The organism is Gelidibacter salicanalis (genome assembly GCF_016469035.1).
GTDB lineage: Bacteria > Bacteroidota > Bacteroidia > Flavobacteriales > Flavobacteriaceae > Gelidibacter > Gelidibacter salicanalis_A.
In genome coordinates this window covers 115,343-173,013 of record NZ_JAEHJZ010000036.1, presented here as the reverse complement: position 1 = coordinate 173,013, position 57,671 = coordinate 115,343, and the positions used below count along the sequence as shown (strand labels likewise).

The 57,671-nt window shown below is 37.3% G+C and carries 50 protein-coding genes (1 of these 50 cut by a window edge); 29 read left to right on the top strand and 21 right to left on the bottom strand.

Features of this window, described 5'->3' with window-relative positions; all coding sequences use genetic code 11:
* Positions 1 to 64: 64 nt before the first annotated feature.
* From JEM65_RS15610 to JEM65_RS15580, 7 genes are all read right to left on the bottom strand, one after another.
* Positions 65 to 919, bottom strand: coding sequence for a universal stress protein (locus tag JEM65_RS15610; protein WP_199601428.1), 855 nt, complete (start codon positions 917 to 919; stop codon positions 65 to 67).
* A gap of 61 nt (positions 920 to 980) precedes the next feature.
* The gene (locus JEM65_RS15605) at positions 981 to 1,817 is read right to left on the bottom strand and encodes a universal stress protein (protein WP_199601426.1); all 837 of its coding nucleotides are present in this window, start codon (positions 1,815 to 1,817) and stop codon (positions 981 to 983) included.
* A gap of 23 nt (positions 1,818 to 1,840) precedes the next feature.
* Positions 1,841 to 2,677: a universal stress protein gene (locus tag JEM65_RS15600; RefSeq protein ID WP_199601424.1), complete on the bottom strand. Its 837-nt coding sequence runs from the start codon at positions 2,675 to 2,677 to the stop codon at positions 1,841 to 1,843.
* A gap of 19 nt (positions 2,678 to 2,696) precedes the next feature.
* Positions 2,697 to 3,548: a universal stress protein gene (locus JEM65_RS15595; protein WP_199601422.1), complete on the bottom strand. Its 852-nt coding sequence runs from the start codon at positions 3,546 to 3,548 to the stop codon at positions 2,697 to 2,699.
* 99 nt (positions 3,549 to 3,647) lie between these two features.
* Complete coding sequence (locus JEM65_RS15590) at positions 3,648 to 4,487, bottom strand: universal stress protein (protein ID WP_199601420.1); 840 nt, start codon at positions 4,485 to 4,487, stop codon at positions 3,648 to 3,650.
* 82 nt (positions 4,488 to 4,569) lie between these two features.
* Positions 4,570 to 5,619: a response regulator gene (locus JEM65_RS15585; protein ID WP_199601418.1), complete on the bottom strand. Its 1,050-nt coding sequence runs from the start codon at positions 5,617 to 5,619 to the stop codon at positions 4,570 to 4,572.
* The gene (locus tag JEM65_RS15580; protein ID WP_199601416.1) at positions 5,616 to 6,863 is read right to left on the bottom strand and encodes a PAS domain-containing sensor histidine kinase; all 1,248 of its coding nucleotides are present in this window, start codon (positions 6,861 to 6,863) and stop codon (positions 5,616 to 5,618) included. The genes JEM65_RS15585 and JEM65_RS15580 overlap by 4 nt, the downstream gene beginning before the upstream one ends.
* Before the next feature lie 577 nt (positions 6,864 to 7,440).
* Here JEM65_RS15580 and JEM65_RS15575 point away from each other — a divergent pair.
* Positions 7,441 to 8,271, top strand: a complete 831-nt coding sequence (locus JEM65_RS15575; protein ID WP_233530681.1) for a patatin-like phospholipase family protein — start codon at positions 7,441 to 7,443, stop codon at positions 8,269 to 8,271.
* Between the two features lie 380 nt (positions 8,272 to 8,651).
* Positions 8,652 to 9,296: a sugar-binding protein gene (locus JEM65_RS15570; protein ID WP_199601414.1), complete on the top strand. Its 645-nt coding sequence runs from the start codon at positions 8,652 to 8,654 to the stop codon at positions 9,294 to 9,296.
* Here the strand turns inward: JEM65_RS15570 and JEM65_RS15565 are convergent.
* Complete coding sequence (locus tag JEM65_RS15565) at positions 9,293 to 10,330, bottom strand: LacI family DNA-binding transcriptional regulator (RefSeq protein WP_199601412.1); 1,038 nt, start codon at positions 10,328 to 10,330, stop codon at positions 9,293 to 9,295. The two genes, JEM65_RS15570 and JEM65_RS15565, sit on opposite strands and share 4 nt — an antisense overlap.
* A gap of 195 nt (positions 10,331 to 10,525) precedes the next feature.
* On the opposite strand from JEM65_RS15565, the gene JEM65_RS15560 reads away from it, so the two are divergent.
* The 7 genes from JEM65_RS15560 to JEM65_RS15530 all read left to right on the top strand — a co-directional run bounded on the left by JEM65_RS15560 (position 10,526) and on the right by JEM65_RS15530 (position 17,838).
* On the top strand, positions 10,526 to 11,437 hold the full coding sequence (locus tag JEM65_RS15560; protein ID WP_199601410.1) for a nucleotidyltransferase family protein: 912 nt from the start codon (positions 10,526 to 10,528) through the stop codon (positions 11,435 to 11,437).
* Position 11,438: 1 nt separating this feature from the next.
* Entirely contained in the window at positions 11,439 to 12,503 is a 1,065-nt protein-coding gene (locus JEM65_RS15555; RefSeq protein WP_199601408.1) for a phosphotransferase enzyme family protein, read from the top strand.
* Between the two features lie 84 nt (positions 12,504 to 12,587).
* Positions 12,588 to 13,898, top strand: a complete 1,311-nt coding sequence (locus JEM65_RS15550; protein ID WP_199601406.1) for a sugar MFS transporter — start codon at positions 12,588 to 12,590, stop codon at positions 13,896 to 13,898.
* A 22-nt stretch (positions 13,899 to 13,920) separates the two neighbouring features.
* On the top strand, positions 13,921 to 14,919 hold the full coding sequence (locus JEM65_RS15545) for a Gfo/Idh/MocA family protein (protein ID WP_233530680.1): 999 nt from the start codon (positions 13,921 to 13,923) through the stop codon (positions 14,917 to 14,919).
* Between the two features lie 11 nt (positions 14,920 to 14,930).
* Positions 14,931 to 16,859: a glucosamine-6-phosphate deaminase gene (nagB, locus tag JEM65_RS15540; protein WP_199601404.1), complete on the top strand. Its 1,929-nt coding sequence runs from the start codon at positions 14,931 to 14,933 to the stop codon at positions 16,857 to 16,859.
* Between the two features lie 22 nt (positions 16,860 to 16,881).
* On the top strand, positions 16,882 to 17,442 hold the full coding sequence (locus JEM65_RS15535; protein WP_199601402.1) for a LacI family DNA-binding transcriptional regulator: 561 nt from the start codon (positions 16,882 to 16,884) through the stop codon (positions 17,440 to 17,442).
* A gap of 72 nt (positions 17,443 to 17,514) precedes the next feature.
* A complete protein-coding gene (locus JEM65_RS15530) occupies positions 17,515 to 17,838 on the top strand; it encodes a hypothetical protein (protein WP_199601400.1) in 324 nt (107 codons plus the stop codon).
* Positions 17,839 to 17,955: 117 nt separating this feature from the next.
* Here JEM65_RS15530 and JEM65_RS15525 read toward each other — a convergent pair whose 3' ends face one another.
* Positions 17,956 to 19,287, bottom strand: a complete 1,332-nt coding sequence (locus JEM65_RS15525) for a D-serine ammonia-lyase (protein ID WP_199601398.1) — start codon at positions 19,285 to 19,287, stop codon at positions 17,956 to 17,958.
* Between the two features lie 107 nt (positions 19,288 to 19,394).
* On the bottom strand, positions 19,395 to 20,963 hold the full coding sequence (locus JEM65_RS15520; RefSeq protein WP_199601396.1) for a serine hydrolase: 1,569 nt from the start codon (positions 20,961 to 20,963) through the stop codon (positions 19,395 to 19,397).
* A 163-nt stretch (positions 20,964 to 21,126) separates the two neighbouring features.
* Between JEM65_RS15520 and JEM65_RS15515 the strand changes: the two genes are divergently transcribed.
* From JEM65_RS15515 to JEM65_RS15470, 10 genes are all read left to right on the top strand, one after another.
* On the top strand, positions 21,127 to 22,005 hold the full coding sequence (locus JEM65_RS15515) for an AraC family transcriptional regulator (RefSeq protein ID WP_199601388.1): 879 nt from the start codon (positions 21,127 to 21,129) through the stop codon (positions 22,003 to 22,005).
* A gap of 148 nt (positions 22,006 to 22,153) precedes the next feature.
* Positions 22,154 to 23,473, top strand: coding sequence for an L-fuconate dehydratase (locus JEM65_RS15510; protein WP_199601386.1), 1,320 nt, complete (start codon positions 22,154 to 22,156; stop codon positions 23,471 to 23,473).
* A 2-nt stretch (positions 23,474 to 23,475) separates the two neighbouring features.
* The gene (locus tag JEM65_RS15505; RefSeq protein ID WP_199601384.1) at positions 23,476 to 24,252 is read left to right on the top strand and encodes an SDR family NAD(P)-dependent oxidoreductase; all 777 of its coding nucleotides are present in this window, start codon (positions 23,476 to 23,478) and stop codon (positions 24,250 to 24,252) included.
* Positions 24,253 to 24,327: 75 nt separating this feature from the next.
* The gene (locus tag JEM65_RS15500; protein WP_199601382.1) at positions 24,328 to 25,179 is read left to right on the top strand and encodes a fumarylacetoacetate hydrolase family protein; all 852 of its coding nucleotides are present in this window, start codon (positions 24,328 to 24,330) and stop codon (positions 25,177 to 25,179) included.
* A 91-nt stretch (positions 25,180 to 25,270) separates the two neighbouring features.
* Positions 25,271 to 26,101 carry an amidohydrolase family protein gene (locus JEM65_RS15495; RefSeq protein WP_199601380.1) on the top strand — a complete coding sequence of 277 codons (831 nt, stop codon included), beginning with the start codon at positions 25,271 to 25,273 and terminating at the stop codon, positions 26,099 to 26,101.
* Positions 26,102 to 26,105: 4 nt separating this feature from the next.
* Complete coding sequence (locus JEM65_RS15490; RefSeq protein WP_199601378.1) at positions 26,106 to 26,885, top strand: SDR family oxidoreductase; 780 nt, start codon at positions 26,106 to 26,108, stop codon at positions 26,883 to 26,885.
* A 2-nt stretch (positions 26,886 to 26,887) separates the two neighbouring features.
* A complete protein-coding gene (gene fucP / locus JEM65_RS15485) occupies positions 26,888 to 28,216 on the top strand; it encodes an L-fucose:H+ symporter permease (RefSeq protein ID WP_199601444.1) in 1,329 nt (442 codons plus the stop codon).
* Positions 28,203 to 28,544: an L-rhamnose mutarotase gene (locus JEM65_RS15480; RefSeq protein ID WP_199601376.1), complete on the top strand. Its 342-nt coding sequence runs from the start codon at positions 28,203 to 28,205 to the stop codon at positions 28,542 to 28,544. Before fucP ends, JEM65_RS15480 begins: the two co-directional genes overlap by 14 nt.
* A gap of 6 nt (positions 28,545 to 28,550) precedes the next feature.
* Positions 28,551 to 29,699, top strand: coding sequence for an alpha-hydroxy acid oxidase (locus tag JEM65_RS15475; protein ID WP_199601373.1), 1,149 nt, complete (start codon positions 28,551 to 28,553; stop codon positions 29,697 to 29,699).
* Between the two features lie 553 nt (positions 29,700 to 30,252).
* Entirely contained in the window at positions 30,253 to 32,607 is a 2,355-nt protein-coding gene (locus JEM65_RS15470; protein WP_199601371.1) for a glycoside hydrolase family 95 protein, read from the top strand.
* Positions 32,608 to 32,649: 42 nt separating this feature from the next.
* Here JEM65_RS15470 and JEM65_RS15465 read toward each other — a convergent pair whose 3' ends face one another.
* The 5 genes from JEM65_RS15465 to JEM65_RS15445 all read right to left on the bottom strand — a co-directional run bounded on the left by JEM65_RS15465 (position 32,650) and on the right by JEM65_RS15445 (position 37,379).
* Complete coding sequence (locus JEM65_RS15465) at positions 32,650 to 33,285, bottom strand: DUF4403 family protein (protein WP_199601369.1); 636 nt, start codon at positions 33,283 to 33,285, stop codon at positions 32,650 to 32,652.
* 233 nt (positions 33,286 to 33,518) lie between these two features.
* The gene (locus tag JEM65_RS15460) at positions 33,519 to 34,559 is read right to left on the bottom strand and encodes an RES domain-containing protein (protein ID WP_199601367.1); all 1,041 of its coding nucleotides are present in this window, start codon (positions 34,557 to 34,559) and stop codon (positions 33,519 to 33,521) included.
* 2 nt (positions 34,560 to 34,561) lie between these two features.
* Positions 34,562 to 35,497 carry a sce7725 family protein gene (locus JEM65_RS15455; protein ID WP_199601365.1) on the bottom strand — a complete coding sequence of 312 codons (936 nt, stop codon included), beginning with the start codon at positions 35,495 to 35,497 and terminating at the stop codon, positions 34,562 to 34,564.
* On the bottom strand, positions 35,479 to 36,363 hold the full coding sequence (locus JEM65_RS15450; protein ID WP_199601363.1) for a sce7726 family protein: 885 nt from the start codon (positions 36,361 to 36,363) through the stop codon (positions 35,479 to 35,481). Before JEM65_RS15450 ends, JEM65_RS15455 begins: the two co-directional genes overlap by 19 nt.
* A gap of 461 nt (positions 36,364 to 36,824) precedes the next feature.
* The gene (locus JEM65_RS15445; RefSeq protein ID WP_233530679.1) at positions 36,825 to 37,379 is read right to left on the bottom strand and encodes a TonB-dependent receptor domain-containing protein; all 555 of its coding nucleotides are present in this window, start codon (positions 37,377 to 37,379) and stop codon (positions 36,825 to 36,827) included.
* A 344-nt stretch (positions 37,380 to 37,723) separates the two neighbouring features.
* Between JEM65_RS15445 and JEM65_RS15440 the strand changes: the two genes are divergently transcribed.
* Genes JEM65_RS15440 through JEM65_RS15420 form a run of 5 tightly spaced genes read left to right on the top strand, consistent with a single transcriptional unit; the run spans position 37,724 to position 42,758 of the window.
* Positions 37,724 to 39,316, top strand: a complete 1,593-nt coding sequence (locus JEM65_RS15440) for an ABC transporter substrate-binding protein (RefSeq protein ID WP_199601361.1) — start codon at positions 37,724 to 37,726, stop codon at positions 39,314 to 39,316.
* Positions 39,317 to 39,340: 24 nt separating this feature from the next.
* Positions 39,341 to 40,321, top strand: coding sequence for an ABC transporter permease (locus JEM65_RS15435; protein WP_199601359.1), 981 nt, complete (start codon positions 39,341 to 39,343; stop codon positions 40,319 to 40,321).
* Positions 40,314 to 41,177, top strand: coding sequence for an ABC transporter permease (locus JEM65_RS15430; RefSeq protein WP_199601357.1), 864 nt, complete (start codon positions 40,314 to 40,316; stop codon positions 41,175 to 41,177). Before JEM65_RS15435 ends, JEM65_RS15430 begins: the two co-directional genes overlap by 8 nt.
* Positions 41,178 to 41,185: 8 nt before the next feature.
* A complete protein-coding gene (locus JEM65_RS15425; protein ID WP_199601355.1) occupies positions 41,186 to 42,160 on the top strand; it encodes an ABC transporter ATP-binding protein in 975 nt (324 codons plus the stop codon).
* Complete coding sequence (locus tag JEM65_RS15420; protein WP_199601353.1) at positions 42,147 to 42,758, top strand: ABC transporter ATP-binding protein; 612 nt, start codon at positions 42,147 to 42,149, stop codon at positions 42,756 to 42,758. The genes JEM65_RS15425 and JEM65_RS15420 overlap by 14 nt, the downstream gene beginning before the upstream one ends.
* Positions 42,759 to 43,162: 404 nt before the next feature.
* Here the strand turns inward: JEM65_RS15420 and JEM65_RS15415 are convergent, their stop codons facing one another.
* The 5 genes from JEM65_RS15415 to JEM65_RS23020 all read right to left on the bottom strand — a co-directional run bounded on the left by JEM65_RS15415 (position 43,163) and on the right by JEM65_RS23020 (position 52,420).
* Positions 43,163 to 43,603 (bottom strand): hypothetical protein, encoded by a 441-nt coding sequence (locus JEM65_RS15415; protein ID WP_199601346.1) that lies wholly within the window; start codon positions 43,601 to 43,603, stop codon positions 43,163 to 43,165.
* A 1,249-nt stretch (positions 43,604 to 44,852) separates the two neighbouring features.
* Positions 44,853 to 45,746 (bottom strand): hypothetical protein, encoded by an 894-nt coding sequence (locus JEM65_RS15410; RefSeq protein WP_199601344.1) that lies wholly within the window; start codon positions 45,744 to 45,746, stop codon positions 44,853 to 44,855.
* A 681-nt stretch (positions 45,747 to 46,427) separates the two neighbouring features.
* The gene (locus tag JEM65_RS15405) at positions 46,428 to 48,698 is read right to left on the bottom strand and encodes a TonB-dependent receptor (RefSeq protein ID WP_199601343.1); all 2,271 of its coding nucleotides are present in this window, start codon (positions 48,696 to 48,698) and stop codon (positions 46,428 to 46,430) included.
* A gap of 109 nt (positions 48,699 to 48,807) precedes the next feature.
* A complete protein-coding gene (locus JEM65_RS15400; protein WP_199601342.1) occupies positions 48,808 to 50,172 on the bottom strand; it encodes an L-lactate MFS transporter in 1,365 nt (454 codons plus the stop codon).
* 700 nt (positions 50,173 to 50,872) lie between these two features.
* Complete coding sequence (locus tag JEM65_RS23020) at positions 50,873 to 52,420, bottom strand: sensor histidine kinase (RefSeq protein WP_199601341.1); 1,548 nt, start codon at positions 52,418 to 52,420, stop codon at positions 50,873 to 50,875.
* Between the two features lie 1,527 nt (positions 52,421 to 53,947).
* Here JEM65_RS23020 and JEM65_RS15390 point away from each other — a divergent pair.
* Entirely contained in the window at positions 53,948 to 54,700 is a 753-nt protein-coding gene (locus JEM65_RS15390) for a LytR/AlgR family response regulator transcription factor (RefSeq protein ID WP_199601340.1), read from the top strand.
* A 501-nt stretch (positions 54,701 to 55,201) separates the two neighbouring features.
* Here JEM65_RS15390 and JEM65_RS15385 read toward each other — a convergent pair.
* Positions 55,202 to 55,381 carry a hypothetical protein gene (locus tag JEM65_RS15385; RefSeq protein WP_199601338.1) on the bottom strand — a complete coding sequence of 60 codons (180 nt, stop codon included), beginning with the start codon at positions 55,379 to 55,381 and terminating at the stop codon, positions 55,202 to 55,204.
* 459 nt (positions 55,382 to 55,840) lie between these two features.
* Here JEM65_RS15385 and JEM65_RS15380 point away from each other — a divergent pair, with 459 nt between their 5' ends.
* From JEM65_RS15380 to JEM65_RS15365, 4 genes are all read left to right on the top strand, one after another.
* The gene (locus JEM65_RS15380) at positions 55,841 to 56,203 is read left to right on the top strand and encodes a hypothetical protein (protein ID WP_199601336.1); all 363 of its coding nucleotides are present in this window, start codon (positions 55,841 to 55,843) and stop codon (positions 56,201 to 56,203) included.
* A gap of 125 nt (positions 56,204 to 56,328) precedes the next feature.
* A complete protein-coding gene (locus JEM65_RS15375; RefSeq protein WP_199601334.1) occupies positions 56,329 to 56,691 on the top strand; it encodes a hydrogenase maturation nickel metallochaperone HypA/HybF in 363 nt (120 codons plus the stop codon).
* Positions 56,672 to 57,385 carry a hydrogenase nickel incorporation protein HypB gene (gene hypB / locus JEM65_RS15370; RefSeq protein WP_199601332.1) on the top strand — a complete coding sequence of 238 codons (714 nt, stop codon included), beginning with the start codon at positions 56,672 to 56,674 and terminating at the stop codon, positions 57,383 to 57,385. The genes JEM65_RS15375 and hypB overlap by 20 nt, the downstream gene beginning before the upstream one ends.
* Positions 57,386 to 57,391: 6 nt before the next feature.
* A protein-coding gene (locus JEM65_RS15365) for an urea transporter (RefSeq protein WP_199601330.1) crosses the window boundary here: on the top strand, positions 57,392 to 57,671 show its 5' portion. Its footprint extends 629 nt past the window's final position; the window shows 280 of its 909 coding nt (coding positions 1-280); it begins with the start codon at positions 57,392 to 57,394; the stop codon falls past the right edge of the window.

The following is a 57,671-nucleotide window of genomic DNA, read 5'->3' as shown; positions in this document are numbered from 1 at the left end:
GTGCGTTGACAGGACAGATGTTCTACCCTAAGTCATCACTTAATAATTGATGATACTTTTTGCTTTAACTTCTCAAGTCGTGCATGACCAATATTGGTACTCTAGACTCATATGCGATGCCTTTTACTAAAGGCTGATTGATGATACTGGCAAAAAAAGAATGCTTTTTATTGATGAATGCTACCATATCGCTTTCTCTACTTTCTACAAAACAATTGACGGCAGCGGGCACGGATATATTTCTTAAAAAATGAAAGGCGTGATTGACATCATGGAAGTAATCTTCCAATTGTTTTTTCTTGGCCATTTGTTTGGGATTCAGTGTCTCTGTTTCTAAAATATGCAGCACTTTTATAGAGGCGTCGCATCTTTTAGCAATATCTATAAGGTATTTTAGATTGTTGCCTTTAAAATGGATCTTATAACTTGTGGGAAAGACGATCTCTTGAGGAAGGCCCGATTTTGCCAATTGTGGGACCACTATAACGGGGCAGTTCCTGATTTTTTCCATCACGCTCAAAGCCGTACTACCGTAGATTTTACTGCGGGAATTCGTTTCGCCCCTAGTGCCCATAATAATGAGTTCAATGTCTTTTTCTTCTACCACTGTTTTAATAGCCTCTAAGGGATGATTACATATAGAAATGATTTGAAAACTATGCTTTGGGTTTCCTTTTTCTCCAAACACTAAACTATTCATCACCTTCTCCAATCTACTTAGCGATTCCGCTTTTGAAACTTCGTAGAACCCATTCCCTGGTTCCATATTCATCAAACTTTCGATGTTGTTGGAATCAATAAAGAACACATTCATTAGATAGAAAATGCAAGGTTCATCTTTATAAAGTTCTATAGCATAATTAATGGCTTGAGAGGCATTAAGCGAAAAGTCTGTGGGTAATAATATTCTTCGTTTCATGAGTGCTTTTTTAAAATTATTTAATGAATCTAAATGCGTGTTTATTGATATACATCGTCGATTATTCACTCGGAATAATTAAAAATGGAATGATGGGTTGGTATCCTATTTTTTTAATAATGGGTTCTTTAGTCATGTTCTCTATAATACTATGTTTGTAATTGAACATGGCCAAAATGTCAATATTCAATTCTTTAATGAAATCGTTAATGATCTCAGATTTTGTAGAGTAGGCAGGCATCCAATGGAAGCTATGTTTGTTTTCTTTGAAGATTTCCTTTAGCATATCCACGTTTATTTGTTGTTTATTACTTAAGGACTTTTCAACATTAATATGCAATATGTTAATGTGGGCATCATGTAATGCCGCAAAATCCTGTAAACCTTTCAGCATTGCAACATCGTAGGCACGGTTAAAATCCGTTGGAAAGGCGATCTGTTTTGGTGCCACAAATGTTCTGCTATCTGGTACTGCAAGTACAGGACAACCTGTAATGTTTTGAATGGTTTTTACGGTGTTACTGCCAAAAAAGAACTTATCTACGCCTGTGGCTCCTTTGGTTCCCATCACGACTATATCTATATGATACCTTTCAATACTATTTTTAATGGCATATAATAATTCGTCACCACTCATAAGTATTTCAAAAGTATGCTTGGTGTTGGTGTTTTCTTTATCGGCTCTGGCTTTTAGTTCTGTTAAGTCCTTTTGTGACGCTTCTTTTAAGCTGGCAATAAAATGACTGGTGATAAAGGTTCGTGATTGTGCATTTGAAAAGTAATAGGAATTTAGAAAATAGAAGGTGCAGACTTCATGAGCATACAATTTTAAAGCGTAGGTTACCGCGCTCCATGCGTTATCTGAAAAATCAGTAGGTATTAAAATGGATTTTTTCATGTTTTTTAGTTTTGAGGGTTAATTTATGACGGCATCACCAAAAAGGGAACTGTTAAATGAAACCCAATTTGGTTGACCGTCGATTTAAAAAATATATTTTCAAAAAATGATTTTTTATTATTGATCATCACCAGTAAATCTATGGGCTTTTGCGCTTGAAAATTGATAATGGCTTGCATCACATCGTCGCCTGACACCTCGTTAAATTCATGATTTTCTTGAGACATGAGTTGTTCAAGACTGGCCTTGTTTTTAAGTTGGACCTCAGATAGTGGAGAAGTCAGCACATGTAGAATGTCAATTTTTGAAGTCTGCGTTTTAGCAAGTGTCAGTAGTGATTTGAATTGGGATGTTTGGTACACAATCCCATAATCTGTAGGAAACAAAATAGTGGTAGGCGAATTATAGGCAAACCCTTCAGGGATTGCCAATACGGGACATTTTACATTTTTAAAAACTTGGACGGTGTTCGATCCAAAAAGCACCTCTTTTGCGCCTGTAGCACCCTTGGTGCCCATAACAATCATGTGTATGGTATGGGTGTCCGTAAATTCTATAATACCGGAGATTAAGCTGTCAAATCTGGCCATGTCCTGAATTTCGTGGTCAGGATTGTCGCCAAACGTATCCTGAATACGTTGCTTTAAAGTTTCTAAATGCTGTTGTGCTGTGTTTCTAATCGTGTCCTGCAATCCAAATTGCGCTGGATACCCCAATACATATTCCACATGATAAATAACTGGAGTATAGGTGTTCAGTAGGTAAAAAGTACAGACCTCATCCTTAAAAAGATGCATGGCATAACTAATGGCATTCCATGAATTCTCAGAAAAATCAGTTGGTAACAGTATGTTCTTCATAGCTTATAAGTTGAAAAGGTTACGCATCTCTTTTGATGTTTTGCATTGCCAAAAATGGAACGTTGAGCTTCAAGCTCAATTGATCAACCCGAGATGGATATAAAAACGATTCTAAAAATGATTCCCTCGTATTGACCATCACCAACATATCTATAGGGTGATCTTTAACATATTGTTCAATAGAAGATACTACATCTTTACTGTCTATAGTTATAAAGTTAATCTCGTTATTACACAACGCTCCTCTCATAAAGAGCTGGTTGTCTTCTTGTCTGATGGACAGTTTTTTACTTTTGGAAATATAGACCACATCAATGATAGAGCGGTACGGCGTAACGATATCACAGAATAGTTTAAGCTCTCTTCTTTTGTATGGGATCAGATAATTTGTAGGAAATAGAATATGTTTTGGTTGTGTGTAGGTCTGCTTTTCAGGAATGGCTAAAACTGGACACTGTACATATTTTAAAACCTGTAAGGTTTGGCTCCCAAACGTAATTTTTTTGTCATTGCTCTTGCCTCTAGTGCCCATCACGATCAGATCAATATCCTTTTCATCCACAATTTTGTCGGCTTCGTCAATAAGAATATTGTTGGCAGATATGGTGTGATAGTTATGACGTGGATTGGGAGAAATGTCATTGATTTCTTTCAAAATACGCTTCAATTCCGCCGCAGATTTATCTGCCATCAGTTTGGTAACTTGATCAATATTTTCCCGGGTCAGAGATGTCGTTTCTTTATGAACGGCATCCTGGTAGGCATGCATAATGTAGAAGTCGCACTTTTCGTACTTTAAAAGTTCGAGCGCATATCTAACGGCATTCATTGCATTGTCTGAAAAATCTGTTGGAATTAAGATACGTCTCATGGTTTCCGATTTGTTTCTGTTAAAGTTAGAAATCAAATCAGACAAAACCTATGATAAATATCAGATACTTAGCGGGAAAGCGCAAGAAATAAATGAATTTTAGTGTAAGACCAAAAAGGGAACATCAGTATGGTAACTGATCTTTTTAATTTTAGAATTGAACAGGATGTGTTGAAAATAATTGAGGTTTTTTGCAACCATGGTAATCATATCTATATTCCTGCTTTCTACAAAACATTGCACGGCATCTTCTACTTTGCTGTTGGTCAGGAAATGAAAGCTATGGTCAAGACTACTGAAATAATCTTCTAGAAGTTCTTTATTTTTAATTTGATCATTATGTAACACCGCATCTTTTCTGCTAATGTTTAAAATCCGAATGGCGGCAGCGTGCTTTTCAATAATATTGACTACGGGTTGAAGAACGTTAATATTATACAGCATTGAGAAATCGGTGGGGAATGCCATTTCTTTGAGATTTTTAAACGTAGCATTCTCAGGGACCACTAAGGCGTTGCAATGCACCTTAGTAATAACATCGCCAGTATTGCTTCCTACAATTATCTTTTTGAGTCCGGAGGCACCTTTGGTGCCCATCACAATCATGTTTATTTTTTTCTCACGGACCTGCTGTCGTATGGATTCAACCAAAAAATTATGGTCTGTAATGGCGTAGAATTTGTGCTTTTTATTGGTAGAGATGGTAGTGGTAATAAGGTTTATGGTGTCTCTTAACCTTGTTTTTGCAGTTTGGGTGTACACCTCATTAACCTGTAAACTAGATACAAGGTACGGCGAATCACTAAGACCTATATCATTAGGTTTTATGACGTGCAGTAAATAGAAATTGCATGCCGATTCTTCAAACAAATTCAACGCATAGGTGATGGCATTCAATGAGTTTTCTGAAAAATCTGTGGGCAATAATATATTTTTCATGGGTTAAATCTTCATGAAGCAAATGTAGACGGCATTGTCCCTTTAAAAAATGATAAAAATCATATCTGATTCTCAAGGAGTTCTAACTAATGTTCTTGAGTTTTTCTATATCTAAAATTCTAATGTTCCTACCTTCGATCTCTAAGATGCCTTCCTTTTTGAAAGAAGACATGGTTCTTATCAACGTTTCTGTGGCAATACCTGCAACACTTGCAAGGTCATTTCGGGAGATTCTGATAGGTTCTTCAGGTTTTTTATTCAGCTTTTCTGCAAATTTTAAAATGGTGGTGGCTGTTTTTTTATGAACAGAACTGTAGGCCATTTGTAGGAGTTGGTCTTTGGTGCCTTTCAAATCTTCAGTTAATAGGTCAATTAACTCCATAGTGACCTGATGGTTGGTGTTGAGGATACCTTTTAGGCTATGACTGGACAAACTGACCAATTCAGTTTTCTGAATGGCCGTTGCGGTTTCTTGATAAGGGGTGTTTTCAGTAAAAGACGTATAGCCAAACAGGTCATCTTCCTTGTGCAATGCAGTGGTTAATTCTTTACCCTGCTCATCTAATTTATGACATTTAACAAGCCCTTTAATGATCAGATAAATGGTATTGGAATGTTGGCCTTCTTCATAAATATTGTCGCCTTCAGCAACAATTATAGTTTCGCCGTTGTCATCAAAAAAATTTTTGAGATCGTTTAAGGTGCGTAATTCGGTTTCGTTTTCAGCAGTGGTGAGGGTTTTTTCCTGAATTTCTTTTAAGATAGATACTTTGGCCAGCCTGCTTTCAATAGCGCTGATCAGTTCGTCTTCGCTAAAAGGTTTGGTAATATAATCATCGGCGCCCAAATTCATGCCTTTTCTAACGTCCTGACGTTCTGTTTTGGCAGACAAATAGATAAAGGGGATGTGCTGGGTGCTTTCGTTTTTAGAAAGTGCTTCCAGTACGGCATAACCATCCATTTCTGGCATCATGATATCACAAACAATAAGGTCTGGAAGATGTTCTTTGGCAAGAAGCACCCCAATTTTACCATTGGGTGCGGTCATGACTTGAAAATCTGAAAGTTCTAATAACTCTGCAGTATTTTCTCTTAAAACGGTATCATCTTCTATTAATAGTAATCTTTTCATTGTTGTGCCTTGTTTGGTAATGTGATTTTAAAAACACTGCCTTCGTGTTGCTTACTGGTAAATACTATCGTGCCTCCTAAATTTTCGAGATGACTTTTAACGATGTTAAGCCCGATGCCCGTACCCTGGATGTTGAGCACATTTTCAGCCCTAAAATAGCGGTTGAAGATGTTTTTTTGCTCAACTTCAGGAATGCCTATCCCGTTATCCTTTATTTTAAATACGGTGTTTTTATCGTTTTGTGAAATTTTAATCTCAATATTGGTGTGCTCTGGAGAGTATTTTATTGCATTATGGACAATATTGGACAAGGACAGCTCTAAAATTTTTTCGTCTTGATGTAGTGACATGTCATCAATGTTTTCAGGATAATGAATGTTCTGTCCGTCTTTTAAAAGCATATTGGCATTATAAATGACCTCATTGAGTACTTTGCTCAATTTAAAAGTCTTAAAAGTATAGTTGACTTTTCCTGTTTCTAAGCGTTCTACAGAAAGAAAATCATTAAGAATGTTGTTGAGATAGTGCACCTTGCTGATGATGGTGTTCAGATGCTTGTCCCGTTTTTCCTGTTCTTCTGCCAATTTATATTTGCCTAATAACACCGTGGAAGACAAAATCCCACTCAAAGGTGTTTTGAATTCATGAGAGACTAAGGATAGAAATTTGGTCTTGAGTTCATTGAGTTCTATTTCCTTTTTAAGTGCAATTTGGGTTTCTTTCTCTGCCTTAATCCGGCGTTTATTTTCACTGTCCAACTCTAAATTCGCAACTTTAAGTTCTTCGACACTATGGTTTAGGGACTTGGTGCGTTCTTCAACTTTTTTCTCCAGCTTGTTATTTAGTTCTAATATTTGCTGTTCTTGTCTTTTTCGGTCGCTAATATCAATGATAAGGGCCATGACAAAGGTTTTGCCGTAAATTTCAAAAGGATTTAATCCTGCTTCAACGGGAAAAATAGAACCATCTTTTCTTTTGCCATAAATATCACGGCCTTTCCCCATTTGTCGCCGTTCATGCTTTTCCATAAACTGGTTAAAATGCCCACCGTGGGTGGCATGATATTTTTTAGGAATCAGGGTGTTGAGAGACTGACCTACCAGATCCTCTCTTGTGTATCCAAAAATAAGTTCAGCTGACGCATTAACCTCCATAATTGTTTGGGTTTCATCAACTATGATGACGCCTTCAGAAACCGCTCCCAAAAGGATTTTAAATACTTTTCGTTGATCTTGTTTAAACATGGATTTTTGGCAAAAAAATAGAAGGGATAAAAATACAAAAATTTGGTCTTATATAAAGCCAATACGCCTATATATCCCTTAATATCCACTCCAGCAAGGTTTGGTAAAACAAATCAGTCCTATTTGGTCTCTATAGCTTCATGTGTGGCAAGCTCTAGAGATAGGTTATTTAAATTTTAAAGATGTTGGATGGGCTTAAAGCATATTTTTAATGGTAAAAATGAGCGCTATGTGGTTTTAAAAGGCGGACTAAGTGTCTCATAATAAAGAAATTATTCTTGCCGTCATGATGGATGTCATTTCCCAACGTCATAATTAGGGATATTTTTATACCTAACCATGAACCATAGCATTATGAAACGTTTATCTAGTTTAATTTTTATGATGGGCTTTTTCACATCGTCCAACTATTAAAATTATCAATTTTGTTATAACGGATGCCTGCACTGATCGTGGGAATAAAAACGTAAATCAATTGGGGTTTGCTAGAGCGGTTTTAAAGAAGTCTAATTCAAATTCGTCAATATTGAATAGCAAGCGCAGCAGAAAATTAATGCTTTTCACGCTGAAAAACCTTATGTTACATAAAAATTACAGACAAATAATGCAGTTAAGTGATATGAAAATTGGTTTAGTGTTATCTGGTGGAGGCATGCGGGGTGCTGCACATATTGGGGTCATACGGGCGCTGGAAGAACATCAGATTTATCCTACGCATATTGCCGGATCTAGTGCTGGTGCGATTGTGGGGGCGTTATATGCCTATGGATATCAATGGAATGACATACTGGCGTTTTTTAAAGAAGTTCAATTATTGGGTATTACAAAATATGCCATTAACAAACCCGGATTTCTCGATGCTGAAAAATTTTATGATGAATTCAAGGTCTATTTGAAGGAAGATGATTTTTCAGTTTTGAAAAAGAAATTATACATCACAGCTACCAACATCTTGAACGGCAAACTCAAAATATTCGAAAAGGGCGAATTGATTAAACCTGTTTTGGCATCTGCTGCTTTTCCTGGTTTGTTTGCACCAGTAAAAATTAGAAGTTCCTATTATATAGATGGTGGAGCTCTTAATAATTTTCCGTTAGAACCTTTAAAACAAAAATGTGATATTATTATTGGCGTTTATGTAGATGGCTTTGATGTACTCACCATAAAAGATCTGAAACATTCCCACAATGTGGTAGAGCGGGTGTTTAAAGTAAAATCTGTACTGGAAAACCAGCACAAATTTGAAGCTTGCGACCTGATGATCCGTCCTGCTGCACTAAATAAATTTGGAACCTTTGACAGGAAAAATATTTATGAGATTTATAATATTGGTTATAGCGCTACTAAAACGGCGCTTTCAACTTTTGATCTAGAAAAATTTAGAATTCCCGCGAAATCTTCTCGATAGAAAAAATGTTTGGAATTCCTTTAAAACCAGCTATGGTTTATAGGCAAATAAAATAGTGTCCGGTCTAATAAATGTGCCGCTCATTTTAAGTTCTACTTTAGGCCTGAAGTTATTGATTGTTTGGTTTCCTAAATTGAACCCAGCAAGCACCTAAAAAAAAATGCGCACGCAATAGCTTTAAAAACAACCAAGAACTCTTATTTTCGCAAAATCAATTGAAAAGTTTATTTTTCTGTAAAACCATTCAAGGTGCAGTGAAGGGCAAATGTTCTAAAAATTCACTGCAAACAATTGTCAAATGCGCATTATTGAAGAAAGGATTGGCACAATTTTCAATGCGCTAAATACTCAGTAAAGTTACAATTTTGTACTCTAAAGTTATGAAAACATATAAAGTTAATAAGGTTGATGGCAACCATATAAAAATTAATGGAAGGGGAGATCATCCCCTATGGGAAAAGGCAATCGTGTTGAATGATTTTTTGTCACCGTGGCATTTTGAATCTGTGGGCGATATTGAATTTCGGGCATTACATGATGGTGACTCACTTTTTGTATCTTACAAAGTAAACGACACGCACTTGCATATTGACAGTACTGACGATTCTAAAGAGAGCGTCAATAATTCCGATAGGATAGAATTATTTTTAAGGAGTGATAGGCACCTTAATCCTTATTATTGTCTTGAAATAGATCCCTTGTCAAGAATTCAGGATTTTATTGCCAGACCAAATAAGGAATTTGATTTTTCATGGGATTGGCCAAAAAAAGATATTGCTATCCAATCTTATATAGCACCCACTTATTTTTGCGTAGAAGTAGCACTCAGTATGGCCTCGTTAAAAAAATTCGAGCTTATTCAGACGGATGGAACTATGGAGGCAGGAATTTACCGCGCCAAATACAACCAACAACAAAACGGACAGTTTGAGCCAACCTGGATCACTTGGGTAGATCCTCAAACATCCTCGCCCGATTTTCACATTGCGTCCTCTTTTGGGAAATTAAAACTCGACAATTATTAAGGCCTTAAAAAAGGCGTCACATTTTCTGAATTTATAATATCAATTGGCAATAGAAACTTCTCAGGAATTTGTTTGTCAAACACCAGATATTCTATTAAGTATTTTAATCCTAAATAGGCCTGCTGTCTGGGGTTTTGGTGGATAAGGAAATCTATTGTGCCACTGTTCAGGTAATTGACGTTGTCTGACAATAAATCATATCCCACTAGTTTAATGTGGGTTTTGTTTTCTGACTCTAATAAACGTGCCACGTGGAAGGCCTTTGAATTGGTTACAAAAATACCTTCTATATGAGGGTGATTGTTTAAAAAATCACGTAGTTTATCTTCAGTTTCAAAATATTTGATCTTACAGGTTAAAACGGAATCTTCAAAAAGGTCCATATCGTCATAATAACTTTTAAATCCTTTTTCCTTTTCCTGCATATGCACCGCATTTTTATATTTTTCATCAATATGTACAATAGCCATATCACCTTTGTTGCTAATGCTGTGGAGTAGTTTAGCGGCTATTCTACCACTTTGGTAAAGATCCTGCCCTATAAAATTTGCTGAAGATGAAATGATCTGGTTATTAAAGGTACCAACAGGAATATTCAATGATTCATAATGTTTTAAGACACTGGTGGCTTCTTTATAAAATAAAGGTACCATTAAAATAACATCAGGCGCGGTCTTTAACATAGTGTCATTACAAGCTAAAAAATCGTCAGTATCAGTCGGATCAAATAAAAACGTGTTGATCTGAACGTCAAACGCGCTAAATTCAGACAAAGCACTGTTAATGCCATCTATACATACCGCCCAATACGCATCTATCTTAGGATCAGGGATCAATACCCCAATATAAAATACTTTATTATTTTTTAAATTTCGGGCAATCAAATTGGGTTGGTAATTAATTTCTTCAAGAAGTTGCTTCACTTTTTCTTCCACATCTTTCGCAACATTCCCTCTGTTATGAATGACCCTATCAACGGTTCCTTTTGAAACACCCGCCAATAGGGCAATATCTTTTATGGTATATTTTTTCATGAATGACATTTGTTTAGCACACAATAGATGTTTATATTCGCATTACTGTGTTCGAACACAATTTATGAAAAATCTTTTGTTATATCAAATTCAAATCTTACGTTTGTGTAAAACAATTAAAAATGTGGATTGAGGGTTTAGTGGTTGGTGTTTGATAATCAGTAAATTAACTTTAAGAATTAAAAAAAAAAATTCATGGTAGAGACAAACAAACCTACATTGGTCATTTTGGCTGCAGGAATGGGGAGTAGGTACGGTGGTTTAAAACAGATAGACGCGTTTACACCACAAGGTGATACAATTATCGATTTTTCGTTATATGATGCCCTGGAAGCAGGGTTTGGCAAATTTGTTTTTATCATAAGAAAAAGTTTTGAAAAAGAATTCAAGGAAAAAATAAATAAAAAACTGGAAGGCAAGGCTGAAGTGGCTTATGTATATCAGGAATTTGATAGCGTTCCAGAAAAATATATAGATCCAAATAGAACCAAACCTTGGGGTACAGGTCATGCCTTATTGATGGCCAAAGATGCGGTGAATGAAAATTTTGCCATTATCAATGCTGATGATTTTTACGGAAGAGAAGCCTTTAAGGTCATGGCGAAGTCCTTATCTGAAAAGGACAAGGGGTCTTATGATTTTAATATGATGGCGTATCTTCTTAAAAACACGGTGTCAGATCATGGCCATGTAGCTCGAGGAGAATGTGAAGTTGATGAAAATGGCTATTTGATAGATGTTACTGAACGTACGCATATTGAAAAAATTGATGGTGAGCTGATGAGAAAGGATGAGAACGGTAAGTTTATTCCTATTGATGGAGATACCGTTGTGTCAATGAATTTCTGGGGATTTACCCCAAAATGTTTTGAATTTGGTGGCGAATTGTTTGACGCATTTTTAAAAGTGAACAAGAACAATCCAAAAGCGGAATTTTTTATACCGTATGTAGTCAATGAGATTTTAAGATCAGATAAAGCGAGTTTAGAAGTTCTCAAATCTGATGCGCAATGGTTTGGGGTAACTTACAAAGAAGATAAAGAAATTGTAGAGGCAGCCATAGGAAAATTGAAGAAACAAGGGGTGTACCCAGAAAATTTATGGTAAGATGATAGCAGAAAAGTTGAAATTTATTTTTGGACAATTTGAGCATGACGCTGAATTTGAGTCCTACAAAGAGTTGGCTTCCGGTCATATCAATGATACGTATTTGATAAAGACCCAAAATAAGCCATATTTTGTGTTGCAGCGGATCAATCATGGGGTGTTCAAAGATGTTCCAGGACTTATTGAAAATAAAGTGATGATTAGTAATCATATCAAAGAAAAGCTGAGTCACTTATCGCCTAAAAAACAAAACAGACGCATCCTGAGGTTTTATACCACAAAAACAGGAGATCCATATTATAGGGGAGACGAAGGAAATTACTGGAATCTCATGCATTTTATTGATAAAAGCGTGACCCATGAATCGGTGCCAAGTGAAATTATTGCCTATGAAGGGGGGCGACTGTTAGGTCAGTTTTTAACCTTAACGAGCGATTTTGATGCGTCCAAATTAACAGAAGTCATTCCGAAATTCCATGACATGTCTTTCAGATATTGGGAGTTTGAAGAAGCCAGAAGATTAGCGTCCAAAGAACGTCTGGAAAACGCTAAATTGTATATAGAGATGGTGGAAAGTGCAAAAGAAGAAATGCACATTCTACAAAATTTGAAAGAATCTGGAGATATTAAAGTGCGTGTAACACATAATGACACTAAAATTTCCAACGTTCTATTTAATAAACGAGATAAAGGGCTGTGTTTGATCGATACGGATACCGTTATGCCGGGCATCGTGCATTATGATTTTGGAGATGCTATTCGTACCATTTGTAATACTGCGGCAGAGGATGAAACCAATCTCGATTTGGTAGAGTTTAATGTCGAATATTACAACGCTTTTACTGAAGGATTCTTAAAGAAGATGAAAAAGTCATTGACACCCACAGAGTTGAAATATCTGCCCTTGGGAGCCAAAACAATGATTTTTATTATTGGTTTACGGTTTTTAACAGATTATCTCAATGGAGATAGTTATTATAAAACGAAATATTCCGAACATAATCTTGATCGCGCCAAAAACCAATTTAAACTTTTACAGAGTTTAAGTGAGAAGTTAGGGGTTTAAAACCTATTAAATTGATAATTATAGACACGCAAACCAAAACTAAAAACCGAAATAAATTATGTCACTAACCAAAATCCTGTCACTATGAGCACTACAACTAAAAACAATATCGTCCCAATCGTAATTATTGGCGGACTCTTTGCCATTTTTGGTTTTGTTACTTGGATCAATGGAGCGTTAATTCCCTTCATGAAAACTATTAATGAACTTACTGAAGCCCAGTCTTATTTAGTAGCCACGGCATCATATATTTCTTTTGTAGTCATGGCATTGCCTGCATCTTACATCATCAATAAAGTAGGATATAAAAATGGGATCTCATTAGGATTGGCAATTATGGCCGTTGGTGCTTTGGTATTTATACCTGCCGCTGATGCCCGCACGTATTGGTTGTTTTTAGTCGCTATTTTTATTCAAGGCATTGGGATGACCATCTGTCAGACTGCTGCCAATCCATACATCACCATTTTGGGCCCAATTGAAAGTGGCGCTAAGCGTATGGCAATGATGGGTATTGCAAATAAAGTTGCGGGAGCACTAGGTTCTTTGATTTTTGGGGCCTTATTATTATCTGGTATTGATGAGGTAAATGAAAAATTAGGCAGTGTTTCTGCTGATGAGAAATCGGTGCTTTTAGACACCATGGCAGATAGTGTCCACACACCATATATTGTTATGGCTGTGGTCTTATTTATTTTCGCGTTCTTAATAAGGAAAGCGGCGTTGCCGAATGTTGAAGCAACCGTAGAAGATGAGGTAACTACCAACGGATCTACTCAAAAAACCATATTTCAATACCCACAATTATGGTTAGGGGTCATTGCATTATTTGTATATGTTGGTGCAGAGGTGATTGCGGGAGACACCATTATTTCTTACGGTATATCCTTAGGTATACCGGCCACAGAAGCTAAATTCTTTACCACCTATACGCTCATGGCCATGGTTGGAACCTACGCGCTAGGAGTGTTCTTAATTCCGAAATACCTCAAACAAAAAACGGCTCTTGTAGCAAGTGCCATATTAGGAATCATATTCAGTATCCTTATTCTGTCAACATCAGGATTTACGTCTGTATTATTTGTAGCGGCTTTAGGAATTTCTAACGCTTTAGTTTGGCCAGCAATTTGGCCTCTGACCTTAGACGGTTTAGGCAAGCATACCAAAACAGCGTCTGCACTTTTAATTATGGCAATATCGGGTGGAGCTATCATTCCACCATTGTACGGGCGTATGGTAGATGCCAATAAACATGAACTCATTGCTAGTGGAATTCAGGAGGCCGACGCTTTGTCGACGGCTTCGACCAGTAGTTATTGGATTTTGATTCCGTGTTATCTGACTATTTTGTTTTTTGCGCTTTGGGGTCATAAAATTAAAAGTTGGAGCAAATAATTTAAAGAAACGAATTGTTGAGATGGGGGAGAATAAAACATATAAATGGGGAATGATTGGTTGTGGTAGCGTAACGGAAGTGAAGAGCGGTCCTGCTTACCAAAAAACTGATGGATTTGAACTTTTCGCTGTAATGCGAAGGGATCTGGCTAAAGCAGAAGATTATGCGAGAAGACATAAAGTGCCTCACTTTTATGATGATGCAGATGCCTTAATCAATCATCCGGAGATTGATGCTATCTATATTGCTACGCCTCCAGATACGCATGAATATTATGCGCTAAAAGTTGCAGCGGCGGGCAAAATATGTTGTATAGAAAAACCAATGGCGCCGAGTTATGCGGCGTGTATAAGAATCAATGACGCATTTAAGGATAAAAACCTACCATTATTTGTGGCGTATTACAGAAGGTCATTGCCAAGATTTTTAAAAATAAAAGAATGGATCGATCAAAATAAAATAGGGGCTATCCGGCATATTCATTGGCAGTTTAGTAAACCCACCAATGATCTCGATGTCTCCAAAACATACAATTGGCGTACAGACGCTACTATTGCACCAGGCGGATATTTTGATGATTTGGCCTCTCACGGATTGGATTTATTTGTATTTCTATTGGGCACTATCAAAAGTGCAGAAGGAACAGCAGAAAATAGATTGGGACTCTATACCGCAAAAGATACAGTAACAGGAAAGTGGACGCATGACTCTGGTGCTACAGGGTTTGGAACTTGGGATTTTGGAGCTGAGGAGCGTCAGGATATCGTAAAAATCTACGGGAATGAAGGAAACATAACATTCTCAGTATTTGGAGAAAGCCCTATCATTTTAGAGCGTGATGAAGAAACAACAAGTTTAAACATCGCTCACCCAGAACATATACAAACCTACCATGTTCAAAACATGAAGTCGTACTTGGTTGGAGCGTCATCGCACCCTTCAACGGGAAAAACCGCTGCCCATACCTCTTGGATTATGGAACAAGTTTTACAAAACAACATTAAAGTCATTAACAATTAAAATAAATAGCCATGTTAAAAAGCACCATCGATAAAGCTACTGGTTTCGAAAAAAGGTTTGAAAACATTAATACCAAGGTCTTTGAAGATTCTCAAGCAGCTTCAAAAGCCATCGCTAAAGAAATAGCGAAACTCATTAAAGTAAAACAATCTCAAAAACAACCTTGTGTGTTGGGTTTGGCTACAGGTTCTTCTCCTAAAGGCTTGTATGCTGAATTGGTGCGTTTGCACAAAGAAGAGGGTTTAAGTTTTAAAAATGTGGTGACTTTTAATTTGGATGAATACTATCCAATGGAACCAGACTCGGTGAATAGCTATGTCCGTTTTATGAAAACCTTGTTATTTGATCAAGTAGATATCCTGCCAGAAAATTGCCATATTCCTGATGGAAAATTAGCAAAAGCGGATATTGCTGATTATTGTAGCCGTTACGAATCGAAAATAGAGGTTTTGGGCGGCATCGATCTGCAAATTCTAGGAATTGGTGGGAATGGTCATATTGGTTTTAACGAATCAGGCTCCCTACAAAACTCTAAAACACGATTAGTTGCCTTAGATCATATTACAAGAGTGGCTGCCAGTAAAGATTTTGCAGGATTATCTAATACACCAAAAACGGCTATTACTTTAGGTGTAAAAAAGATTATGGAAGCCAAACGTGTCATCCTTATGGCTTGGGGTGAGGCAAAATCTGCTATTATTAGAGCATCTGTAGAAGGTCAGGTTACCAATCAGGTACCGGCATCCTTTTTACAGGAACACAACAATGCAACATTTGTATTGGATAAAGGTGCAGCATCAAAATTAACACGTATCAATACGCCATGGTTGGTTGAAAAAGTAACATGGACGGATAAGCTGATCAGAAAAGCAGTGACAGGATTGGCGCTGCATCTCAAAAAACCTATTTTGATGCTCACTGAAGCAGATTATATAGAAAATGGGATGAGTGATTTATTGGCCGATTATGGAAATGGTTACGATATCAATATTAAGATTTTTAATGATCTCCAACATACCATCACGGGTTGGCCAGGAGGGAAGCCAAATGCTGACGATACCAAGCGTCCAGAACGTGCGGAACCAGCTAAAAAACGTGTGCTGATCTTTAGTCCGCATCCAGATGATGACATCATCAGTATGGGCGGAACTTTTAAAAGGCTTCATGAACAAGGTCACGACGTACACGTGGGCTACCAAACTTCCGGAAATATTGCCGTAGCAGATGAAGAAGCCCTGAGATTTGCAAATTTTGTAATTGATTACAACGAGAAATTTGGAATAAATAGCGACGCCACTGGAAAGATCTACACCAAAATGGTTAAAGCGCTTAGAGAAAAGAAACCAAGTGAAATTGATATTCCTGAAACACGTTACATCAAAGGATTAATCAGAAAAGGAGAGGCCAGAGCTACGAGTCATTTTGTGGGCTTAACAGACAAGCAGATCCATTTTATGGAAATGCCTTTTTATGAAACAGGAACCATTGATAAAAAACCGTTGGGTGAGGAAGATATTCAATTAACTATCAGTTTAATTGAAAGCATTAAACCACATCAAATTTATGCAGCTGGAGATCTGGCTGATCCGCATGGCACCCATAAAGTATGTCTTGATGCGGTATTTGAAGCGGTAAAAAGATTAAAAGACAAACCATTTATGAAAGATTGTCGTGTGTGGCTTTACAGAGGTGCATGGCAAGAGTGGAATGTTGACGAAATAGAAATGGCAGTTCCTATGAGTCCTGAGCAGGTCTTAGAAAAACGCCATGGCATATTTAAACACCAATCACAAAAAGATGGTGTGGTATTTCAAGGGGCAGACTCTAGAGAGTTTTGGCAACGTGCAGAAGACAGAAACAAGGAAACTGCTGATACCTATGATCAGTTAGGCCTATCGCATTATGCAGCAATGGAGGCATTTGTAAGATGGCATTTTTAACCACTATTAAGGAAAATGAATTATGATGGAAGTAACCATGAAAACCTTGTCAAAAATGAGCGGCTATTCCGTTTCGACGGTATCGAAGGCGCTACGTGACAAAAAAGATATCAGCTTAAAAACGAGACGGATTATAAAAGAATTGGCAGAAAGCTGTGATTTTGTACCAAATAACTCAGCTATAGCGCTCAGATCCCAAAAGAGCAACACTATTGCCGTTATTGTACCGCAAATTGATTCCAAGATTTATGGAAGTATGCTTAACAGTATACAACATATAGCTTTTGAACAGGGCTACCGTGTGGTGGTGCAGCAGTACCTCAATGGTGAGGACGGCGCTTTTGAAAGTCTAAAGAGCTTGAGAAATGGCGGAATTGACGGGATCATTCTTATTGGAACTTCTAGTAAATTGGATGCCATCAAGAAAAATGCTGCAGAACATTTTATGCCGACCGTCGTAACGAAGATTGAGAATTCAGATCTAAAATCAGATGATTATAAGCATTTTGGGAAAAAAATTATTCACGCGCTATTGTCAAAAATAGAAGCATTGAGTACTGGGATGCAAATACATATGGTATAACTTAAATTTAGAATATTTATTCCAATTCATTGGAAGCAACGATTAATTAAATACGGATTACAACACCTATAAATGAAACACGATCAGGATTTGAGTGCTATACAGGGTCACCATTGGGCTTTTGAAATGAGCTTTTCGTGTGTTGATAAATACGATCAATTTGTCAATTGGTTGTCTGACGAATTTTATTTCTTTCAACAGGATCAAGGTCAGTTTTTGACCATTTATTTTCCTAACGGACAGATAAAAGTGAAAAATGAGGATGAAGACGGGAGCAAGCTACGTTCAAAATTAACCATTGAAAGCAAATGTCGACATGTCGGCTTAAAAATTAAAAAGAAACTTTCAGACTTTCTAAATCATATAGAAAGGTATCATATACTCAGCCAAATATAGAGTGCATTTTGTTAATTCGAAAAGTGGAAAACCCTGTAAACATTATGTTTATGGGGTTTTTATTTGTTATTGGCTAGTATGTCTTAAAAATTGAAATGGGATGGCGTTATCATAAAATTATTCAGTTTTCAGTAGGTGTTGCCCTCTTTCATAAAATGCTGTCCTTTGATACTCCGGAACCAATAAGCCTCCTGTAGCCCAAACTATATGCGTTGCGTTTTTCAAATTGAGGTGGTGTGTTTTGGCGTATTCTGATATTTGGATCCGTTGAGGTCCGATTAATCCTGCAGTGGCTGATGGTTCTAAAAAGATATTTTCGGAATCTTTTAATTGTGCTAAAAGTTTAAAGAGCTGATCATCTTCAAGGGTGAAAATACCACTGACCAAATGCTTGCTGATTTTTGTAGCGAAATGTGACGGCCGCCCCACCGCCAGTCCATCTGCTTCCGTTTGATTGTCCAATCCAATATCTTGTACGCTAATATGGCTCATCTCAGCCGTAACCAATCCCGTTAAGACCCCTGGGCTATGTGTGGGTTCTATAAAGAAACAATGTACATGGTCCCCATAAATTTGCTTTAAACCAAAAGCTATGCCGCCTGGAGAACCTCCAACACCGCAAGGCGAGTAGACGAATAACGGATGATCCACATCAACCATCACTTTCTGGGCTTTTAATTGCTCGGCAATCCTGAGAGCGCCACCAGTGTAGCCAATAAATAAATCTTCAGAATCTTCGTCATCCACAAAATGGGCATTGGGGTCAGTCAATGTTTGCTGGCGCCCAGCTAAAACAGCTTCACTGAAATCGCCATCAAATTCAATAACAATAACACCTTTTTCTCGCAACAACTCTTTTTTCCACTGTTTCGCATCAGCTGAAACATAAACAGTGACTTCAAAACCTAACTTCGCACTCATGATACCAATGCCAAGTCCGAGATTTCCAGTAGAGGATACACCAATTTTATACTTCCTAAAAAACTCGCGGAATTCAGGAGCCAACAACTTACTGTAATCATCCTCTTTTTTCAAAAGCCCTGCTTCGAGGGCTAATTTCTCCGCATATTTGATGATCTCAAAAAATCCACCACGCGCTTTAATGGAGCCCGCAATAGGTAGTTCATGATCACATTTTAAGAACAACCCTCCATCAAAGTTTCCGTGATTGCCTTCCAAAACAGCCTTCATATTCGGGATTTCTCTGAGAGTCGATTCCAAAATACCAGCACTTTCACTAGTTTCTGGAAAAGCTTTGACAAAAAATGGCGCAAAACGGATCCATAACTGTTCTGCAACTTCCATATCTTTCATACCTAAGGAGAATTTAGGTGCATCGTCAAATGGTAGCAACTCAGGGTTTATCCAACTCACAGGCTTTGCATCTATGATGTCTTGAAGGATCGGAGTATTTTTTATTAATGCATCTATTTCTTTTTTGGAATACATGGGATCAAATTATTTTAATTATAAGATCATCAAAAGTGACAAGGAGCTTAAGGTTTCAATATTTGCCACAACAAATCAATATTTAGATGTTGTAGAAATCGTTCTGATTATTCCGCTCTTTTAAATTCCAAATCCTGAAAATCATAACTGAAATCCGTCAATGGCGATATCGGACTCATCATGAAACCAATCGCTTTTCCTTGGGTGTCTAAATTAAAATTCACAAAAGCATCAGCTTTTAGCGCGGCGTCATTCCAACGGACGACATAAGTTGTTCCTTTGTAAAACGTCATTGTTCCAGTTAAATCCGACGATTTTTCAGACTTAAAAATAAGGGTGCCATTTTGGTCAGTAATAGCGACATTGCCAAACCAATTGTCTTTATAGGTCCCTACATAATCTGCTGGATTCGGTTTTGGAGCTTTACTTTTCAGTTGTGCGGCAATGTCTTTTTCTAAGGCAGAGACAATGCTATCCTCTTCCTTTTCGCCGGCCAATCGGCGTTCGTTATACTGTTTGATGCGGTCTTCATCTTTGATGCCAAAATAAGCGTCCTTAATCGAGTTTGTAATTGCGCTAAACGCCGCACCACTTTGTTGGTTGGTAAGGACGATAATCCCTAAATCCAATTCAGGAATCATGGTAACTTGGCTGACAATCCCTAATAATCCTCCCGTGTGGCTGACTTGAAAATAACCATTCACATCACTCAAAAACCAACCTAAACCGTATGCGGAAAAATGAGTGTTATAAGGGCCTTTGCCGCTTTTAATCAAGGTTTGTGGCGTCCACATTTCTCTATGTTCTTTAGAGCTAAAAAGACTATCGGTTAGATTTTTACCATATTTTCCATCATTCAATTGCGCTTGTACCCAAGTGCTCATATCGTTGATGGATGCATAAATTCCTCCTGCAGGGGTAGAGATTTGTGTAAAGGTATCAGTGGTCAATTCCAATGTGCCGTTAACTGGCGCATGACCATCAATTCTATTCGGATCGGCTTTTATTTGTGGAAGTGACACTAAAGAACGCTCCATTTGTAAAGGCTTAAAAAAGTGATCTGAGATATAATCGTCAAATGATTGTCCCGAAACTCTGGAAACAATCTCACCGGCTACAATATATAAGAGGTTGTCATAATCAAATTTACTGCGGAAGGATGACACCGGTTTTAAATAACGAAGATTGTGAATCATCTCGTCTTTAGTAGTCGTATTAGAAGCAGGAAACACCATCAAGTCGCCCGCACCAAGACCTAATCCGCTACGGTGGGTAACAAGGTCGCGCACTGTAAATTCTCTGGTGACGTAGGCATCGTAGAGTTGAAACTCAGGAATGACGTCTATCACTTTGGTATCCCAAGTCAGTTTGCCACGGTCAATAAGCTGTGCTAAGGCCGAGGTCGTAAACGCTTTGGTATTTGAAGCTACCCCAAAAAGCGTGTTTTCATTAACTTCAGCGTTTGTTTTTACTGAGCGAACGCCGTAGGTGTTTTTATGATAAATTTTGCCATCTTTTAAAACCGCTACAGCTATGCCTGGAACATCAAAAGTCTGCATTGTTTTTTGAACTAAACTGTCAATTTGGGTCCTGCTCAAAGCCTGAGCATTTACAGAAGCCTTGACAGAAAAGAAAAGTGCCGCAAGAAGAAGCGTTTTAAAGGTAATTGATTTCATGAAAGAGATTTTAAAAACGAATCATTAAAGGTATTGATTTTTTTAATTTTTTATGTTGAAATTCTGGTGTCGGATTTAATTTCTTGCAGCAGAAATTTTTCCACTAGATACTTTTTTTGCACATTACGATGTAAATTGAGCTAAAAGTGCTATTTTCATTGCGATGAAATTACATTTAATAGATCGGAGTAACACGACAGCTACACTTTCAGTACGAAAGAATAGTTATGCCAATTTTCTTAAAATCTGGCATTACCATCCAGAACTCGAATTGGTAACCGTTCTTAAAAGTAAGGGCACGCGATTTATCGGCGATAGTATCAAGAAATTTCAACCGAAAGACGTGGTGCTGATCGGGAAGAATTTGCCGCACATGTGGTTAAATGATCCTAAATACTTCCAAGAGGACAAAACCTTAACTGCAGAGGCCATTTCGATCCATTTTAGAGAGGATTTTTTAGGAGACAGGTTTCTACAATTATCAGAAATGAAACCTATTGTCGCGTTGTTTAAACAAGCAGAGCAAGGAATTCAATTTAAAAATGTTTCAAAAGTGTTGCGGCAAGCGATAATAAATCTTAATGACGAAACGGATTTCAATAAAACACATCAGTTTTTAGGCATCTTAAATGAGTTGGCAGGGCATGAAGATGTTAAACTCTTGGCTAGTTCGGGCTATGTGGCCTCATTAAAACTGGAAGAGCCTAAGCTGTCTAATAAAGTGATTGCTTATATTTTTAAGAATTTTAATACCGATATGGATCTGGCAACCGTGGCTGAACTCGTCAACATGAATCCTTCCGCATTCAGTAGATCCTTTAAACGCGTGCACCGCAAAACATTTTCAAAATACGTCAATGAAATTAGAATTGGTTATGCCTGCAAACTACTCATGGAAAATGAATTGAATGTTGCGGCAATCGCCTATGAATCTGGGTTTAATAATTTGTCAAATTTTAACCGACAGTTTAAAGTCATAAAAAACATGTCGCCATCTATATATTTAAAAAAGCATAGTAATTACGCTCCTGATGTCATTTAAGACCCTCAAGTGCAAAAATAGTATTAGCAAGAGTGGAATAATGAGTGGACTTCATACAATTCATACTCTAGATTTGTAAGGTTAAGAAATGACTCGATATGAAATCTTCGATATTTCATTGAGTCTTGTAAACAATATCTATTAACAAATGAAACAAACAATAACCATTACCGAAGTCCTTACCAAAGATGTACGTTTCCCAACAAGTGATGAGCTGGACGGTTCAGATGCTATGAATACGGATCCGGATTATTCCGCGGCCTATGTCATTTTAAAAACGGACCACCCTGAATTTGAAGGTCACGGATTGACCTTTACCATTGGTCGTGGTAACGAATTATGTGTCTCAGCCATTGAGTCGCTTTCACATTTAATTATTGGAAAAACCTTGGAGTCCTTTACTCAAAATATGGGCGATTTCTATAAGATGATTACGGGCGACAGTCAATTACGTTGGTTGGGTCCTGAAAAAGGGGTCATCCATTTGGCAACAGGTGCCTTGGTCAACGCTGTTTGGGATTTATATGCTAAAGTGGAAGGCAAGCCAGTCTGGAAATTAATTGCTGATATGTCTCCGGAAGAGTTCGTGAAATGTGTGGACTTTACCTATATCACTGATGCTATCACTCCCCAGGAGGCTTTGGAACTTCTCAGAAGTAATGCCGCTACCAAGCAAGAACGCATTGATACTTTAATGAAAAGTGGTTATCCTGCCTATACGACCTCTGCAGGTTGGTTAGGCTATCCCGATGATAAAATGCGCAGATTATGCCAAGAAGCGAAAGCGGATGGTTTTAAACATATGAAAATAAAAGTTGGTTCTGATTTGCAGGATGATATGCGTCGAGCACAGATTATCCGTGAAGAAATTGGAGATGATTTACAATTGATGATGGATGCCAACCAAAAATGGGATGTGGATGAAGCGATAGAAAATATGGCATCGCTCAAAAAATTTAATCCCTATTGGATTGAAGAGCCTACAAGTCCCGACGATATTTTGGGTCACGCAAAAATTGCCAGAGCTGTAGCACCTATAAAAGTGGCGACGGGAGAACATTGCCAAAACCGGGTCATGTTTAAACAATTGATTATGGCAGATGCGTTACAGATCTGTCAAATTGATAGTTGTCGTGTGGGTGGCGTTAATGAAATTTTAGCCATTTTGTTGATGGCGGCAAAATTTAAAGTTCCTGTGTGTCCGCACGCTGGTGGTGTAGGGTTGTGCGAGTATGTGCAGCACTTATCCATGATCGATTATATTTGTGTCAGTGGCACTATGGAAGATCGGATTATTGAATATGTAGACCATTTACACGAACATTTCTTCGATCCTGTAGTCATTAAAAATGGTGCTTACATGCCACCGCAACAACCAGGATATAGCATCACCATGAAACCAGAATCATTAGAAACCTATAGTTTTCCAAACGGAGAAGTTTGGACTAAAAAATTACAAAACGCATAATTATGGTATTCAGTTTAAAAGGAAAAACAGCCGTCATCACTGGTGGTGGAAGCGGCATAGGGAAAGCCATTGCTACCACATTTGCTAAACAAGGCGCACATGTTTGTATTTTAGATTTTAATACAGATAATGGTAATGCCACCGTTTCAGAAATTAAAAATGAAAATGGATCGGCCAATTTTTATCAATGTGATGTTTCCAATCAAGGGCAAGTAGAGGACATTTTTAGCCAAATTGCCAAGACCAATGCCATCGATATTTTAATAAACAATGCCGGAATAGCGCATGTTGGCAATATAGAAAACACGAATCCCGATGATTTGGACCGTTTGTACAACGTTAACATTAAAGGGGTTTATAACGGCATGAAAACGGCCATCCCATATTTTAAAAAGCAGAATAAAGGAGTGATTATCAATATGGCGTCTATTGCCTCGTCGGTTGGAATTTCTGACCGATTTGCCTATTCCATGACCAAAGGAGCGGTTTTGACCATGACCTATTCGGTGGCAAAAGATTATGTTGCTAACGGGATCCGATGTAACTGTATTTCTCCAGCACGAGTGCATACGCCGTTTGTAGATGGATTTATAGAACAAAATTATCCAGATAATCAGGCTGAAATGTTTGAGAAACTCTCAAAGACCCAACCAATAGGACGGATGGGGAAACCTGAGGAAATTGCCCATTTGGCATTGTATCTATGTAGTGATGAAGCGTCTTTTATCACAGGAACTGATTTTCCTATTGATGGCGGATTTATTAAATTGAATGGTTAAGTCATATTCAAAATCACGTGAAAATCAAGTTGTGCCAGTAAAAACTAATAATAAAAATTAAATAATACCTCAAAAATGAAACTCATAAGATTCGGATCAGAAGGTCAAGAAAAACCAGGACTTCAATTAGAAAATAAACGTATAGATGTCAGTGCATTTGCTGAAGATTTCAACGAAAAATTCTTCGAAAACAACGGATTGGAGCGTTTAAAGGAGTGGTTGAAAACTAATGAGGCAAGTTGCCCTGCGGTTGCCGAGAGTCTGCGCTTAGGATCGCCTATTGCAAGACCTTCAAAATTGGTGTGTGTCGGATTAAATTACGCACAACATGCTGCGGAAGCGGGAATGAAAGTACCATCAGAGCCAGTTTTGTTTTTCAAATCTACTACGGCAATCGTCGGTCCAAATGATAAGGTCATCATTCCAAAAAATAGTGAGAAAACGGATTGGGAAGTGGAATTGGCCATCGTTATTGGTAAAAAAGCATCGTATGTGTCGTTAGAAGAGGCAGACGACCATATCGCGGGGTATGTCTTGCATAATGATGTATCTGAACGTGCGTTCCAAATTGAGAAGGAAGGCCAGTGGTGTAAAGGGAAAGGATGTGATACGTTTGCACCTTTAGGACCATTTATGGCCACTAAGGATGAAGTTAAAGATCCAAATAATTTGAAATTGTGGTTAGATGTTAACGGTGAGCGTTTGCAAGACTCGTCAACCTCTGATTTTATATTTAACGTACAGCATGTAGTATCCTACATCAGTCAGTTTATGACCTTATTGCCTGGCGATGTGATTTCAACCGGAACCCCATTTGGCGTTGGGTTAGGATTTAAGCCACCACGTTATTTAAAATCAGGAGATGTGATGCGTTTAGGCATTGATGGTTTAGGTGTACAAGAACAAACAGCAGTAGCTTACAAATAAATGAAACGAGCATGTTCAAAATTTAATAGCTCAACGGAAATGGCTAATCGCGAACAGCATGTGTCCAAAAAAAAACAATAGATAAATACACATGAAAATAGACGCACATCAACATTTTTGGCAATTTAATCCGCAAAGAGATGCGTGGATTACGGATGGAATGGGTGTGCTTCAACGTGACTTTTTACCTGAAGACTTACATCCGTTATTGCAACAGCATCAGTTTGATGGTTGTATTGCGGTACAAGCGGACACTTCAGAAAAAGAAACTGAATTCTTATTGGATTTAGCAGAACAACACATGTTTATTAAAGGTGTTGTGGGGTGGTTGGATTTATGTAGTGTTGCTATTGATGAACGATTGGAGCATTTTTCAACATATGAAACCCTAAAAGGTCTCCGACATATCGTGCAAGCGGAACCGGAAGGTTTTATGCTGCGAAAGGATTTTCAACGCGGTATGTCTGCGCTGGAAAACTACAATTTCACTTATGACATCTTGATTTTTCCACATCAATTGGAAGAAGCCATCGCATTGGTCAAAACATTTCCTAACCAAAACTTTATACTGGACCATTGTGCAAAACCTTATATCAAAGACGGCAGAATAAAGACCTGGAAACGTCATATCCAAACACTATCAGGCTTTGAAAATGTCGCCTGTAAAGTGTCCGGATTTACTACAGAAGCAGATTGGAACAATTGGGACAACACCACCATGCAACCTTATTTGGATGTGGTTTTTAAAGCCTTTGGAACCAAGAGAACACTTTTTGGCAGCGATTGGCCAGTGAGTGTAATGGCGGGAAATTATGCTGAAACGGTTGGTCTTGTTGAGGATTATATCGCACAATTTTCAGAAACCGAACAACAACACATTATGGGACGTAACGCACAAGCGTGGTACCATTTAAAAGATTGAAACTATGGATTTAAAACTGAAGAATAAAGTAATAATTGTCACGGGAGGTTCAAAAGGTATCGGCAACGGTATTTGTAATGTATTAGCTCAAGAAGGCGCTGTTCCGGTGATTGTAGGACGCACTGAATCGGATGTTTTAGAGGCTGTAAATAACATAAAAGAAAGGGGAGGGAACGCATTTCATGCTATTGCTGAACTGACCAATAAGGAAGCATGTAAAAATGCGGTTGAAAGTGTGATTAAGAAATTTGGACGTATTGACGGTTTGGTAAATAACGCAGGTGTTAATGATGGTGTCGGTCTTGAATCTGGTAATTACGATGACTTTATGTTGTCCATTCAACGCAATGTGGCCCATTATTACGCGATGGCTCATCACGCATTGCCCGAGCTTAAAAAATCTAAAGGTGCTATCGTGAATATTGGCTCTAAAACTTCAGTTACCGGTCAAGGTGGAACATCAGGTTACGCCGCTGCCAACGGTGCCAGAAACGCATTGACTAGAGAATGGGCGTTAGAATTATTGCCGTACAGCATTCGTGTAAACGCCGTAATTGTTGCGGAATGTGATACACCACAATATTCCAATTGGTTAAAAACCTTCCCAAATCCGAAAGAACGATTGGCTGAAATCACCAAAAATATTCCTTTAGAAAACCGTATGACCACCACTACTGAAATCGCCAATACTGTCGCATTTTTATTATCAGAATTATCAAGCCATACTACCGGACAATTGGTGTTTGTTGATGGTGGGTACACACATTTAGACCGCTCCTTATAATGATGAAAAACCTTACTAAACAACCAATCGTTTCCCGAAACATTCTCCTGCCATTCATATTGATAACCTCTCTATTTGCACTATGGGGAATCGCGAATGATTTAACCAATCCTATGGTGTCGGCATTTAAAAAAGTCATGCCAGAACTTTCAAATACACAAGCGTCATTAGTGCAATTTGCCTTTTATTTTGGATATTTCTTTATGGCTTTGCCAGCAGCGTTGTTTATTAGAAAATACAGTTATAAGTCTGGAATTATTGTTGGATTGACCTTGTATGCCATTGGCGCATTTTTGTTTTTTCCGGCGGCAAAATTCGAAACTTTTAATTACTTCTTGATTTCCCTTTGGGTAATGACCTGCGGATTGGCATTTTTAGAAACCACTTCTAATCCGTTGATTTTAGCCTTAGGACCTAAAGAAACTGCAACCCAACGTCTCAATTTAGCGCAATCATTCAACCCCATAGGCTCCTTAACAGGAATGATCATCGCGCAGGTATTTATTATTGATGCTCTGCGATCCGTAGATTTTACGGAAGAAACCTACCAAGCCTTATCCAATTCAGAAATGGCCGTCATTCGCGAGAACGATTTAAGCGTCATCAGTGTGCCATACATTGCTTTGGGTATTTTGGTTTTGGTAATCATGGGGGCAATCATGGCAGTTAAATTTCCGAAGGTGGAAGCGCATTCCAAAATTGCACTTTCAAAGACCTTTAAAATTTTGGTTAAGAATAAAACCTACATCACTGGGGTGGTAGCGCAAATTTTTTATGTAGGTGCCCAAATTATGTGCTGGACTTTCATTTTTCAATATGTAGACAATTTGAATGCAACATTACCAGCCAACGAACAACTCACCGCAACTTGGTATAATGTTGGCGCGATGCTATTATTTTTGGCAGGAAGATGGCTTGGGACGCTCTCAATGAAGCGTTTTAGCCCGGCCAAATTGTTGTTTGTTTTTGGAATTGGCGGTGTAATCACTACGATGATCACTGTCTTTGTCGGCGGACATTTAGGATTGTACAGCCTAGTTGCCACATCACTTTTTATGAGTATTATGTTCCCAACCATTTACGGTATTGCTTTAAATAATATGGGCGATGAAGCTAAAATTGGTTCAGCCGGTTTGGTGATGGCCATTGTAGGCGGCGCCCTATTGCCAGTTTTACAAGGAAGTATATTAGATATTGGCGGCCCAGGTTTTAGCGATGCAAAAATCTTAGGCTATATACCGGAAGTTAATTTTTCGTTCATTCTGCCGTTAATTTGTTTAGCCGTGGTGGCATTGTTCGGATATAAAACTATGAAGCATGAAAACGCATAGATACTGTTTTGCACTCGATTTGATCAATGATGCCGAATTAATTTCGGCCTATAAGAAACATCATGAAAAAGTTTGGCCGGAAATTGTTGAAAGTATTAAGGATAGCGGCATTGAAAACTTAGAGATTTATGTTGTTGAAAATCGTCTCTTTATGATTATGGATGTTAACGAGGGTTTCTCATTTGAAAAGAAAAATGATAGGGATGCCAACAACCCAAAAGTTCAAGAATGGGAGAGCCTTATGTGGAAGTATCAACAAGCACTTCCTGGCGCAAAAGCTGGTGAAAAGTGGGTATTGATGGATAAGATATATCATTTAAAAGCGTAGCATAATATGGAATTGACAATAAACCCTAAATATCCGTCTGTAACCGATTTAAGGAACAGGGCGATGGTAAAAATACCAAAGTTCGCTTTTGAATATTTGGACGGTGGTTGTAACGAAGATATCAATTTAGATAAAAACCGTACAGATCTGCAAAAGGTGGAATTGATGCCACAGTATTTGTCAAAGTTTGATAGGTCAGATACTAAAACTGAATTGTTTGGCCATACCTACGATGCGCCTTTTGGTATAGCTCCAATAGGACTTCAAGGTCTCATGTGGCCTAACGCTCCAGAAATTTTAGCCAAAGCCGCGTTTGCTCATAATATTCCGTTTATATTGAGTACGGTAACCACATCAAGTATTGAACGAATTGCAGAATTAACGGAGGGCAAATCCTGGTTTCAACTGTATCATCCCGCCGATGAAAAAGTGAAGCGGGATTTGCTGGATAGAGCCGCCAATGCTGGAACTGATGTGTTGGTGATTTTAGCCGATGTACCTACGTTTGGGCATCGTCCACGTGATATTAGAAATGGTCTGGCCATGCCGCCAACCATGAGCTTAACAAATATTCTTGAAGTTTTTACAAAACCCGATTGGGCGATTCAAACTTTAATTCATGGCCAACCGTCTTTTAAAACCATGGAAGCTTATATGCCCAAAGGTTTAAATTTGAAAAAGTTGGGTGAGTTTATGGACGTGACTTTTTCTGGACGCTTAAATGAAGATCGAATCGCTTCAATAAGAGACCAGTGGGAAGGGAAATTAGTGATTAAGGGCGTGGTCAGTGAAGAAGACGTGCAGAAAGCGATCAATTTAGGAGTAGATGGATTAATTGTGTCCAATCACGGCGGACGTCAATTGGATGCCGGCCAATCTACCATTGTACCGATGACGCATTTGGCCGAAAAATTTAAGGGCCAAATAAAAATGATGGTCGACTCTGGTTTACGTGGAGGTCCTGATATAGCAAGGGCCATGGCAAGCGGCGCAGAGTTTACGTTTATGGGACGCAGTTTTATGTATGGTGTTGGTGCTTTGGGCAAAGAAGGTGGGAATCATACCATTTCGTTGATGAAACGCGAATTTCAGCAAGTGATGGAGCAGGTGTGTTGTGAGAAAGTAGAAGATTTACCGAAGTTTTTGGTGAAGTGATGGAGATTTTAGAGAAGAGAACAAAGAACAAAGAAAATAGAATAGAGAACAGAGAACAGAGAGAAGAGAAATTCTCGATTTATAATTCACGATTTATTAATTACTCACCCTCTTAAATTCTCCTCCTCGGGAAGGAGGAGTGGATTCTGCTTCCGGAGAGAAGCAGAAGACGAGGTGGTTTTTGGTTGATTATAAGTAGGATTATATTTTGAACAGGGAACAGAGAGTAGAGAGTAGAGAATAGAGAATAGAGAAATCTGGAATCACAATTCACAATTCCCAAATTAAACTACCCTCTTAAATTCTCCTCCTCGTGAGGGAGGAGTGGATTCTGCTTCCGGAGAGAAGCAGAAGACGATGTGGTTTTTGGTTGATTATAAGTAGGATTATATTTTGAACAGGGAACAGGGAACAGGGAACAGGGAACAGAGAACCAAGAACCAAGACTTGATTTGAACTAACTGATAATCATTCGTGATTCTGAATTAAGTTTGTTCATATTTTACCTGTTTCCTGAATACTCATATCAAATTAATATAAAATTAAAAAGACATTGAAAAGTTTAAAATTAGCATGTAGTGTGTACTTCATTTTTCTGACGATGACAACCTTTGCTCAAAAAAGTAATCCTTTAGAACTGTGGTATGATGAGCCCGCTACGGTGTGGATGACGCAAGCCTTACCTATTGGAAACGGTTATGTGGGTGCCATGTTTTTTGGAGGTGTTCAGGAAGAACAAATTCAATTTTCAGAAGGCAGCCTGTGGTCTGGGGGGCCTGATTCAAATCCTGACTACAACTTCGGGATGCGTGACAGTGCCTATAAGCATTTACCTGAAGTAAGAGCCTTGTTAAAAGAAGGCAAAAAAGCTGAGGCTCATAAAATTGCCCAGGCTCAATTTACCGGTATTATTAACACCGGGAAACAGTACAATGCTGATTTTGGCGATTATGGAGCGCAACAAACCATGGGCGATATCTTCGTAAAAGTGGGACATACGGGAGAAGTTGCCAACTACAAACGCAGTCTTGATATTAGCAAAGCACAGGGGAAAGTTACCTACAATATTGGCAAAGATACCTACAACCGTACGTATTTTGGAAATTACCCAAGCAATACTATGGTGTATCGTTTTGAAAGTTCAAAAAAGACGGATTATGAAATTCGATTTGAAACACCTCACGAACTGGTTTCTCAAAATTTCAATGCTGGTATATACACTTTTGAAGGTAAAGTTGCTGATAACGGAATGCCGTTTGAAACGAAGTTATCCTTGAAAATGTCAGATGGTAAAATCACCTACAAGGATGGTATCATTTATGTAAAAGGCGCGAAAAATGTAGTCATCTTGAACACTTCTGCAACAGGGTACAGGCTTGATTATCCTACGTATAAAGGAAACGATTATAAAGCAGGCAATAACGCTGTATTGAAAAAATGGGAAAGCACCACATTTGATCAATTGAAGAACGAACATGTTACAGATTATTCTAATTTATTTGATCGCGTCAGTCTGAATTTGGGCGAGGGTCCAACCCTAAACATCCCAACTAATGAACGCTTAAATGCCTACGCGAATGGTTCAGATGATAACGCTTTAGAAAGTCTGTATTTTCAGTATGCACGCTATTTAATGATAGCAGGCAGCCGACCAAACACCATGTCGATGCACTTACAGGGCAAGTGGAACAACTCCACCAATCCGCCATGGGCTGCTGATTACCACAGTAATATTAACTTGGAAATGATTTATTGGCCTGCAGAAATGACCAATCTTTCAGAATGCCATGAACCGTTTTTAGACTTGATTGAGAGTTTGGTAGAACCAGGAAAATTGGCTGCCAAAGAATTTTTTAATACCCGTGGTTGGATGGCCAATACCATGATCAATGCCTTTGGTTATACCTCACCAGGATGGGGCGTAGATTGGGGATTCTTTCCAACAGGTGCAGCGTGGTTTTCGCAACATTTATGGGACCATTATGATTTTACACAAGACACAACCTATTTAAAAGAGAAGGCCTATCCAATCATGAAAGAATCGGCGCTCTTTTGGATCGATTACCTTACTAAAGATGAAAACGGTAAGTTGGTGTCCACACCGTCATATTCACCAGAGCACGGTGGGATTTCACAAGGAGCTTCTATGGACCATCAAATTGCCTGGGATGTTTTGAACAATTCTATCAAAGCTGCTGAGGTGCTAGGAATCAACGACGACTTCACCAACATAGCCAAAATGACTAGAGATGGGATTTTAGCACCTAAAATTGGCTCTTGGGGACAGTTACAGGAATGGACAGAAGATGTGGATGATCCAAAAAGCAATCACCGTCATGTCTCTCATTTATTCGCCTTGCATCCAGGAAATCAAATTTCAACGGCGAAAACGCCAGAATTAGCTGAAGCCTCCAGAGTCACCTTAAACGCTCGTGGCGATAGCGGTACAGGCTGGTCGCGTGGTTGGAAGATGAACTTTTGGGCACGTCTTAATGACGGGAACCGCACCCATAAAATGTTGAAAAGCTTACTCAAACCTGTTGCAGACACCAGTGTTGACATGTCCACCGCTGGAGGAACCTATTCCAATTTATTGTGTGCACACCCGCCATTTCAATTGGATGGTAATATGGGGGGCGCTTCTGGAATGGCAGAAATGCTGCTCCAATCGCACTCAGGAATCATCGAATTATTGCCAGCTTTACCGGATGCCTGGAACTCAGGAGAAGTGACAGGATTAAAGGCGCGTGGCGGATTTGAAATAGATATGCTTTGGGAAAATGGACGTATCCATACAGCAAAAATCGCAGGACAACCAAATGAATCAGGTCAAGTTAAAGTTAATGATGAGGTGTTAACATTCAGTTTAAATGCTGATGGGGTGTATACGTATGCGGCTCAAAAATAGAAATTAGTAAGAAAGGGCTATTTCGTGATTAGAAGGATTAAATTAATCTGCTCCAAACTCTAAATCGTCAATGCTGATCACACACCAACCTTGGGTATGGATGAGCACCCAGATCACATCTTTTTTGATCTCAAAATGACTAATGGTAAAATTGGCGACATTCCCCATGATGGAAACACCCTTTGTCGTTTTTAGAGTAGACGCCAACTGAGCATTTATAATTTCGATCTTTTCCTTTACAATTGGCATTAGATCGAGGCTCAAGGCGTTGATGATTTTTTTATAAATAAAGGTATTCAGTACAGATTTTAGCAGGTTATTAGTAACCCAATTTTTTCCGCTACTGTCCATGTTATAGGCTTCCACATATAATTTTTGGGTGTCGACATTCAACTTTAAATCCGCATGGACCGACACTTCAACGGTATTCCTATTGAATAGCAGCGTGAGCGGTTGTAGGCGCATCTTTAGACAGAGATTGTACGCATTGTGTTCACTTTCGGCAAGCTTCAGATCTAGGATTCTAAAATAGTTAGAGCTGTTGCCCTTCGCGTCTTTATGACTGATGTTGGTATCCCTAAATTTTTTCTTCAGGAAGGTATCAAGGACTTCAAAGCCTATTTGAACGGGCAATGTTAATGAAATGTCTTGATCAGACGGTGTTGGATTGGAATTCATAAAAAGAGCATTGAGAACTAGAAATTTAAGATAAATTTTGAAGGTAGATGGCCTTCTTACGGGGTTATCTTATCTCAAATGAGCAATCAGCACATTCAGGTGGTGGGTTTTTAGTTGGAATAATGAATGCTGTGAGAAAATTTCAATAGAGTTACTTTAAATTTATATTATGGCGTGATTAAACAAGCCACACTGACATTTCAATTCCCGCCACACTATAGTTTTTGGGATAGTTATTTTATTTTTCCGTGTGTTAATTGGATATCTTTAATTTCGTAAACATCTGTTTTAAAACATTCTAATTTCTTTGGATTAAAAATGGCGATATTGTAACCATCTGAATTCAATGAACTTTGATATTCCACACCATCAAATCCTAAAGATTTAATGAATTCCGATATATATTGGGTAGGAATATAATCTAATGTTTGGTCACGTTTTCTAATGGGTAAAGACAGTTCCTTTTGAAGTGTTTGAATGAATGGAATATATATTAAATAATTTTCAATTTCCTCAATTTCTGACCAATAAATCGGGTCGTCTTTTGGATTTCGAAGATTTAATATTTTAATATCTTCCGTTAGTTTGAATTCACCAACAGTTACATAGTCAAATAGTGATGCTCTAGTCTCATACATTGATGTTTCAAGGCTATCAGCTACGTACAGGTATGAAATTCCTTTTGGGTTTGCTCTGCCGCTTGAAGCTAATTCAATTGGTGGGTTTCCCATTTGCTCGCAAGGAAATCCACTTTTATCTGAAACTCTGCATCTAAAAAAAATCCTCCCTTTTTTGATGTTTCTATAAAAGCTCTCGTGCAGAAAAAACGTTTCTAGTTTTTTTAGGTCAATTGTGTTCTGAATATGGTAACGATTTACAAATTTAATTTCTTTTTTAAATTCGTTCCAAACATTATGTATGTTATCTGCCTGAGTTTCTAGAAATGGCTTGCGTGTTAAGGAAACATTGCTATTGAAAATTGATTCAAAAACTTCAATTTCATCCTCAAAAATAGCTTTCAATAGGTCAGTAGGACTTTCAACAATTTCACTTATTACATTAAAATCTTCTTTTAATGATTCAGAAATTTGAGAATCTGAATTTTCATCAGGAACATAAAGAGAAAGTATGTTTCTGAAAAATGGTGACAATTCTCTTGCTGAATAAATAGAAGTGTTAACGGTATTGCAAAAATCACAAGATCCAGTTCTATCATCCCCATTAATAATGCTAATAAGATATGAACTTGTAAAGCAATTAACGCAACAATTCATAATTAAATATTGTTAATTACTAATTCTATGTGATTCATTATAGATAGTTTTTTTAAAGTTCCTAAACCTGGAAAATGACCTCTTTGTTGCAAATCTCTAAATACGTTTATCGCAGCAGTATTTTTATTATTTTGGTCACACCAAATAACCAATTTATTAATTGCCTCTGAAAATTTACCACCTATATCTGAAACATCTTCATTCGAATCAGACACAAAATGTTTTACTTTAATTCTGTCGTTATCTACATAACTTAAATGAATAGCAACAGCTCTTGGTAAGAACCCAGATTCGGAATAGTTGTCTCCAATTGTTAGAAAATCTGAAAAACCTACAAAACCGTCTTGTTGATAAAACCTATACTCATTAGAAAAATCACTCTCTTGATTTAAATAGTCAGCATTTCTTGATTGCTCTTCGAAGTAGTCGTCAAGACTTACTAGTGTTGCTGGTTCAAATTCGCGATAGTATCTACGACTTGTTTTTGAAAAGTATATTAAATTATAAACAATATTTAGCTCACGATTCAATAATTCAATATTATGATTACTAATTTCAGTTTTATGAATTAGTGTTATTCCATTATAGTTTAATTTTAATCCATTTAAAAAATCAATTAGAACTTCAATGTTTGTCTCTGTTTTGGGATGAATTATGACTGCTAATTGATAATTAGTGTAATCTACTGGAACAGATGTACTAATAATTTCTACTATTTGAGCGTATTGACTTTTTAAATCACCGACTCTTGGGTTAATTATAATATTGAAATTCGCATTTCTATTAGCTAATTCGGTAAGTGTTGTATTTAAAGTACTTGAAGATTTCACGGGTTCAATTACAGGTGAAATTTTGTCTAATTCATGTGGAAATAAAGCACATAATTCTCTTAAAGCAATTAATTCAAATTGTTTACCTCTTAAATATGGGAAATACATATTTTGCTATTTTTATTTAGAAATGATTTTAATTCCACGTATTCATTTTCGGAAAAATCTAAAGTATAACAAATATGTTTTAAGCTATCTGGAATAGATTTATCTTTGATCTTTTTTGGATGTGAAATATTTCTAGATTTAAGTTTCCTAATTACTAATTTTTGAAATAATGAAATTTCTATCTCTTTAGCAAGATTTAAACACTCTCTAAAAATCCTAGTATTAGAGACATCAGGAATAAATTTATAATACTCTTCAATTAAATCTAGATATTCCTGTTTTCTTAATGTTTTAAATAATGTCTCGTAATTAAAAGTTGACACATTACTTTTTGCTTCTTTTACTGTTTTTAATGAATTTCTTGATGTTAATTCCACAATTCCAAGGGTGGAATTTACATAAAGTTCCATTAATTTGTTAATATATTTTGAACTAGTTACGATATAAACTTTGTCTCCAAATTTGCAGTAATCTAATATTTGCTTATCTAATTTTTCAAGATTATCTAGCTCTGTTTTTATCTCATAAACTCTCGCTTCTCCGTTTAACAAAACAAAATCAGCAATTGACTTTCCAATATTGAATTCGTTTAATGCTATTGTGTTTTTTAAACTATACTTTTTTAGAAGTAATTTGTTTGTAAGTATATTTTTATAAACATATTCATTCCTGTAATTTTTTAAGAGTGAATTATAAATAACATTTATTGCGTCTAGGTTAGTTGTGGAATCCGTAACTGTTATATGTTTTTTTATTTTGTAAAATGTTGAATAACAGTCACCTTCTCGTACAATCTTTTTGAAATTAGATGGCGAAATGATTTGCGACAAACTACGAATTTTACTTATGTCAGTTGCTATTTCCATATAAAAGCAAAGTTACAAAATTTATATTGTCGTTTTCTGCTTAATTCCGATGTTGTTTTTTAAGTCAGTGTAATTAATATCAACTATTATTTGACGGACTTCTGATCATTAACCCACCAATTTAAGATTTATTCAATAGATGTACTCCATATCTTTTAAATTTCTTAAATAGTTCTATGGTAATAATCCTACAAGGTGTAGTAAGGCTAACTAAATGGGGAATTATGATAAAAATTAAATGGGAATAAATTTTAGTTTATATATCATACTTATACGGTGTCTTTTATTAATGCCAGCTTATTTTTAAGTGTAGAAATGATGAATTCAGAAAGCATAATTGTCAGCTAAAACTAAAAATCCCCGTAACCATTGTGTTTGCGGGGGTTTTTGTTGTATCGTCAGAGACAACGACCATCCTTTCAACTTTTGGGTTTTTATATTCCTTCCCAAACGGTAAATTTTTAGAGGTCAGCTTGATAAAGCAATCCTAAATCTGCCCCAAAGCGCTGAGATTTACCACTTGGCTCCACAATTCCAGCATCACCTACATACACAAATTCCTGTTCAGAAAACAAATTCCACAACGCAGAATTGACCGCTAATTTTGGAATGGGTTTATAAATAGAACCAAAATCGGCTCCGTATGCCCTAGGTGAAATTTTCTCACCTTCTTGCTTTACCACTATGCGTGTGTCATTAGAATGAAATCCAATTCCGGTCTTTAAGAACCATTGTAAATTTTGGTTAGGATTATAGAGAAAATTTAATTTGGGACTCACAACTGCTTTCTGCTCTGCTTGCAAGGTGTAGGTTTCTGCCAATTGGTCTTCGTACATAAATTTAAAATAATCTAAACGCAGGGCTGGGGCAATGGTGAAATTTCCCAATTCGAAATCGACATTGACATAGGCAAACAAATTGGATTGGTTGATGTCTCCTAATTTCAGATGGTCTAGCGTTGTTTTTCGGTTTAAAGTATGAGACAATTCAACATCATCAATAATGTCATGCCTCAAGCCTATGCCTGAGGTTATAGTGGTTTCAACGGAATTCCATTGTAGATTGTTTTTTAAGGAGGCATTAAATCTAGGGATATTCCTGTCTTTTTTTTGTTTATCTGGTCTGCAGATAGGTCTTATTGAAGGAAGTTGAAATTGGAATAGCGTTCAAATCCATATCTGCCCTAAAAATGATTGGATTTAAATCCAAAAAACGGCAATTTGGACAGGTAAAAAAGTTGTAATACAGAACGTTAAGTCTTTGACTGGCTAATTAAGTCTTAAACAGAAAATAGTACTACGATTCCATAAATAAATATTACTTTTGAAAAAATTTTTAAGCGTCCCTGATAATTTAAACGATGAATAAGAAAATAACGCAGGCCTTATTTCTGCTGCTTGCTGTATTATTGATTTCTTGTGCAGATCAAGATAAAAATAACGCAAAAGGAGAGCAAAAGGACAATTTAGTCCTGGCAATTGGCGGGGAACCCGATAACGGTTTCGATCCCACCACGGGTTGGGGGCAATATGGGTCGCCTCTTTTTCAAAGTACGTTATTAAAATATGATAAAGATTTTAAAATTCAACCTAATGCTGCCATCGATTATAAGGTAAGCGAGAGCGGTCTGAAATGGACCATAACACTTCGGGATAGCATCCAATTTTCAGATGGAAAACCCCTTACCGCCAAAGATGTTGTGTTTACTTTTAATACCGCTAAGAATAGTGCGTCCGTTGTTGACCTCACCAACTTGGAAAAGGTTGATGAAATTGATAATCATACCGTTGAATTTACCTTAAAACAACGTAATTCTACCTTTATTTTTTATCTCGTGAGCCTTGGTATCGTTCCTAAGCACGCTTATAACGAAGCATACAAAGAAAATCCGGTTGGCTCTGGCCCTTATAAAATGGTGCAGTGGGATAAAGGACAACAATTAATCCTGGAAGCCAATCCTTATTATTTTGGAAAGCAACCTTATTTTAAAAACTTAACTTTTTTGTTTTTATCCCAAGACGCAGCCTTTGCCGCGGCCAAATCCGGTCAGGTCGATGTCGCCTCGGTTTCGCCCACATTGGCTGATCAAAAAGTCGAAGGGATGAAGCTTGTCAACTTGAAAAGTGCCGATAATCGTGGCGTAGTATTGCCTTTTGTGCCAAATGAAGGAAAGACAGTGAACGGTCATCCCATTGGGAATAATGTGACCTCAGATATAGCAATCCGGAAAGCCATAAATATTGGGATTGATCGAGAGGCTTTGGTCAATGGGGTTTTAAAAGGATATGGAACACCGGCGTATACCATAGCAGACCATTTGCCCTGGTGGAATCCTGAGACGGAGATAAAAAATGATGGTGATATAGAAAAAGCCAAAGAAATTTTAGAGAACGCTGGTTGGAAGGTAAAAGAGGATGGTATCCGTGAAAAGAAAGGAACTAAAGCAGAGTTCACCTTATATTATCCAGCAAATGACCAAATTCGAAAATCCTTGTCTATTGCTTTTGCCGATATGATGAAACCTTTGGGGCTCAAAATAGGGACGAAAGGCAAGAACTGGAATGCGATAGAAAAAGAGATGCATTCCAGTGCTACCTTATTCGGTTTGGGCAGTCATGATCCGATTGAATTATACAATGCCTTTAGTAGTAAAGTGCGGGGTCGAGGCTTGCACAATGTAAATTATTATGCCAACGATTCGGTTGATGCCTATTTTGAAAAGGCACTCCAGGCCCCATCACAAGAACAGGCCAATTTATATTGGAAAAAAGCACAATGGGATGGAAAAACCGGATTTTCCAATATAGGAGATGCACCCTGGGTGTGGTTGGTTAATCTAGACCATCTATTTCTTATGCGGGAAAACCTGATTATTGGTCCTCAAAAGGTGCAACCCCACGAACATAATTGGCCCGTTACTGATTTTATTGAATACTGGCATTGGAAAAACTAAAATAGCATAAGAAAAAGGTTATTAATGATTACATTTATCCTGAAAAAATTAGGAAAATTGGCTGCATTACTGGCGGCGATCAGCATCTTGTCATTTATATTGATAAGTTACTCACCTGTGGATCCGGTTCGTTCCTATATTGGTGCAGAAATATCAAGGATAAGTCCTGAACAACAGAAAAACATCGAACAATATTGGGGTTTAAACCAATCGAAACCCCAACAATTCCTCCAATGGGCCAAAGCTTTGACTCAAGGTAACTTAGGAACATCCTTAATTTATCGAGAACCCGTTTCTGAAATTATAATCGATAGGTTTTCTGCCTCCATTGCGCTTATGGGTTTAGCCTGGTTGTTTTCAGGTGTTTTTGGATTTTTACTGGGCATTCTTGCGGGGATGAACGAAGGTTCTTTACTGGATCGACTCATTAAAAGTTACTGTTTCATTTTGGCCTCTACGCCGTCTTTTTGGCTTGGGTTATTGTTATTGATGTTTTTTGCTTCGTGGCTGGGCTGGTTCCCAGTGGGCTTGGCTTCTCCTGCCGGCAGTCTAACGGGGGAAGTAAGTTTTGCAGATAAAATTAACCATTTATTTCTGCCCGTTCTTACCTTGAGTATCGTTGGAGTGGCTGGTGTTGCTTTGCATACAAGGGAAAAATTAATTGAAGTCTTAAACAGTGAATTTATCCGATTTGCTCGTGCCAAAGGAGAAAGCGGAATCAAACTATTTTGGCGCCACGGACTGCGGAATATCTCGTTGCCGGCCATCTCTTTGCACTTTGCCTCCTTTGGCGAACTTTTTGGCGGTGCCGTTTTGACTGAACAGGTATTTTCCTATCCCGGTTTGGGGCAGGCGGTGGTCAAAGCTGGTTTGGGGGGAGATGTGCCCTTACTTTTAGGAATCACATTGTTTAGTGTGATTTTCATCTTTGTCGGGAACTTTATAGCAGATTTACTGTATGTCGTTATCGACCCAAGGATGCAAATTAAACCTTCCCATGACTGAGTTGATTTCTAAATATTTGCCCTTGAAGCGTTCCAAAAAAAGGAATCGACGAAAACGAGCCTTAACTTTTTCTGTCTTAGGCGTTATTTTATTGCTTATTCTTGTGGGTAGCGGTTTCTTGATAGACACTCAAGGTCTGGTGGTAAATTTTGATGAAGCTAATAGCGCCCCTTCATGGAGCCATCCTTTTGGTACAGATTGGTTGGGACGGGATATGTTTGTTAGAACGGTTAAAGGTTTGTCCCTAAGTTTTTGGGTAGGATTGCTCGCTGCTTTCATAAGCGGAGTGATCGCCTTGATTCTTAGTTTATTATTGCTTGTAAACAAAACACTGGATTCATTGGTTACCGGACTTATTGATTTATTTCTTGGCGTACCACATATCGTAGCGCTTATTTTAATCTCCTTTATGCTTGGCGGCGGACTTTACGGGGTTATTATTGCAGTGGCTTTAACGCATTGGCCGCGATTGGCACGTTTGCTAAGGGCAGAGATTATGCAGATAAAAAATAGTGAATATATTTCGGTTTCCCGACATATGGGGAAATCATGGTTTTGGATTGCCCAACATCATATTTTACCACATTTAATGCCCCAGCTGTTTATCGGTTTTATCTTAATGTTTCCGCACGCCATTTTACACGAAGCCAGTATCACCTTTTTGGGCTTTGGATTGTCTTCAGAGCAACCAGCTATTGGAATTATCCTTTCGGAAGCAATGGGGTATTTATCTTCGGGCATGTGGTGGCTGGCAGTGTTTCCGGGTTTGATGCTTTTGGTTATGGTGGCTGTTTTTGATAGTTTGGGACGTAATTTGCGTAAAGTATTCGACCCGTTTAAAGGGCAAAAACATTGAGTTTGACGATGGAAAAGCTGAAAAAAATACCGTTTTCTGAAACAAAAGAGATGAAGTCTTTATTGGAGGTTAAAGATTTTTCGCTTTCATTTCCACAGTACAAAAAAGGATTTCGAGAATCCTATATTGAAGTAATCAAGGATTTTGAATTGACCATTCATCCGGGTGAAATAGTTGCAGTGGTAGGTTCGAGTGGGTCGGGAAAAAGCTTGTTGGCAGATTCCCTACTAGGGATTTTACCTGAAAATGCAGAAATCAAGGGGAAGATTTATTTTGAAGGGGTAGCGTTAACTGCAAAACGCCAGCAGCAAATCCGGGGTAAGGAGATTTCACTAATTCCACAATCGGTAATGGCTTTAGATCCTTTAATGAAAACGGGTCAACAAGTACAAAGCAGTATCCAAAACAAAAAAGAGAAGAAAAGAATACAAAAGGAAGCATTTCAAAAGCTGGGCTTACCAAAAGACACCCATAAAAAGTATCCTTTTGAACTTTCTGGGGGAATGGCCAGGAGGGTTTTAATAGCAACCGCCATGGTAAGCGAAGCCAAATTAATAATTGCCGATGAACCCACTCCCGGTTTGGATGAGCAAGCTTTGGAAGAGACGCTAACCCACATCAAACAACTCAGTGAAAATGACAGAGGCATGATGTTTATTACGCACGATATTCACGCAGCTTTAAAAATCGCTGATAGAATTGCGGTTTTTTATGGCGGTGAAACCGTAGAAATTGCCAACAATGAGGACTTTTTAGGAAAAGGTGAAAATTTAAGGCATCCTTATACAAAAGCTTTGTGGCGCGCTTTGCCAGAAAATGATTTTAAAGCCTTAAAAGGAAATCAACCTGAAGCTGGGGAAGTATTCCCTGGCTGTGTGTTTGAACCCCGATGTCCTATAGCGACTGATTTTTGTAAAAAAAACAAACCAAAGTCTGCGATGGTAAATAATGGAATAGTAAGATGTTTTTATGCTGAAAGTTAACAACATAAGTTTTGGTTATAACTCAGAACATGGGGTATTCAAGGACATTAGTTTAAGCCTAAAGCCTGGGGAAATCCTTGGACTGTACGGAAAAAGTGGCATAGGTAAAACTACTTTTGCCAAAATTATTGCAGGTTACCTCAAACCAGATACAGGTTCAGTAGTGGTAGATGGTGAAACTTATCCTTTTAAAAGGCGAAATCCTGTACAATTAATTGGGCAGCATCCTGAGAACACCATTAATCCGCGCTGGCAAATGAATCAGGTTTTAGGAGAATCTGGCGTATTTAGCGATGAATTTTTACGGGAATTGGGAATTAGTAACGAGTGGATGCACCGTTTTCCCTCTCAACTTTCGGGAGGAGAATTGCAGCGGTTTTGCCTTGCAAGAGCTCTTGTGCCAGAAACCAAATATTTGATTGCAGATGAGATGACCACGATGCTTGATGCTATTACTAAAGCACAGATTTGGGAAACTGTTTTGCAGTTAATTAAGCAGCGTCAACTGGGAATGTTGGTTATTAGTCACGAATTCCCCTTATTAAAAAGAACATGCCATCGCATTCTTGATTTTGAAGACCTTTTAGGTAAAAATTAAGGTTTAAATGTTTTATTTAAGTACATGACAAAAACGAGAAGACATTTATAATATCTTGTTTTAGGGCATTCAAGAAAAGTTCCATGAGGTGGTCCAGCCCATATTTGAATATACTTTTTGCCTTCCTTCCATGTTTTTTTATGGGTTTGGACTTTATATTTTTATGTAAAAAGATCCCAACCTTGTAACACCGCACGAAAGCCACCATTATCAAGAGCACCAGTTTTTCTATCCGCTCGATATCCTGGAGGTGGGTCTTTTCTATATCGAAGCCACTGGATTTCATGGATTTGAAGCGCATTCCTGCCCGTCCGGCTGGCGGGTCTATTTGCCATCTTTGGGCCTAATTTTTTTGCGGGCCCTCCGGTTTGTTGAAAGAACCCAGGATCAGGAAATCCAGTTTATCATCCCTGGCATATGTTTTTTGCCCGGACAAATTGCACAACTCGCCGTTGACCCCTGACGATCTTTGAACAGTGCCTGAGCTGGCCCAAGGCCAGGTTGTGGAAAAGGAGGGCTGCTTTTATTTCTTTGTTTTTGTGGGGCAGGAACGCTTTGAAGTTGTTGCGGATGCGTATATGGTACCTAATGTTGTTGTGGTTGAGGTAGCCCAGCCATTGCTGCCCCACAAACTCCCTATCGGCAACCAAGGATTCGATCACATCTTTTCTAAAGAGCCTGATGAAATGTTCCACCATGTCAATACGTTCCTGGCTGCTTGAATTCCCCCGCTTGGGCAGCATCGTAAAGAGCAACGGAAAGGCCACACCTTGATATACCACCCCGAGCATGAAAATGTTGATGTCCAGCTGTCCAAACTTCCAATTCGTCTGGTCAATACTCAACCTTATCCCTTGTTTTTGGGCAGCAAATTGAAAACAAGCTTGGCCACAAGATCGCTGTCCATGGCATACTCTGAAATGAAACGCTGGATACGCCTCAGGGAGGAATCCTTTTTGGCACCGGCGTAAAAGGCATTGGGAGTTTCTCGAAACCCACGGTCTGCACCTTGCAAAAGGCAATGATAAAGTAAGAGATGAACTTGACCCTGGTCAAGTTGATCCTTCCTTTGAAATGGGTATTGAGAATGAAGTTAATTGTGTATTTTTAAGGCAAGCATTGGTTGTCTCCATTAGAAAAATAGGGCGAATTATCAGTATAACATACTGATAATCAATGATTTATATTGCATTTTTAACATTTATTTCGTTGATTTTCAGAGGGTTGTATTTTTGTCATGTACTAAAAAGTTTTATAATAATTATATTTATTTACAAGTTTTTTAAAAAAGTAGTGATTATAAATCACTACTTTTTTTTACCCATTCTATAGATTCAGCTCTTTGGATCTTCATTCTAGTGCAAGCTGCCTCATCTAACGAGACATTAAAAACTTTTGTATACTTTAAGGCCACCTCCAACTACACTTCAATCTCATAAAGGTTGTTTGGGTTTCCTGCCAAAGATTCGATTATGGCTATTGGCCGTCTCTGCCTGTGGGTGAAGTGAGTACGTGTATGGAGCTTGCGTTTTTTCCCTGCCATGGTACTCCTCCAGTTTTCCTCCACGTATTGCTGGAGTATGGCTGCCATCTAGGTCTGAACTGGAGAGATCCAAGAGAGATTTGTATCTTTTCAAAAGAGCTAGCCAGCAATTTTTTCAATCCCCGTTGACAAAGCATAATGGCCTTTTCATCAAGAAGGCATCTGTGTAGGACAATTGATGCCATTGCACGCACGTTACTATTTTAAAAGCGCATTAACAATCTTGACATTGTCACTATAGTTAAATTACTCGTTTTTCTAGTGGGAGAGGTGTGGAATAATCTCCTTCTTTCTTGTAACCCACGGTGTACATAAAGAATTGTTTTTGAATATGAAACGTTGGGAACGCAATTATGGGCAACCCTTCTATTTTTCACAAAAAGTTTAAATCACTTTAATGTCAAATTAAGAGCCAGCCAGCCAGAGGTGCTTCAACTTTATATACGAAAAAACATCTCGAGAATACAACTTAAGCCCCATCTCACTCATCGGAAAAGAACCAATTCAGGCAACATAGTTTTAAGCTTCAGCCTTACCGGCCATCAGAATCCTTAGTCATTAACAACAGTATTTTTTTCGTATTTGTTATGAATTGTTAGTATAGCCAATCCAAAAAGAACAGCCACAACAATTAATATAGTGCTAATTAATCCGCTGACTCCAAACGACATTCGTATTAAAATTGTCGAAATAACAAATCCAGAGTTTCTGATAATTTTATGAAACTGGTCTGTATAAAAGAATGAAATTAAAAGTAGTACGACATCTACTAGAATTAATACAGTAAAAAATTGTTCAAAAAAGAGATTATTGATACTTTCAAATGAGGTCAATTCGCTGAATGAGATGGAAATTTCCTTAAACCAGTCTATAAGTGTATATAAAGCCATAACAAAAAATAAGGGCACCAAAATAACTGCAATTAACCTTTTCTTTTTAACAAATCTTTCAATTACTGGTTTAATACTTGCATTCTGGACACCTTTTCGTTGTCCTTGTTTTTGAAACAGGAATATTAAATAAAAAAGTAAAAGCGAAGCGACTAAATCATAGGTAAATTGTAGGTCTCCTTTAATTTCAAACCAATTTGCAGAAAGCTCCAATGCCGATAAATCCTTAAACAATTTACGGATTATAATAAGCGTAATAATTTCATATTGCTTTGTGATGTAGGTTGTAAACGACTTAGGTAAATAATAAATTAATAGATAAACCTCATAAATAAGAATAAAAGAGAATGGGGTATAGATGGCAGATATAGGGTTATTGAATAATTCCGAGTTTGATGGAAAGTCTATATAATTTAATTTCAAAAAATAGATGACCGCTAAATGAATAAAAAAACTAATGAGCGCCACTTGGAGAATGATCACTTCAGTTTTCCCACGAGTATTCTCTGAAAGAAGCTTGTCGAAGAGAAATGATACTATGTTATTTTTAGTCATATTTATAACATTTTAGTGACTTAACCATTTGAGATTTCTCGGTTGTAGCAAATCCTTGGTTAAAAGTTTATTGGTTTAAAATAAGTATTAATTATGGCATCCATAAAAAAGCAGGAAGTCCAGTATCTTTCAAAGTAAACGAGTGACAACCATCACTTCAAAATAGCCACAGTTGTTCCAAAAATCATATCTTGAACGAAAATTCAACATTTTTTATTGATAAACTGGGCTTGCTGTAAAAACTCAATTATTACTGTATTTTTTAAACAAAAGGAAAGCGGAAATTAAGTATATTTAAGTATCAAAAAACCAAATATAAAACTAAAATTTCCGCAGTGATTTCTAAGGAGGAAGTTACTGAAATTTTCTTTAACATCTATGAGTTCCACGAGGTTTTTGAACCTGTCATTATGCAAAAAGTTTGTTGACTTTCCGCACTCGTAAATCACAAATACTATTCGCTAATGTAGATTGCTTTTGTGCTTTTATCCAACACAATACACAATTTATATGCATTACCGTCAAACACTTAACTACAATGAGGCCACAATGTATCAGGACTTTTGCCCGGCTACGGTCTTCTTGAATAGTGTTTGTTACTCAAGTCTTCAGTCAAATATAAAGGAGCCAGGGCCATCGGCGTATTAGGCGGAAAGAAATTACAGGTGTTTTTTGAAAATTTTAAAGATTATAAGTCACTCCAATAGAAAAATTTCGCAATGGTGCAGGAGAATAAGACTGCCCTCCAACATCATCAAAAGAATCAAAGGCATACGAGGCATAATTTTTATTGAAAAGATTGGAAATATCAACAAAAACTTGACCCTTATGAGACAAAGCTCCTCCCAAATTATAAAAGAAGCTGGCATCGACAAGTGTATATCCTTGGTAAAAAAAGGAGTTGTCTACCCCAGTAGCATATTTCCCGATATCCCTTAAACTCAGGCGTGCGCCTAGTGCAGATTTTAACGTGTAATCTAAGGAGAGGTGCGTTATCGTTCTTGGAACATTGAGCACTTCCTTCCCTTCTAGGGTTTTATCAACATTATCCATTATTTCGGTCCTAGTATAGGCAAAAGAGCCTTTTAAGCTTAAGCGTTCCAAAGGTTCCACTGCGAGTCCTAACTCAAGCCCACGACGTTGTGTTTTCCCTGAATTAAAGAATTCTCCAGAACCTGGGGCGGTTTCAGTTACCTCTTTGGAAGTATTCAAAATAAATCCGGTTAAATTTAGGTTGAAATGATTTTTATAAGCATATTCAACGCCAGCTTCATATTGCCAGATTTCTGAAGGCTCTAGATTTACATTACTATTATAGCGGGTAATGCCACTAGGAAGGGTAAAACCGTTGGAAACATTGGTTTTAAAATCAAATCCTTGAAATAGGGTAGAGCGAAAACCAACCTTCGGACTTAAATGCGATAAATTGTTGAGCGACTTTTTTTCTTCAGGGGTACCTGGGTCATTTAATTTTAAACTGCCGTCATAAACATCATAGCGGACACCGAGGGTTGGTCTAAAATAAGAACTAATTTCAAATTCCCCTTGGGCGAAAGCTGAAAAGGATTGCAGTTTATTATGGCGATTCTTGCTAAAATCCCGTCTCACTCTATTTTCAGTAGCCCAACCTTTAAAGTCGCTAAATTCGTTATAAAACTCAAGGCCGCTTACCCAATTCACATCAATTGAACCTATGTTATGTATTCCGTTTAAATTGGCACCTACGGCATATACATCACGAACTATATAATCTTCGGTTTGTCCTCCCAGTTCGAAACCATATTTACTAAAACGTTGGTAATCTTGCTGTACTGCATATCCAAAAACCAACAAACGCAGGGTTTTGTTAAAACTATGATTGACATCAACACGTTCAGAGACATAATTCTTATTCCCACCATCATTCTCAGCATTAACAGCCTGTTTGCCCCGTCTATCTTCGTCGTAGAACTGTTCACCGGGGATGTAACCTGGGGCGTCCCATTTTCCGCTATAGCCTTTAAGGTTTAAGGTAATATCGGTACGCTCAGTGACGTTATAAGCCACACGTGCATTCAAATTTCCTTTAAGGAATTCAGAGTTTTCCGTAAAACCGTTTGTTCTGTACAATTGCGCGGCAAAATTGGTTTTCAGAGTTTTTTTACCCAATTCGAAAGGCTGTCCAAAGGCAATTTGTGCATCAAAGGTTTCGAAAGAGCCACCCTTAAGACTCAAATCTTGGTATACTCCACCTTTTCTGGTCTCAAAAGCCAAGGTTCCAGCCATTCCATACCTCCCGAATAATACCGACGACGGACCTTTATAAACATCTACCTTACTAATATTTATGGGGATTATTAAATTCATATCGGCATAGCCGTCGTGAGCGCCTTCTCCCTCGTTTAGGGATACACCATCAACTTCTATAGCGGCTTGGCCCTCATGGCCCGCACCGCTAAAACCCCGCATCGTAAATACATCGGCCACACCGCCTTGGTTATAGGCGCCAATCTCCACTCCCGGTACTTGATTTAAAATTTGTTGTGCGTTGGTAAGATGGAGGTTTTTAATGGTGTTGAGGTTAACAGTACTAATGGATGCTACCCTATTCCGGGTTTTTAAAGCACCGCCCTTAATTGTAATTTCTTTCAATTGGAAGGATATTTCTTTGAGGTTTATCTTCACTACAACAGTTTTCCCCGCTTCAACCTTTATTCTTTTACTTGCGCCATCATAGCCAATAGCAGAGGCCTCCAAGGTATATTCTCCCACCGCTATATCGCTAATGACAAAACGTCCATTGTTATTTGAAAAGGCACCTTTATCAGTTCCTAAAACCAATATATTTACATTGTCCATAACAGAACCTGCCTCAGAGATTATTAGACCTTCAACTTTGCCCTTCTCTTGGGCAATAATTCCAGAAATGTTTATAAGACCAGAAAGGAAAAATAATACTTTTGCAAACTGCATTTTGGTAAGGTTTTAGGTATAGAAAGGATAAATCAGCGCCGGATTATTTTCTTCGTATTTTTTAATAATTGACATTCTATAAGTTATTTAAGTGTAAATTGGTTACCTATTATTTTAGGTCTGGCGTCCAATCTTCATCCAAATCTATATCTATTGACGCTTTTTTATCTTTACCTAACTCTAAATGTACATGTGGCTCATCTATAATTTGGTCTTGCCTAAATGTTGGCTTTTTCAGAAAATAAACAAGGATGGCCGAAATAGCGATGAGCACAATAGCAGCATAATATGCATATGTATATGATCCGGTTGCGGCTTTAACATTTGCTGAAATTTGTGGGCCTATGATTAAGGAAAAACCCCATCCGTAATACACAAAACCATAGTTGGCACCATAATTTTTCAATCCGAAATAATCTGCAACGATCGAAGGAGTGATACTTAATGCTGATCCGTATGCCACACAAGCAACTACAATTCCAAAAATTACCGTATATGGTGTTGTATACATTGGGAAAAGGAACATGTTTATTGCAGCAAGGGCATGGATGATATAATAGGCATTTTTTCTTCCTATTTTGTCAGAAACTATTCCTCCTGATGCTCTACCCGTTGAATTTGATATGGAAGCTATAGGAACCATAATCACCAGTAATCCAGCAACTGTTGTAGCATAAGCACCAAGTTCGCCACCAGTCTGCACTAACATGATATCGGTTACGTTTCCAATTACCAATGCTCCGGCCGAACAAAAGAATGCATAAATTACCATCAACATCCATGCTTGTGGAGTTTTAACAACTGTCCCTACAGAAACACTAGGTGTATGCATTTGCGTCTCCTTTAGAGGTTTGCTGTCATCTCTGTCAGGTTGTGGGATAACATATCCTTTTGGAGGATTTTTCACCATGTACGCCATTGGTAGCCCAATAAGTAATATCAAGCCTCCCAAAATCATAAGGGTTTGTTCTAGCGAAAAGCCCAAACTTTTCAAAAGTAAAACTTCTAAAGGACCTAACCACAAGGCTCCCAAACCAAAACCAGCAACGACCAAACCATTGATCATCCCTTTTTTTGATGGATGGAACCATTTCATTGCTGCTGGACGGGGGCAGGCGTACACAAATCCTATTCCTGAACCAACGATAACCCCAAATGTAATAAAGAAAAACATGGGCGTATGTGTTGCAAACCCAGATAAAATGGTACCCAAACCTACCATGGTAACTCCCATTATCATTACCTTTTGGGGTCCAATTTTATCTTGTAGTGTACCAGCCACAATTAATATGGCGGCAAATACCATTCCTCCAATGGAATAAGGAAGACTTAACTGACTAATTTCCCATTGGTCATATAACCTCCCTCCAGTCTCGGGATCAATTGTGTATTCAATAACATCTTTTAAATTACTCCAAGTGTATAAAATACCAACACTAAAATTGGATAAGATACCCGCGATGAGTACCTTCATTGACATTTTTTTTGCTGCTTTAGCATCCATAAAGATATATTTAAGTTAATTGTAAGTTCAAATTGAAAAATGGGAGTTTTCCTGTACAAAGACATAGAATGCCATCAGACGTTTTTTATTTGACGCAAATTTAACCCCAATATGTCCTAGGCTTAAGCTCGAAGTAATAAATGACCTTATAGAACTGTAAATGCAGCCATAAAATTAATATGTGTAATTTTAGGCGTTAATTGTCCTTGAATTAGGAAATATGACCAATTAAAAATCAAACTTTCATGAATTTTTATTGATTTTGATTCTATGAACCTGATTATAGTTTATGTAGCCAATTTTAAATTGGATTTATTTTTAGAAAGACACAGAAAGAGGGCATTGGTAACATCTAAAAAAAGAGAACATAATAAACGTATTAAGACAAAACGAAGCAAGTGAAGCCTATAGAGGTATTGAAAGTATTGTGATACGCTCCCAAAATACATTCGTTGCAATGGGCAAAGCGTTATTTGGGTTAGATTGAAAAAAGCAGGCACAAAAAACTATCTGGTAAGGACTTACTGATTTAAAAAATATATTGGATAGGATGATCCTTATTGTGGGATTAGATCTGTTTTAGTGAAGCTGTAAAAAGCTGTTGCCTGACCATTGAATTCAATTTGCAAGGATCTTATTAATCGATTGGGAACTCCTATTAAGGACTGTTCTAAAAATCAGGTAAAGTAAACGTGAATTTAGACCCCTTGCCCAATTCGCTTTCAACCCAAATGGCGCCATGGTGTCTTTGAATAAAATCTTTGGTGAGGATTAAACCCAGACCAGTTCCTTTTTCTCCTTGTGTACCTCTGGTTTTTTGAACATACTGAAAATCGAAAAGTTTCTTGATTCTTTCTTCAGGTATACCAATTCCGGTGTCAGAAATAATGATATTTACCGCATTGGTTGTTTTTTCGCAGATTATTTCAATAGTGCCATTCTTGTGGCTGTATTTAATGGCATTGGAGATTAAGTTCCTTAGGATGGTGCTCAGCATATCTTTATCGGCATATACCAGTATAGGACCGTCTGGTATTATAGTTTTAATTTCAATATTCTTATGCATTGATTGATAGCTTAAAACTTTCAATACATTATTTACGATATCGTCAATTTTTAGGTTTTCACGAGTAAACGGTAAATTTCCTTTCTGTATTTGAGCCCAATTTAAAAGATTTTGCAACAATTCAAAGGTGTTTTGGGAACTGCTTTTTATAATTTGGACAGATTCTTTTAATTCTTCATGTTCATTGACGACAGGATCATCTAACAAAAGGGTGCTAAAACCAATGAGTGAATTAAAAGGACCTTTTAAATCATGGGCTATAATGGAGAAAAAAAGGTCTTTGGAAATATTCAATGTCTGTAAGTCCTTTGTGATTTCTCTGTTGATCATAAGACTTTCATTAAGTTTCTTTGTTTTGTTTTGAACAGATATTTGTAATTGATCAATGGTCCCTTTTTTTAGTTGTAAAGCCGATTGAATAATGACTACTATAGTTAAAATGATAATAAATAAAAGAACAGAAATTATGATTATACTTTTTTTAATTTCACTTTCCAAGGTGGATAATTCTTTGGTGGTTCGGGTTTCCAACAATGCATAAGCCTTGTTTAATTCTTTCATTATTAATATAACCCGCTTGTGATAATCCTCAGAGTTTACCAAGTCAATTGCCTTTGTTTGATTTGGCACCGCTTCAAGAGTGTTCAGACTTGTAGGTGCCTCTTCTAAAACATGAAGTGCTTCTATTTCTAGCTGAGTTAATAAAAGGGAATAGTTTAGGGCATTGGAAATCCTCTCCTTTTCAAGTGTGTCCAATTTTGCAGTGGCTATTAGTTGAGAGCCCGATTTTTTTATCGTTTTTATAAATGGGGGGTCTTGCTGCTCTTTTGTGGTTAAAATACCCCAGTAAACCCTGTTAAAATTCTCGGGCCGAGGCGATACGCCTTTACTGATGTTTAAGATTTCAAAATATTGATTTTTGTAAAGCGTGTCCTTTGTATTGGTATACAATCTGGCTAACCTGGTAAGGTCTTCAGAATTTTGACGGATTTCGTTTATTATTTTTTCAGATTTAAATTTATCATCTAGTATCTGAGAATATGTGTTTTCCCCTTGGTAGATCTTATAAAAAAAAAAGATCACTACAACTATTATTATAGCTAAGCTGATGATCTTAACGGTTAATGCCAGGTACTTATCTTTATAAAACACAACGCTTCTTTTTTTTTATAAAATAGGTTTTTACATGACTTTTTCGGTAAAGTAATACCGTCAATTTTTTGTGAATTATTTTCCATGCATAATCAAAATGATGATATTTAAAAGGGGAAGATAGTAAACTGGATGATAAAAATTAAATTTTTTTTATTAGGAGTTTCCGATTAAACTTTTAAAGCCGATGATCTTGAAATTTTTCCCGCTCTATGTAATTTGGTTCTATCACAAGCTAAACTACTTTGAACAAAAGTAACAACTTTTATCAGACAGCCCATTATCAATCAAATGTTAAAGTTGATTTCCCCAGATTTTATGGGCCGAACAGTCTTTTCAACATTATAGGGGGAGGATGGATCTGTGTACATAAAAAGAAATGGCCTTCGCGTTAAGACTTATTGCATATTGGGATAGTGAAAAGGCAAAAGTGTATACATTTATCACGAAACATTTTGAGCTAGAACGGGATAAAACGGCTGCAATCTATAAACCCAGATGGCAGATAGAGACGATGTCCACTAGACTTAAACAGAATTTTCCATTTAAATATTTTCTTGGAGACCCTCAAAATGCGATTGAAATACCGACCCCGCCTACTCGTCGGGCAGATTTACTGCAGAATTATGATACTGCTACTTATGTTTGTCTTTCAACACAGAACAAAAAGAAAATGGGCATACTTTAATATGGTAGCGATGATCCGGTTCTATCGTATGACCTATATCGATATCTTCAAGAAACTTGAAGTCCCAAACAAACAATGGAAAGGTTTGGTCACAAACCTACCGATCCAAAATTAGCCCTTTTTTAAAATACACCCCTTGCTATGGACAATAGGGAAAAATACAACGATTTTATTGAGCGTAGTTCTTGCTTTTAACAAAATATGAATCATTCTTTGATCAATTTCCGTAATTTCGTCACACTATAGTTCTTTAATCAAATTACTGTTACCAATATGACTTTACAAAGCCAAATTGTGATTTATGACGATTATCATAGAATATGGTACTCAACCGCTGTAATTTTACCTAATAAATTACTCTCCTTGAGGTTTAAGCGGAAAAGTTTAAAAAACGGAAAGTGTTTCAACACTATGAAAAAAAGTATAATTCGGGGTATGGGAGAATATATTTTCAAATGGCATAACAACCCCTTATTGATGTGCCATTTGGTTTTTCATTGAAGCATAGGAAGTTATAACAAAAGAAGTAGGTGAGGGGATGTTCAGTGTGTCTCCGGTTATCCATCGTCCAAAATTATTAGTATTTTAAAGAGCATTCTTGCAAAACAATTGTTTCAAGATATCCAGAGATTAAAGTGACACTATGGGGCGGTAAGTTTTGGACAATTGGCTATTTTGGCCAATAATTGGGCTTTATTATAAAGAGGTAGTGATTCGAGTATCTTTGAAAAATCGAAGAATGAAAAAATACATTCAGACCAGCAGACGTTATTGTGATACCTCGATGGCCCCGCCTAAGGGAGTTAATTTAACCAACAAAATTTTTAAAAATTAAGTAAATGATAGGAGCAGTAATTATCGATGACGAAGTTGAAAATATAAAATTAATAGAGCGGTTGATGAAAAAAGAATGTTCGACAGTTAACATTCTTGGTGTTTCCAACACAAAAAGTGGAGCAGTTGAACTGATCAATAAAGTACGTCCCAACCTCATCTTTATGGATGTGAATTTAGATGCTTTTTATACAGGATTTGATGTTTTGGAGCAAATTGAACCGCTGGATGCTAAAGTGATTTTTGTAACATCGTATGATGAATTTGCTATCAAAGCATTTGGTTATAACACCATTGCTTACATCGTGAAACCTATAAATAAAACGGATCTGGTTATGGCTGTTAATAAGACCATTACAGAACTTGAACATAAAATATATACAAAAGAAGCACAATTAGTAAGTCTTCGTGAAAGTATTAATTATGATATGCGTCAGATTATTGCAGTAACTACAATAAATGATATAGAATTAATAAAGGTGGACAATATTATTTATTTATCTTCCGATAGTCGTTATACCCATTTTTATTTAAAGGACGGGAAACATATAATATCATCTAGGAACCTCGGGAAATATGAAAGTTTAATATCAGGAAATTTCTTTCGAATTCATGCTAAATATTATGTGAACGTGAATTACCTTCATAAGATTCATAAAGAGATGGGATCTTGGTATTGTGAAATGGAAACTGGAGAATTGTTGACCATTTCTCAACGTAAATATGCTGATTTTTTGAAGTTTTTACGATTGAAATAATGAGATTTAAATAAATCCCATTTAGTATAGTATCTACGGTTTTTCAAATCTCTTACAAATAATGGGTATAAGCCCGTTTTGTAATGTAAGCTATAAGTATAATTTGTCCGCCTATACTTGACCAATTAGTCGAAACTATTGATGTAACAGATCCTTTTTGCCTTGGTAAGCAATCTGCACCATTTCAGGGTCCTGGCCGTGGTCTTTTTACCACCCCTAACACTAATATCCATCTCCGCGTAATCGGAAATGTTCACTTAAAAGTGCTCTTGGCGCTGAAGACTATACTTTTTTTGTCGAAGTACTCCTTGAATGTTTTGTCGATCTCTTTCGAGACTTTCAGAACCTACTATTTTTACCTTGAATTCTCGGCAGTGACTGTTCTATTTTCCCATATTGATGTTTTCCAGGGAGTTGATTCAACCTATCACGGCGACGTTTGATTGTCTTTACCTGCCACACCCCTTTCTGGGTCTTTTTATCGCTTTTTCTTTCCATCACCTAAAAGTCAGCACGTTTGGCTATTGCCCCACCTATTCTGAGCGTGAGATACCAAAGCGTATCGTAGCGCGAGTGGTACAATTGCCGTTGAAACTCCAGGGTAGAAGTGTCCTTTTTACGGTAGGGCATAAGGCCATGCCAATATAACGTGTCCAAACATTGCCATGCTGGCTTGGCCATAGCCCATAGGGTTTCTTATATTGTATGTCTTGCATACAATACCATACTTTTCCCAGGATGTCCTATAAATTAGCGGGTCAAGAACCCACGTCGGGAAATTATTCCATAAAACGAAATAGGTCATAAGATCAATTTTAGATGATATTGTTTGTCAGTTAGTTGTAAGCAAGTCTTTGTTCTTGGTTCTAACAGCGAAGAGGTCTTGATTCTTTTCCCTGACAACAATATTTAAAAATGATAAAAGGTCTTCTATTTTCAGCGGTGTTTAATTTGTAAAAGGAAGAATTAACGACTGTTGTTATTTATTTGTACTTCAATTAACTTGTCTTTTCTGCATTTTTCAACGAAATACCGACGCTTATTACTTCGAGTTGAGAAAATCCAGTTAACAGCTCTAACTTTACCTAGGTTAAAGTCTAAGATAATACAATTCTTAGCGCGTATAAGCAAGAATCAATTGTGAAAAATATAACAACATTCCTAAAAATTAACATTGGTACTTTAGTATTGTTGTTTGCGGTCTGTTTTTTTGCAGTTAATGACAACAGTAATGCTGTTAGTGAAACAGGACTAGCTGATGTTGCTCATGCACAAAACACTTCTAATATTAAAGTATGGAATTTGGCTTCCATGGAAATGGAGGAATTTGTTGCTACTATAAACAAAATTCCCGATTATGAGCATTTTTCTAAAAATAAAAGAGATAATATAGAAAATCCCACAAAGGATTTGCCTTATTTAATATCTTATAGTAATGGAATCAATACCGGATCGAAAATCGGGTTATTCATTCTTTATTCTTCTATTAAAATTCCCTCCTGATTTACCAATAATCCTAGAAAATAGGGTTGATGTTTTAAAACTTGTTTAACAAATCCCATCAATAACGGGATAGTATTGTTGAATGTTGAAGTATTGGTAATTTTCAATTCACCTATTCTAAAGTAATGCACGAAATATTTTTAATTCGAAATACTTTCGAAAGAATCGAGGAAGAGTTTCCTGAAAAATTTGAAAGAGTTTCAGAAATACATTTAAAGATTGGCTTATTGAGCAATGTTCAGCCAATTCTTTTGACAAATGCGTTTAAGGCATTTGTAATGGAGTTCCCACAATATTATAATACGAAGTTGATTATAGACACGCTTCCAGTTATAATATCCTGTAAATGTGGGGCTAAAACTAAAGTTAAAATGAACCGTTTTGTTTGTGAGCGCTGCAAGGATCCTTGTAGAAATATCATTCAAGGCGAAGAATTATTTATAAACGAAATAAAATTCAAAAACAAAAATGAATACGACGAAACCTAAATCATCAAGAATTACAGCAGGAAGTGTAGATACGGAACATGTATCACTAAATCTTTTAAGAGCCAATGATTTTGTGGCCCAAAAAATTAGAGAACAGTTAAAAGATATTTTGGTAATCAATGTATGTTCTTCTCCTGGTAGTGGAAAAACCACTTTAATGCAAAAAACAGGCGAATTGCTTAAAGGTAAATTAAAAATGTCTGTACTAGTTGCAGATCCAGAAACAGATAGGGATGCTGTACGGATGAAAGAATCGGGTATTAATGCATTGCAAATTGTCACTGGGGGAATCTGTCATATAGAGTCGCAAATGATATTACAGGCCATTGACTTGATTGATCTGGAAGGTACTGATGTGTTGTTTATAGAGAATGTAGGAAACTTAATGTGTCCATCCTCCTTCGATTTGGGAGAGGATTATAGAGTAACCCTTATTTCAACTACAGAGGGAGATGATAAGCCAAGAAAGTATCCTAAAATGTTTCTGACCAGTGAGTTGATGTTGATTTCTAAACTTGATTTGTTACCGTATTTACCATTTTCTGTGGAAGCGGTAACAGAGGATGCAAGAACAGTAAACCCTGATATTGATGTGCTGGAGATTTCTTCCTTAAAAGACACAGGACTGGATGCTTGGATACAATGGATTCAGACAAAACTTGAGGAGAAAAAGAACAAAAACAATTATAAATAAATTTTTATGGGAATATCCAAATTTATTAAAACAAGCTTTGTAGGAGTAGGTCAAATATTTCTTCAAGATAACGGATGGGCAGGTGTGCTTATCACAATCGGAATGTTTTTTAGCCATTGGGCATTAGGGGTAGCATGCATATTAGGAGCCATTGTAGGCACTATAACGGCAAAGTTACTCAAGTACAAAGAAGAGGATATCTTGTTTGGTCTATATGGTTTTAATGGGAGTTTAGCTTTTATGTGTGCAATATTTACCTACGGTTTAGTAGATGCATCAAGTCCGA

Coding starts and splice junctions, on each gene's coding strand:
- JEM65_RS15490 (WP_199601378.1), top strand. CDS start 26,106: ATGGATTTAAAACTGAAGAATAAAGTAATAATTGTCACGGGAGGTTCA.
- JEM65_RS15550 (WP_199601406.1), top strand. CDS start 12,588: ATGAGCACTACAACTAAAAACAATATCGTCCCAATCGTAATTATTGGC.
- JEM65_RS15460 (WP_199601367.1), bottom strand. CDS start 34,559: ATGAATTGTTGCGTTAATTGCTTTACAAGTTCATATCTTATTAGCATT.
- JEM65_RS15375 (WP_199601334.1), top strand. CDS start 56,329: ATGCACGAAATATTTTTAATTCGAAATACTTTCGAAAGAATCGAGGAA.
- JEM65_RS15500 (WP_199601382.1), top strand. CDS start 24,328: ATGAAACTCATAAGATTCGGATCAGAAGGTCAAGAAAAACCAGGACTT.
- JEM65_RS15495 (WP_199601380.1), top strand. CDS start 25,271: ATGAAAATAGACGCACATCAACATTTTTGGCAATTTAATCCGCAAAGA.
- JEM65_RS15590 (WP_199601420.1), bottom strand. CDS start 4,487: ATGAAAAATATATTATTGCCCACAGATTTTTCAGAAAACTCATTGAAT.
- JEM65_RS15410 (WP_199601344.1), bottom strand. CDS start 45,746: ATGACTAAAAATAACATAGTATCATTTCTCTTCGACAAGCTTCTTTCA.
- JEM65_RS15425 (WP_199601355.1), top strand. CDS start 41,186: ATGGAAAAGCTGAAAAAAATACCGTTTTCTGAAACAAAAGAGATGAAG.
- JEM65_RS15430 (WP_199601357.1), top strand. CDS start 40,314: ATGACTGAGTTGATTTCTAAATATTTGCCCTTGAAGCGTTCCAAAAAA.
- JEM65_RS15565 (WP_199601412.1), bottom strand. CDS start 10,330: ATGAAAAAATATACCATAAAAGATATTGCCCTATTGGCGGGTGTTTCA.
- JEM65_RS15605 (WP_199601426.1), bottom strand. CDS start 1,817: ATGAAAAAATCCATTTTAATACCTACTGATTTTTCAGATAACGCATGG.
- JEM65_RS15545 (WP_233530680.1), top strand. CDS start 13,921: ATGGGGGAGAATAAAACATATAAATGGGGAATGATTGGTTGTGGTAGC.
- JEM65_RS15405 (WP_199601343.1), bottom strand. CDS start 48,698: ATGCAGTTTGCAAAAGTATTATTTTTCCTTTCTGGTCTTATAAACATT.
- JEM65_RS15575 (WP_233530681.1), top strand. CDS start 7,441: ATGTTACATAAAAATTACAGACAAATAATGCAGTTAAGTGATATGAAA.
- JEM65_RS15585 (WP_199601418.1), bottom strand. CDS start 5,619: ATGAAAAGATTACTATTAATAGAAGATGATACCGTTTTAAGAGAAAAT.
- JEM65_RS15595 (WP_199601422.1), bottom strand. CDS start 3,548: ATGAGACGTATCTTAATTCCAACAGATTTTTCAGACAATGCAATGAAT.
- JEM65_RS15510 (WP_199601386.1), top strand. CDS start 22,154: ATGAAACAAACAATAACCATTACCGAAGTCCTTACCAAAGATGTACGT.
- JEM65_RS15570 (WP_199601414.1), top strand. CDS start 8,652: ATGAAAACATATAAAGTTAATAAGGTTGATGGCAACCATATAAAAATT.
- fucP (WP_199601444.1), top strand. CDS start 26,888: ATGAAAAACCTTACTAAACAACCAATCGTTTCCCGAAACATTCTCCTG.
- JEM65_RS15525 (WP_199601398.1), bottom strand. CDS start 19,287: ATGTATTCCAAAAAAGAAATAGATGCATTAATAAAAAATACTCCGATC.
- JEM65_RS15600 (WP_199601424.1), bottom strand. CDS start 2,677: ATGAAGAACATACTGTTACCAACTGATTTTTCTGAGAATTCATGGAAT.
- JEM65_RS15520 (WP_199601396.1), bottom strand. CDS start 20,963: ATGAAATCAATTACCTTTAAAACGCTTCTTCTTGCGGCACTTTTCTTT.
- JEM65_RS15515 (WP_199601388.1), top strand. CDS start 21,127: ATGAAATTACATTTAATAGATCGGAGTAACACGACAGCTACACTTTCA.
- JEM65_RS15475 (WP_199601373.1), top strand. CDS start 28,551: ATGGAATTGACAATAAACCCTAAATATCCGTCTGTAACCGATTTAAGG.
- JEM65_RS15440 (WP_199601361.1), top strand. CDS start 37,724: ATGAATAAGAAAATAACGCAGGCCTTATTTCTGCTGCTTGCTGTATTA.
- JEM65_RS15505 (WP_199601384.1), top strand. CDS start 23,476: ATGGTATTCAGTTTAAAAGGAAAAACAGCCGTCATCACTGGTGGTGGA.
- JEM65_RS15390 (WP_199601340.1), top strand. CDS start 53,948: ATGATAGGAGCAGTAATTATCGATGACGAAGTTGAAAATATAAAATTA.
- JEM65_RS15555 (WP_199601408.1), top strand. CDS start 11,439: ATGATAGCAGAAAAGTTGAAATTTATTTTTGGACAATTTGAGCATGAC.
- JEM65_RS15480 (WP_199601376.1), top strand. CDS start 28,203: ATGAAAACGCATAGATACTGTTTTGCACTCGATTTGATCAATGATGCC.
- JEM65_RS15610 (WP_199601428.1), bottom strand. CDS start 919: ATGAAACGAAGAATATTATTACCCACAGACTTTTCGCTTAATGCCTCT.
- JEM65_RS15450 (WP_199601363.1), bottom strand. CDS start 36,363: ATGGAAATAGCAACTGACATAAGTAAAATTCGTAGTTTGTCGCAAATC.
- JEM65_RS15580 (WP_199601416.1), bottom strand. CDS start 6,863: ATGTTTAAACAAGATCAACGAAAAGTATTTAAAATCCTTTTGGGAGCG.
- nagB (WP_199601404.1), top strand. CDS start 14,931: ATGTTAAAAAGCACCATCGATAAAGCTACTGGTTTCGAAAAAAGGTTT.
- JEM65_RS15435 (WP_199601359.1), top strand. CDS start 39,341: ATGATTACATTTATCCTGAAAAAATTAGGAAAATTGGCTGCATTACTG.
- JEM65_RS15455 (WP_199601365.1), bottom strand. CDS start 35,497: ATGTATTTCCCATATTTAAGAGGTAAACAATTTGAATTAATTGCTTTA.
- JEM65_RS15400 (WP_199601342.1), bottom strand. CDS start 50,172: ATGAAGGTACTCATCGCGGGTATCTTATCCAATTTTAGTGTTGGTATT.
- JEM65_RS15560 (WP_199601410.1), top strand. CDS start 10,526: ATGGTAGAGACAAACAAACCTACATTGGTCATTTTGGCTGCAGGAATG.
- JEM65_RS15465 (WP_199601369.1), bottom strand. CDS start 33,285: ATGAATTCCAATCCAACACCGTCTGATCAAGACATTTCATTAACATTG.
- hypB (WP_199601332.1), top strand. CDS start 56,672: ATGAATACGACGAAACCTAAATCATCAAGAATTACAGCAGGAAGTGTA.
- JEM65_RS15420 (WP_199601353.1), top strand. CDS start 42,147: ATGCTGAAAGTTAACAACATAAGTTTTGGTTATAACTCAGAACATGGG.
- JEM65_RS15530 (WP_199601400.1), top strand. CDS start 17,515: ATGAAACACGATCAGGATTTGAGTGCTATACAGGGTCACCATTGGGCT.
- JEM65_RS15535 (WP_199601402.1), top strand. CDS start 16,882: ATGATGGAAGTAACCATGAAAACCTTGTCAAAAATGAGCGGCTATTCC.
- JEM65_RS15385 (WP_199601338.1), bottom strand. CDS start 55,381: ATGGCCAAGCCAGCATGGCAATGTTTGGACACGTTATATTGGCATGGC.